Genomic DNA, 57,671 nt, shown 5'->3' on the forward strand with positions numbered 1-57,671 from the left:
CCACGAGGTATGCAGCATGGCCTTTATCTGACCTGGTGTTAAGGTCGCTATCTGTTGAGCGGTCAGTCCTTCATATTCCGTTTTGCTCAAACCACTAATAGTGGCATCAGAAAGCAGGGAAATATCTAACTTGCCAAACTGCTGAGAAGTTAATGCGTTCAGATGCGTTATAGCCGCAACCTGATCCGCCGTTAGCAGGGAAAGCATGTCATTGCTAAAAGAGGACATTTGAGCGGCGGTAAAACCACTGGCTGCCGCAGTGGGGATCCAGTCAATATGTTGCAATGCATTCATTTGTTCAGGGGTGAAGGTGGAAATCTGATGAGCGGTAAGATTAGCGTACTCAGTTACGGCCCATCCTCTGATCGCTGAAGCTGATATCCCCGATAAGTTTAATAAAGCAAACTGTTCACTACTTAATGTACTGATACCCTCGACAGCATTAACCTGAGCGGCAGTTAGTGCTTTCAGATGCGCATTATCGAGATTATTAAGGTCACCAATAAAAGCGATCTGATCTGGCGTTAACGCCAGCAATGCCGCAGTACTCAGTTTATTTATCTTGGCTGATGTGACTTCTTCAGTATGGATACTCGCCATCTGTTCAGCCGTGAAACCTACCATTGAAGAAGCCTGAACCTCGTCAACGTGTTTCATGACCTTAACCTGGTCGATGCTTAAGGTAGAAATTTGGTGTGCGGTGAGTCCGTTATATTGCACCGGGTTCATATTCGCGAAAAATGACGCGGGCAATTCAGAAATATTAAGTAGGCTAAACTGATTACTCGTCAACATGCTCAGATCGGTAATCGCAGAAACTTGATTTGCCAATAAAGACGACAGGTGGCCATCATTGAGTTGGTGAAGATTTTCCGCAGATATAACCGCAATATGGTCGCGATTCAGCGCAGCTAAATCAATTAACTTTATCTGGTTGAGCTTGTTAATCGGAATGCCACTGAAGGCTTCCGTGGTAAGATTGTTCAGCCAGGCGGAAGAATACCACTGGTAATTATCATTAATACCCGCCACCTGAGCAGCCGTTAACTGACCTAAATGTTCTTTATCAAGATTACAAAGGTTGTAGAAGGTCAAACGCGTCATTTGATCAGGCGTGATTGCTTTTGTCGCCGTACTATTGAGGTTATTGAGCCATTCCCCGGTGATGCTATAAAAATCAACGGCCAGTACTGGAATATGTTCAGCCGTAAACCCCGAAATCGCCTTGCCCGTCACCCAGTCTGGGTGTTTCATCTGCTGAATCTGTGGAACTGTCATCTGGCTGATAAAGTTGGCAGAGAGGGAAGCGTAATCGTCTTTCGTCCATGAACCAATGGCATTAAGGTCAGGTGTTGAGGCTACATTTTGATTCGAGTCGGGCACAGTTTTGCCTTTTGGTGGGATGAGTATTGGTTTTGCGTTAAATACAAAAGTGAATAGGATGCTAATTATTTATTTGACAGGAAATACATCCCTTTTTCGGTAAACATAAAGAGAGGTATCCAGGTTAATATTATCAACCTATGAATTTACCGAAAGCTTTATTTTAGTACACTCTTTCACCTGAAACAGGAAATATAGACATTGCGAAATTACCGCGCACTTACAATTCGAAATAAATTCTTACTATTGCAAACATCTTTGTTTTTTTTATGATCAATGGCATGTTAAAAATGAGGCTGTGATTTATAAATGTTAACGCCAATAAAGATAAGTGCATTGCAGTTGACAAAAAAATAACATTCAACAAGCAACCTCCATTAACCAAAATTACCCAATATTCACTCCGGCACCTATTTTTACATCGCTGGTCTGCTGTGATACTTAACCACGCATATTCTCTAAGATTTAGATAATTCGAGTCTTGGCCAACTTCTCTTTATATTGCTGTCTGAAAATATCGAAACCTACCAGGAGGCATTTCAGGCTTCTTCAAAACTCGGCGACATACCAACATCAACCAGATACATATTTTTCACTACACCGGCGCGAACAGCAGCGTTTGGGATATGTATGGATGGAAATTCCTTATTCCCAAGGTGATCCTTGCTCCCAGCTTTCAATAAGCAGGTCAATAAAAGAGCGGATTCGTGGTGATAAGTGTCGTTTGCTGGGATAAATCACCCGAATAGGTTCCGGAGGAAAAGGATATTCCTCAAGAACAGGCACCAATCTTCCACTACGCAAATCCTCGCCTAGCAAATAGGTGGGTAAGTGGACGATTCCGAACCCAGAAATAGCCGATGCACGCATGGCTTCAGAACTGTCGAGGTTAAGCCTGCCAGGCCCTTCATAAACAAAAGTGCCTTCCGGGGTCGCAAACCGCCAGCTGCGTCTCTTTTCTGCACTCAGAAGAAAGATAGTGTCATGCCCGGTTAAGTCTGCGGGTGTTTCTGGAACGCCCCGTGAGGATAAATACTCGGGTGATGCACAAGTGACAATGTGCTGCGAAGCAATTGTACGGGTAAGAATACGTGAGTCATCGCGAGGTTCACCGATGCGAATGGCAATATCAAAGCCTTCTTCAATAAGATCAACAAACCTGTCGCTAAAGGACACCTCCGCACGAAGTTCCGGCCACTTTTTCAGATAAACATCCAGAATGGGAAGGATATGGCGCTGCCCAAAAGAAAGCGGCGCACTCAGCCGGAGAGTCCCCGTTGGCTTACCCCTGCGCATGGCCATGGCGGCATCGACCTCTTCCAGGTCATCCAGTATCTGTCGGCAACGATCGAACATGACCCTCCCTTCATCGGTGAGACTCAGACTCCGTGTGGTACGGTTAAGGAGACGAACCCCCATACGCGTTTCGAGCCTGACAATACTCTTGCCAATGGCAGAACGTGTGAGCCCAAGAGAACCCGCGGCGTGGGTGTAACTCCCGGCTTTTACAGCCGCGACGAACGCGGCGATGTCACCAATGCTGTTGATCTCCATGCTTTATTTATCTCATCCAATACGGGCGATAAAGTACCCTAATATGGGAAGCACATTCCCCAAATGTTTATATATTATAGATTCCTGTTCACTTATAACGCAAATGCAAACAGGAATGACAATGCTGAATCAACAAACTAAGCAAGCCGTAAAAGAATGGTCTGAAAGTCTGGCCGGTCTGGGTCCAATCCTTACGGGTGAGGATACCGTAACGCCTATGAGTGAGGTGCGTGACGCCTACGCTCGGATGCTGGCTAAAAATCCCGCACCTGCCGGTGTCAGCTTTACTGAGGTTGATATGGGGGGCGTGCCGGGAACGCTGGTGACTCCTGACAACCTTGAAACAGATGCCATCGTGATGTACATCCACGGCGGGGCTTACATTGTCGGCGAATCGTCGGGCTATCACGGTATTGGTGGCAACTACGCCAGCATGCTGGGCGCACGGGTATACATGCCGGATTACCGTCTGGCGCCGGAGTATCCTTTCCCTACGCCCGTTACCGATACCGTTCGTGCGTATGAGTGGTTAATTGAACAGGGATTTGACGCCAGCAAAATCGTACTGGCAGGCGAGTCTGCGGGCGGAGCAATGGTGGTTACCGTTATGGTAGCTGCACGTAATAAAGGCCTGCCACTTCCAGCCGGCGGTGTTTCCATTTCCCCATGGGCCAACCTTGAGCACACGGGCGTCTCCATGACCAACCGGGAAGGTCTTGATCCTCTGAACACCAAGGCCGGTCTGGATTTCCTGGCACGTACCTTCCTGGGCGATGCTTTACCTAATCACCCAATGGCATCACCGGTGTTTGCCGATGTGACAGGTCTGCCGCCGGTGCTGGTTCAGATTGGAGAGAATGAACTGATGCTGAGCGACGCGATGCGGCTCGCAACTCATCTGGGTGATAACCGGGTTCGCGTAAATCTGGAAGTCTGGCCGGGTATGTTCCACGCCTGGCATTTCTTCTCCACGCTGCAGCCAGAAGCGGTGCAGGCTCTTGAGAGCTCCGTCGCCTTTATCAAGCAAGCTCTGCGGGATGCATCTAAGTAATTATCAATGATAATCGCTTAAAAAAGGGGCGCGTCTAATTGCGCCCATCAGAAGTAAAAATGACGGATTGATAGAAACAACTTTCTTTATATCCCGATCCTACCTAACGGCGTCTGCAACTATTTTTGTATTAGTTACACCTGCTTTTAATCAATTAAAACACCGTGGCGTTAGCAACGTCCGCTTCGGTACTTATCAGCCACAGGTTGATCTCTGTCAGCTATGAGCGAGGAATGGACATTGAGAAAACAACCATGCCCACTGTTATCAGTTGAAAATTTGGCTAAGTTCGTTGCGTTACCAAAAAGCCATATTCAGTGAATTGTACCGTGGCATTTGTCCCAAATATCCACATCATAAAGGATGGGAATTATAGAAATGCAGAATTATTGAATAAAACAAAGGGATTTTACCGGATAAGGGCAATAAGTGCGGCTATCCGATAAATCCATAATATGAGTTAGGCTTTTATCATGTTATAGCTTTTTGAGCATGCAGATTCCGCAGCTATTATGGCCTGTATCGCCTAGTCTTTTGGCGAGATGACGAAAGCCGAAAATTTCATAAAGACGAACGGCATCCTTCAGCTCGTCAAGCGTTTCGAGATAACAGGACTGATAACCCATGGCAGCAGCCTGAGTCATAATGAAGGAGATCATTCGTCTGCCCATCCCCATTCCTTTTACATCACTGCTGAAAAAAAGCTTCTGCATTTCGCAAATGCCATCTTCACCAGCCAGCGGAGCGATACCCCCCCCCCAACAATTTTTCCCATGGACTCAACAACCCAGTATCTTGCTTCAGGCTTATTGTATGCCTCACTTAAATGGTCGAGTTCGGGATCGTGGAGGCTCACACCCTCCAGATGATCGATTTTATTCTCCCGAAAACTGTTGCGTATGATCTCTGCTATAGCGGCATTATCTCTAGGCTCAATGGGCCGAAGGGTCATTCCTGCTTCACGTTGACGACGTGCGTTTCGAAGGCTACCGGAGAATTGCATGATAGTTTTAAGGAATTCCTGTACCTCCTGGTCTGAGGATGAGGCAAGAGCCTCCTCAGTAAACCTATCGGCATTTTCTTCCAAATATAAAAGCCGTTGCTTTCCTGAATCGCTTAACCGAAATGTTGAAGCTCTGCCGTCCTGACCATCATATTCTCTCAGTAAATATCCTGCTTCAATCAGGGTGCGGAGTGTACGACTCATGCTCGCTTTCTCAACGCAGAGCTTAGTTGCCAATTCTGTTGCACCGGAAGGTTTACTATTCAGTTCAATCAAAATATGGCTCTGAAGGGGAGATAATTCAGTTCCGCTGCTTTTACGACTGAGCATACCCAGCTCTCGGACCATTTCACGTAATGCTGAACGAAACGGTCGTACTTCATTTTTTTTCATAAATCTTGCCTGCATTGAATGATAGAGGCTAATCATACATAAACTAGTTAACAGTGTTAACTAGTTTATGTATGATGATCGAACATTAGCAAACAGGCTACTCGTTATGAATTTTTCAAAATGTAATGACAAGGTTCTTCGCAGGATCGTTTTAGTGACTACCGTTACAATGCTGTCAAGCTATGCGATGGTTCTGCTGTATCACTTTTTATCGTGAAACCCTGAATTATCTATAGGGGATATGTCGGTCTGATGATGCGCGAATTCATCAGCGCGATGAGAAAAAAAGGCAGGCAATCAATCCACCTCGCATCATGTTGGGCCCAACAAGAAATTCGGCTACGCCTATATCAAGCTTTCTGAGTCAGAGCATGGCGGCATGAAATGATCATGATGCTTTAGCTTGGCATTCCTGCAGGCAGATTGGCCTGCTTTCTAAACGCATTATGTCCGCTGTTGGCACGCAGCAGCCGTTCTGACCAAAACTCGTCATAAGAAGGGAGTTATGCGCAAATTTTGTTGACGATGGTGAAGTGATTAGCAAACGGGTAGTCAAGTCACATGCAATTACGCACAGAATGCAGGTGAGTCGCTTAAGTTGTAGATATCGCCCCCCCAAGATTCCTGCCCGATTTTTATGGCCTGATATAGAGTAAGAAAGCTTATTAAATACAATAAAAATAAGTAGCTAAACGACCAAGAAGCTTCTCAGTCAAATGATAGCATCATGGAACATGAAGTTCTGGAGGGGTGTGCTCGTGTGAAACATCATGACATTTGAACAGAAATATAGGTTGAGCAACCTGCGGACCGAACAAGTCGCGGCATTTATTGAATCGAGCTTAACAACTACAGGAAGTATGGAAATTGTCGAATGCAAAAATCTGGAAAAACCACCATATACCTTGGACGCCTTCTCTCTCAAGGCGTTACAATTTTTCTACATTTAAATCCTGCGTGGGTATTGCGTTACGATGAGATAAGTCATTAGTGCAGAAAAACCATCCCTACACCTTTTCATTCTGGAAAACTGGCCGTCACAAGCCAGTTTTTTTATGTCTATTTTCGCATAGGCCGACAAATCACAACCATTGCTATCGCGCTACAGAACGGAAAAAATGCCAATTGTAGCCACGGGAAAATGGCCTTATAGGAAGGAGTCAACGCGTCGTCAAGTTGGTTGCCCAGAAGGAAATTTCCCGCCAGTACCGCACATCCCCCAGCGGAGGCAAGCGCGCCATAGTGTGCGCCCAGCGTCGATTCGTTAGCGAACCACGGAATCAAATCTTTCACTGAAGGCACCAGCAGCATTTGCCCCAAGGTCAGTAACGTAACAAAACACACCGAAGGCAAAAGCCGTAGTGCGTTTTCTGGCGCAGGGGTGGCGGCAAACAGCGCGACGCTAAGAAATGAGACAGAAATAAGCAGAAAACCCACGGGCAGGATGCGCACGGCACCGATGCGGCGAGCCAAACGTGCCAGTGGTAGTTGTAGGATAATAACCAGCAGCGATGCCAGCATAAACAACGGGCCAAGATCTTTCTCGCTACCACCGGCACGTTGGATTTCCACCGGCAGCGCAAAATATAACTGGTTATAGCTTAACAGCCAGGAGCCATAGGCAATAATAAAGGCGACAAACCGTAGATTATGGAATGTCGTCCACCACGGAAGGATGTGTAGTGTCTGTTTCCTGTCATGCGTAGGAGGGAGGGAGAAAAACAACACCACCAGTGCGACGACGAAGACACCCGCACCCGCCAGCACAACCTGACGAAAACCTAACCCTGTCAGCAATGCCCCCGCCACTGGCCCAAGTACGGCCCCCAGCTCTCCACAAACCGCAAACAACGCAAACCATTCCGCCCGGCTACGTTTCCCCCTTAATTCGCTTTGCGTTCCAGCCTTTGCCAGTAAAGCTTCGATTGATGGAGAAAACAGTGCACCACCGATGCCAGTAAGACAGGCGCCAATGATAATCGGATAGAGTGACTGCCCAAATGCCAGTAGCAGATAGCCCGCCACACGGACAATACAGCCGCTGAGGATAACGATACGTGCGCCGTAGCGATCAGACAAAGCGCCGCCAACAATAAACATGCCTTGCTGCGAAAACGTTCGCAAACCTAATATCAGCCCGATGAGTCCGCCGGACAGCATCATATCGTCGCGTAAAAACATGGCCAGAAACGGTACCACCGCGTAAAAACCAATATTAAAAACAAACTGGCTGCCCAGTAACACAGGCGGCCAGGGCTGAGTGACTGACCGCAGATTTGGCAAAGGCATACTAATGACCTGGTCTTAAGCGATGTAGTGGATATGTTTTTTTCCGTGGAAGGGAGAAATTTCAATCTTAGTCTCTACCCTGAACACATCCCAAAGCAGTGACTCTGTGAGGATCTCGTGCGGGCGACCCGCGGTGACGATCTGCCCCTCTTGCATCACAATCAACGCGTCGCAGAACATGGAGGCGTGGTTGAGGTCATGAATAGCCACAATGCTGGTCACTGGCAGTTCGCTGACGAGTTTCATCAACTGTATCTGATGATGAATATCCAGATGGTTGGTGGGCTCATCAAGGAGGATCTCCGTCGGCGATTGTGCGAGAGCTCGTGCAATGTGAACACGCTGGCGCTCACCGCCCGATAAACTCTGCCACCCCTGTTCGCTTTTGCTAAGCATATCCACGCGCTGGAGCGCGGCGGTGACAGTATCGTCATCTTGCGTGCTCCAGTTAGAGAACGGAGAGTGATGGGGAATACGCCCCAGCTTGACCACGTCGACAACGCGCATATTTGCCTCGGTCATACCGTGCTGCTCCACAAATGCGACCCGCCGTGCCAACTGTTTTTTGGCAATCCGGGCGATGTTTTGCCCATCCAGCGTGACAGCACCTGAGTTGGGGTGTCGTAATCCTGCGAGGATACGCAGCAGTGATGATTTACCGCAGCCGTTAGGACCCAGTAGACCGACTGTTTCTCCGTTCGCAACGCTCAACGAGACGTTGTTGACGATGGTTTTTTGACCCACCCTCCAGGTAATATTTTCAGCGGCGATACTCATCATTTATTCCTTGAGCGGTAGATAATAACGGCAAAGAACGGTACGCCAACCAGTGCGGTGACCACGCCGACCGGAAGACTTTGCGGGGCGATTAATAAGCGCGAGGCTATATCGGCCAGCACCATCAAAATGGCGCCAGCCAATGCGCTGGTGATAAGCAACTTGCGATGCATCGGCCCAAAGAAGAAGCGCATGACATGCGGAACGACCAACCCCACAAAGCCGATGGAACCGGCCATGCTGACGATAGTGGCAGTGATCAATGCCGTGATGGTGAACAGGATTAAGCGAACCCAGGGAACGGCGATGCCCAAAGAGGCGGCCGCATCATCACCAAAAGTAAAAGCATCCAACGCACGAGAATAGTAAAGGCACACTGCAAGCCCTACCAACACGACGACCAGAACAAGTTGAAACTCAGGCCATCTCACGCCGCTGAAACTGCCCAATAACCAGAACATTACGTCGCGCGCCTGTTGGGCGCTCGCGGATGTGCTGATGGTATAAGCGGTAATAGCGTTGAAGAGCTGTGACGCAGCAACACCCGCCAGAATGGTGCGTTCATTGCCGCCGCGCGCGCCATTGGTCAAAAAAGCAACAAAAACAAAGGCGGCAAATGCCCCCGCAAATGCTCCGGCAGATAGCGACACCGCACCGGTTCCTATGCCCAATACGACCACGGAAACCGCGCCAGTTGAAGCGCCCGCAGAAACGCCGAGCACATAAGGTTCTGCCAGCGCATTCTTCAGCAAACTTTGCAGTACCGCACCGCAGATAGCCAACCCGGCACCGCAGCAGGCCGCAACAAGCGCACGGCTCAGGCGAAAATCCCAAATCACACTTTCGTGAATGCGGCTCAGAGGCACCTCTGTCAGTCCGAGTTTATTGCTAATGGCGTAGAACACGGTTCGCAGCGGGATAGAAAGCTCACCCACGCTGACGCCAATTGCGATCACCAGGAATAACAACACCACTGAAAAAATACTCGACGCTCCTAGCAGAAACGTCTGTTTCATCGGCTGTGCCACTGCGGTCATTTATTGAGTCCCAGACTTTTGAGCTGTTCGCCAACTTGTTCAGCACCATAGATTGTGCGAATAGTTGGGTTCATCGCCTGGCCGTCCATCACGACTATGTGACCTTTTTTCACCGCATCTAATTGACTAACAGCAGGATCGGCATTGAGGAATTTAATCTTTTCTTCCGCGTTATCAAGTGCCCAACGATTTCGGTCAAGGCTTGAAACAACAATCACATCGGGATTCGCGGCAATGATGCTTTCCCAACCGACCGTAGGCCACTCTGTTTCTGAGGTGATGGCGTTATGGCCGCCCAACACATTCGCGATAAAACCAGAAGCGCTGTTCTTGCCGCCGACATAGGCGTCAGAGGAGGGGGAAGAGCTTGAGAACCAGAACACAAACGAAAGGTCTTTTTTGTTTTTTCCGAACGTCTGGCGAAGATCTGCTTCGCGTTTTTTAAAATCGGTAATTAACGCCTGGCCGCGATCTTCGACATTGAAGATTTTCGCGAAGTCATCAATCTCTTTATAAAGGAATGTCATGTCCCACAGTTTTTGGCGGCTACCGTACATATCGCCAATATCTTTTTTGGTTGCGCACATACCAGGTGACATATAGCTATTTACGCCAACGGTGGCGAGATCTTCGCGCTTGGCGACTTTACTTTCTGGGCCGAGCAGCAAAGGCAGTTGTGCGGGAACAAAATCAGGGTTTTGAGCAAGGATGGATTCAAGCGTCGGTATCTCAACCGTCAGTAGTTTTATTTTTGCATTCTGTTGAGCGAGTTGCGGAAGAACTTTAGTCGGCCAAAACGCACTGGCAGCTATCTTATCCTGCAACCCTAATAGCAGCAGGATTTCGACGGTGTTTTGACCCAGAGCGACGACGTGCTCAGGGGCTTTGGTAAACGTCTCTTTATATCCACAATTTTCAATCGTTAGAGGATACGTCGTCGCCAAAGCTGAACTAACCGAAGTGAGCACCATTCCTAACGCGCAGATGACCTTTTTCATTTAACATTACTCTTTAACTGAGTGAATTTCGAATGCGAAAACGCAATGATAATGAAAATCATTTATTAAGCGATCAAAATCTACGGTTTACCTGTGGAAACATGTCTTCAATACGGGAGTATGGTTTCCGGGTGGTATTAAATTCCCGCGCAATGGCGCTGATATTGATCCCAGTGTTAATCCGTGCAATTACCGTAATTTGCTGTTCATCATTCAGTACTGAAGGACACCCAAACCGTTTTCCGGCTGCTTTTGCTCGCGTGATACCAGAGTGCGTACGCTCAAGCTGCAAATCTCTTTCAAATTCCGTCACAGCAGAGAGGACCTGCATGGTCATTTTCCTGTCGGGCTGGTCAGATCCACCCCGCCCAGGGCTAGGCAATGAACGCGAATATCTGAAGCAGCCAGTTGTTCCACAGTTTTTCTGATATCCATCGCAATACGTCCCAGACGGTAAGGTATCGCAACGGTATTTACCATATCGGGAATATCGAAGGGGCGCTTACGCTGGATGATATTTCTCAGGCTACCCGGGCAGCTTTGGGTAAAAAACCGTTCCCGGAGGGCGATCAGATGGCCGCAATTGCGCGAAATGATGAACTGGCCCGCACGCTGGGTCTGACCGGGACACCGGGTCTTATCGTGATGCCGGTCAGACAGGCCACGCCGAAAAACATCACGGTGTTTCCCGGCACAGCCACGGTCGAACAACTGAAAGCCGCCATCGATAAAGCCCGACAGTAAAATCTGAAAGGAGCGAAGGTGCAAAATGAGACATTTAGATATTCTAGAAGCCTAACCCCGGACAGGATTAATCCTCCTCCTGAAAGGCCTGTAAAAATGAGTATTCTAAACTGGCGAAAAATGTAATTTCAGGTAGGAGATGTTCCAGTGAAATAGATAAAAATAATGTAGGTTATAGATTACTTCCAGGGTTGTTTTGCTTTATCAGTGGCAACGCTTATAACCCTATCAGCATTATTATATTTCCATAACGTCTCATGTCATGCCCTTGAGGATAAGACCGTGATGATTATGGCTGTACGCCATTTCCGGGAAAACGGTTGTCCATAAATGTACTTTTCAGCCTGATAGGATATGTCTCTATATACACAATAAAAAATTTATCGGCGTCATTTACTTCTTTGGTAATCCATACTTATTATGTGGTTATGTTTATAACTATTGGAAATAACATGCGCTTATTAAAACAGCTTTTGCCTGTCATCATTACGTCATTGTTGTTAAATGCCTGCAGCAGTCAGCAAACTAGTGTAGACAAAAATGCCCGTCATGCTGTCAGTCGCGTGGCCAAAATTCATTTTGATCCCAATTCCCGACTACAAACTGCGGACAGCATCAAGGTCATGAAGCCCCTGTTGCAGCAGTTCTATGACCAGGGGAAAAAAGACCACTCCGATGGACTGACGCTTGCTCAGGCACGTCAGAGGGCGGAGAATTTTAAATGCCCAGGAGTAATAACGAGCTCCGAAAAAACGACAATTCTGGGGCAAACATTTGAGGCAGATGAGCCAGCAAAACAAAGCCAGATAGTTCTCGACACTGCTATTACCACATACTGGGATGGATATAACGGACGTCCCTGAACCCTGTGGGAATATTTCAGGAAAACAAATGAAAGACTGGGGCGGAAATACAAGAAAGGGGCCGGTTATCGAGCTAAAGCGTATGCTCGGGTAATTGTTCTTATACTTCAGTTCCAGTATTTTCCGATGTTCTTGGATAACGTTCTACTCGTAGATAAATGGCCAAACGGCTTGTTTAAATTCAGTACCTGCCTGACACCAGGCACGTGTGCGGCTTGTAGGATGGAGGTGAGAAACGCTTGGCTCAACGCAATAAGTGGATATACAGCCGGGAGAAGTGAGCGACATTACCTCCGCTCGTTGGGATTTATGTTCCCCTTTATAAACGCCAGTGTTCATGTGTTTATTTCTCTATCTGTATTTACATAGAGTGTAAAACCATTCTGGTTATAATAAAAATCAATATCAAAACGTGATGTTTCTCTATTATATGAAGATAATGTCAAAATAAAAAGCTTATTAGATACGTCCAAAAATACATATAAATTTACCTTTTCCATGGTTTATGTGTATGCAATAGTTTTGAACGTACTTTTTGTACACATTCATCGAGAGAGATTATATGCCAGATATCAGAGAATTTAATTAGTTAGTGGTGGAAGCAGTACCGGATCGCAGTCAGGCGGTAAGAATTATTGATGCTTTGACAAAGCAAAGAGGTATAAATTAATGCCTTTATGGAGATGATGATGGTGAAATATATTGTTTTTATAAAAAATGATGAATCAAAAGTAATCTCAAAAGCAATCCCAAAAATGTCTGTTACACATTCAGTTGCTCAGGAGATGAAACAACAAGGTTTCAGAAGGCATTTTGTTGAAGTAGAGGCTGAAAATGAAAAAGAAGCCATTAATAAACTAAATGAACATAATAATGGTTATTTAAATTCATTAGGCGAGTTTTCAGGGAGTATGGTTATCATATCTTCCATAGTGATTATTATGGCTTTGATTTATTGGTTTGTTTAATCTGCTCAACAAGATAATTATAATGCTGTTGTAATTTCAGCAATAACTGGCTGAGATAAAGTGGCAACCTACTGTCCTCAAGAATGGTACCCAGTCGGCTAAAAATGCTGATTCTCGTGGAACGCTGATGCCAAATCCCAACAGAAAAGCATGCATCTGATTGGTTGTTTTTACCTTATCCTGAACCAGGGGTTCACGGACACGATGCACAGCCCGCATTGCCTGCTGAGATTCCGTTCTGGGTTGCACAAAACGCATAGACGGACGCGATGCAGCTTCACAAATAGCTTCGGCGTCGACAAAGTCGTTTTTGTTACTTTTAACGAATGGACGGACCAATTGTGGTGATTTCAGCTTTGGAAAATTCCCCAACTCTTCCAACTTGCGTGCCATAAAGTGAGAGCCTCCGCAGGCTTCCATTGCGATGGTTGTAGGGGGGCATGTCGCCAAAAATTCGATTAACTTTGGCCGGATAATTTTTTTACAGTAAACCGCCTTCCCGCGACGATCCTGGCAATGAATATGGAAAGAGTTTTTAACCAGATCGATACCAATGAGCGCAATATTTTCCATGATAGTTCTCCGAATGAAAGCCTATCCTCAGCATAGTAGTACCGGAGAGGAGGGAGTGAGCATCTCATTAAATATCCTACGTTAAGGGCGTTTCTTAAGCAGACATGACAGACAGCTATGAGCGAGGAGCAGACGTTGTGTTTGAATCAGGATAGCTCAGGTCGGATGGGCCTTGCAGGATTAAAGGTAACGACTATTTCAGGTGACGTAAGTGTGTAGCAATCCCCCATCTGAGTGCGACACATCTTCCATTTATCAGTTCGAAAACGGAGTAACTCGCATTGGGTTGTGCATACCTGGGGAAATCATCGACAACCCCTCCTTTTAGAATCGCAAGAACACCCTGACTGACGTGTCCGTGAGACACGATACATATTGTTTGATGAAGTCGTGTTTCTTCCAGATTGTATAAAAAACGCATAATTCGCTGAGAAGCGTGTGAGAGAGATTCACCACCTGGTGGACAATACTCTGCATCAAGATTGAATAGCGCATTTGCATCGTTCGGATGGTATTTAAGGAACTGTGCTGATGACATTCCTTCAAACTGACCAAATGCCTGTTCTTTAAGGGCCGGTTCAGCCATCAATGGGCAACGAAAGCATTCAGCTAGGCTCTGTCCCATTTGCCTGGCACGCTCAAGCGGAGAAGCGTAAACACATTCTACCCGGTAATCACTTGCACCAAATGCTGCCAGTAGGGCTGAGGTTTGATGCAACCCCCGATGGGTTAACTTGCTATCACTCTGCCCCTGAATAATTCCTCTCACATTCCACTCTGTTTCCGCGTGTCGAACAAATATCACTTTCATCGTAAGAGGGCCATGCATCTTGTTGATTTAAAATCTTTCAGACCAAACGTACCTGACTGATGTAGTTGTTCTGGGCGAAAAATATGAACAAGTGTAGTTGAATGCGGTTATGGTCAGCCTCAGAAGTGATGCTTTGAAAGTAGATAACGTCCGCTCCTGGCACGAAGCCGCCTGAGGTTAGAACTCAGTCAGCTATGAGCGAGGAACGGACCTCAAAGGCCGTTAGCGTGGAGAGTAGCTAACCCTGATTTTTATGTTCGAAGGGTTCAGATATCGCCCATCGGGATGCAAAATGTTCCTGATACTGAGAAACGATGTGTGGCATGTTTTTAATAACGATGACATTCTCACTATTGTTGTACTCTGCTGATTTGGCGTAATTAAATGAGCCTGTCTCTACGGTTGAACCATCAACAATCATCATCTTGTCGTGCTGAATATGATAATGCCCATCAATTCGCAGCTCTGCTCCATGCCGAGTAATATCACGCATTGCAGCCAGTGATGTACTACCTTTGTTTCGACGTTTATCAATAACTACTTCTACTCGAACGCCTCGCTTGTGAGCTGCATCCAGTGCAGCAACAATATCTTTAGCCTGGAATGCATATGCAACCATTTGGATAGAAGAATGTGCTGCATTGATGCTATCCAAAACCAGCTTTTGCGCACTACCCTCGGGAGAAAAACCCACTTCAATTGAAGGAGCAGCAGAAGCTGTCCCAGCAATGATGAGCAGTAAAAAGGCCAGTTTATTCATGGGGATAGTTCTCAGTGAGTATTCGATACGTCTCAGGATTTCTCAGAGTGGATCTGTTGCTTCAGTGATGAGGACATCAATCATACTCTCAACGTCCGCTCCTTGCACGAAGCCGCCTAGAGGTTAGAACTCAGACAGCTATGAGCGAGGAACGGACTTTCCTCTTCAAGATCGTCCACTTCACAGTAGACAAGCTGGCTTTATCCAGCCTGTCTTAAAACGGTAGGTAGATGTTGCGACCAGCATTAAGGCTAACTGACTGAAAAGTTACTGCCCCTTCTCAATTCCTGGGGGCTGCCAGCTGCCATCCAGAATCGCTTTTTCTCCCCAATAGGCGCGTATGTAAAGAGAAATGATGCCCTCCGGTGCCGGTAACCAGTTGGTCTCTTTGTCTTTTCCTGGTGAAGAGTGGCTGATGTACAGCGTAAGTGAACCGTCACTATTGTATTTCAGGTCCTGATTCTTGGTGCCCAGCGAGAAACGGTTAAGTTCATTCGGGCTGAAAAGATGGCGTTGGTTATACAACGTCAGGGACCAGAACCCTTTTACTGGCGGCAGTTGGCCCTTAGCAAAGGTTACTGTATAGCTCTGTTTACCATCGAGCTGAGCGCCAGTTGCATCGTTGTCGGTATAAAAATACTGCGTTTCATCGGGCTTGTTATCGAACATATTCGACTTTGATGTGCCGGTGCGATTGTAATAATCCACACCAAACTCAGCATTATTCTTCGAACGGTTCCAGCCGTTGCCTGCCGGTACGCCGTTATTTTTCCATTTGAAGAAGTCGGCAATCACTGTTTTATCCGTCTGCTCGGCAGCCTCATTCATCCACTTGCGTATCTGAGGATCTTTTTTACCGACGTCAACCAAATGCCGAAACTGCGCATATTGCGCTTCTTCGCCAGGCAACGGCGGAACCTTTTTCAGCACATTATCCAGTTGGTCGAAAAATTTATCCGGGACGACCCATTTTACTTCACCCGCTTCCGGATCAGGCTTGTCTCCGATAGCAGGGATTTTGGTGTAATCAAACGTCTTCATTTTACCGTCGAACTCACTGAGGGGATAAGACATCACTCCGCTGATAGAAGGCTGAATGGCAGCACGGTCCTCTTTTGTATCGTCCATTTGAATGCGGGGGATCATGTTTGCCATTTCAGTGGAAGAATGAATAACCCCATTGATGCCTTTCGGTGTTTCTCCTTTCCACTCGGGCCCGACAAGTAAATAAAAGCCCGGTTTAGTGCCGTACGGCTTACCCATATTGGCAATCTGATCGGTTCGGGCATTGTAGATGGCATAAACCCAGAAACGATCGCCAAAATCGGGTACCTGAATAACAATTGGGCCATTCTCTAACGCATAGAATCCCAGACCATAGGCTACATCCTGATTCGGGCAGGTGACGAATGTCTCTTCAGGTTTAATGTAATCCGTCAGCATACTGAGCTGACCCATGGGGGCTACGGGAACCATCCCGCCATTTAACGCCGGGTAAGGTGCCTGAGTGATTGTCATGCGGCGGTTGAACTGGTTCACCATCGCATAGCCCCAGATATATGCCTGCTGGGCTACAGCTTTTACATAGGATTCCGGCATAGTGACATCCGGAGCAGGTTGGGTGAGTGCGTCAAATTTCTCGGGGTGTTTAATCGTTAGTGGGGCAGATTGCGCCGAAGCTCCCGTATTAATAACCAGTGATGCAATGACTAATGCCAGATAATTAAATTTCACATTCACATCCTCATATCACGTCAAAATATCCGCCGTAGTGAAAAGTCCACCGGCCGCTTATTTCGTTACCTGGACCACATCATCAGGTATCCATGTCTGGTCGTAGAAGGCATCCTCGGTGCCATAAAGACGAAGCGCTACCAGGAAATTACGTCCAGCAAGCGTTTTGATAAACGCGTTGTCACTCACACCTTCAGGTTTGTTAGGGCCGAACCAGATGTCAATCGAGCCATCAGGGTTTTTAGGGAGGTCGTAATAGCCGTTGGTGGAAGGAAGTAACTGATCTGTTTCCGGCATAGTGCCATCGGTGATGTTGTAGGCCGTGACAGCCCAGAATAGTGAAGCTGGCGGGTTCGGTGGGAGATGTAATTTATAAGTATTACCTCCGTCGAGGAACTTACCTTCCTTATCTTTAGTCGTGTACGGATATTTTGAACCCGCCCCGGTGGTATGCATTACCATGGCGGCGGCGCTGGAGTATGCAATCTGGAAGAAGGCCGCCCGCTGGTTTTTATCCAGGGTGCCATATTGCATCCATTCAGCCGTTGCACCAGCCCAGGAGTTTTCATACTGACGGTCTTTATAGTAGAGCTGACGGTTGTCATCGCGGCCCAGTTGTCGCCGGGCCAGGATCATCTTCGGCGCGGTTTCGACGGCCTGCTTCAGTAACTCTTTTTGTTTATCTGTCGGTGCAAAAGGCTTGCCTTTGACGATACCAATACTTAGCAATGCACTACGCGTGTCTTCAGGAATTGCAGTGAGGGGCTCGTAATCAACAAAGGTTTTCAGCTTCGTCCAGAACTCATCGTCAACCGGGTACATCATCGTTACCCGTTTGCCACTGGCATCCGGGAATTGCATAGGCTTGACGTCTTTTTCAACGTCCCATAGCGGATAAATTCGGGTTGTTTCAGCATTCTTCACCGCCGGAGTAGGATCGGGTTTACCGTCACCTTTACCCATTACCGTCCTGAAGAACAGGAACACATTATAAGTTGAGGACTTGAAAGTGAAATAACCCTGAGGCACCGGGCCGTCATAATCAGGGGGAAGTAAAAGATATAGCCCTCCGCGAGCACGGTCCGGACCAATGGCCCCTACGTCAGTAATCGTTTTCTGGAAGAAGTCGGTGAACATGCCGATGACATTGGCTGGGGCTTTAATCACCAGAGGACCGGTTTTTTTCAGGTCCAGATAGCTCATGGAATAAATGACATCGCCATTGGGTGTAGGAACTACGGCGCGGCTGTCCATTCTCTCTTTCCAGATGGGTAACACGTTATACCCGCTGCCAAAGGCTGCTTCAGAACCATCCCGTAAACCAATTGTATTGAGCAAAGGTAACGAAGCGATGTAGGCCTGGATAGCATCCTGGTAATAAAGGTCATTACTCAGATTTTGTGCCTCGTCCGCAGGTAACCAGTTACCGTTATTCAGCTGTTTTATCAGCGGGGACTGAGGGGCGGAAGAGTCTTGCGCCATCACGGGTGAAGAGGCGAAAAGACAGGCAATAATCAATGAAGCGATCGGTTTTTTGTTCATGTAACCTCACAAAAGGAAGAAGGATGCCTACTAACATGATAGAAGCCGAAATTTACTCTATGAATATAAATGAAATTTTTATGAGGGTTATTTGAAGCTGTGCGGAATTTGCGCGCGGTTATTTGAGCTTAAATACGAGGAAGTTTAAAAAATCATACTCGCTGATGGTTAAACTTCATCTGACTGCTAAATGGGGGTGACAACTTGCTTGCTACTGTGGGATTGCCACACCAACATCCGCTCCTGAGCACAGAGCGGACTGTCACATAAGGTTAAGCTCGATGGTATGACAATGTCAGGTAAGGTCAGAGCTAATACACATCACGCGAGCTTAAATACCGCTACCGTTTCATTTAACGCTTGCGACTGCTCTTTAAGCGACATTGCCGCCGCTGAAGCCTGTTCTACCAACGCGGCATTCTGCTGCGTCACCACATCCATTTGCACCACAGCCTGGTTAATCTGCTCGATACCACGGCTTTGCTCGCCTGTAGATACAGCAATCTCCTCCATCAGCCCGGTCACTTCTTTAATTGCGTTGGAAATGCGCTGCATGCTTTCGCCCGCACGGTTAACCAGATTGCTACCGATATTGACCTGCTCGCCAGAAAGCTCAATAAGCTCTTTGATCTCTTTTGCTGCCACCGATGAACGCTGGGCCAGGTTACGTACCTCTGTTGCTACAACTGCAAACCCACGGCCTTGCTCGCCTGCGCGTGCGGCTTCAACCGCGGCATTCAGCGCCAGAATATTGGTCTGGAAAGCTATGTCTTCGATAATGCTGATAATGTTGTCAATCTTGCTGGAACTGGACTCAATATTACGCATTGAATCAATCACCTCGCTAACAATCTCATTGCCGTCATTGGCAGCTATCAACATGCCATTTGCCAGCTTATTTGCCTGGTGAGAATTGTCGGAAGTAGATTTCACCGTCACGGTTAACTGTTCCATGCTGGCCGCTGTTTCACCCAGCGATGACGCCTGCTCTTCGGTACGTGCAGAAAGATCGGTGTTACCGGCGGCAATTTCTTCAGAGGCGTATGCCACGGTTTGGCTTGACTCACGCACCTGGCCAATAATGCTTGCTAGTGATACACGCATTTGCTCAAGCTCGCGCATCATTGCACCAATCTCGTCATTGGCACTGGCCACAATCGGCGTATGCAACATACCGCTGGCGATTTCAGTGCAATGCTCTTTGGCTTTATCCAGTTCGTTGAGTACCCGTTTTTTCAGCAGCCAGAACACGGCACCGAGGATAACGGCGAAGATCAGTGCAAAAATCGCGATACTCACCAGACTCTGTTTGAAACCAGATTGAGCATCTTTGTTGAGCTGCTGCGCATACTGTTGGCGGAATGCCAGTAATTTATCCAGTGCGACTTCAAATTGCTTATCCAGCTGTGGCAGGGTGGATGTCACCAGCGCACGAGCACGCGGAATGTCGTTGGCGCGGACAGCATCCAGCAGGGGCTGTAAGCCTTGCTCACGATAATTCACAAACGCGCTTTGATAAGAATCAGTCAACACCTGTTCACCAGGTTGTTTGGGTTCCTCAAGATAAGCCTGAAATGCGGCGTTTGCCTTCTCAAGTACCGATTGTGCGCCGTTGAGTGCCTGTTGCCCCTGATCGTTTAACCCTTGCTCACGCTCTTCTAACGCTTCCATTGCACGAACGCGCATGGTGCGGCTGTGGTTGATGGGGTCGATTACCGATAACACCACACGGATTTCGCGATTTACATTATCCAGAGAGTGGTTGCTACGGGTGAGTGACCAGATGTTGGAGGCTGTGCTGGCTAAGAAAATAAGCAGCAATGTGCTGAAAACTAAAATAGAAAAACGCCTTACGGACATGAAATACCCTTATCGTTAGAAATAAACCTGACTCGTTTCAGCCAGTGCTTGTGGGTTATCGGCACGACAAGGCAGAAATTTAGAACATCTGTGTACAGTCATATTTGTGTCATATAGCTGCTTTATACATTGTTGACCAAAATAGGTGACCAAACCCAAGGATGCGAACATCATGAAATTAAAACCTTTTGCGCTGTTATTAACCTCTTTATTTCCTCTGACAAGTCAGGCAGCAGAGCCGCAGGTTGATCGTTACGTTGTCACATTCCCGCAAGGTGACCATGTTGAATATAAAGGGGCTTACGCCAGCAACTTCCCGGATGGTTTACCGGTTGGCGTGGGTTCGGGGCTGCAATTTATTCGTAAAGATGGCGATGCGCTGGTGTTTGCTACGGTGACGGATCGTGGTCCGAATGCCGATTCCCCGAAAGCCGGTAAAAAAGACTCGAAGATTTTTGCCAACCCGAAATTTACCCCATTACTGATGACCATCCGCGTTGCTGATGGCAAAGCCCAGGCTACCGATGCACACGCGTTACATGATGAGAATGGCTCTATCAGCGGTTTACCGCTGCCGGAAGGCTTGATTGGTGCAACCAATGAGATCGCTTTGAGTGATACCTTGCAGCAGTTATCGAGTGATAAACGTGGCCTGGATACCGAGGGGATCACCCCGGACGGCAAGGGCGGTTACTGGTTGTGTGACGAATATGGCCCGTTCATCATCAATATCGACGCTAATGGCAAAATCCTCAAAAAATATGGCCCGCAAGCAGAGCAAGGCGAGCAGGGTGTGGCGGGTGGCTTGCCGAATATTATTAAATGGCGTCAGGCCAACCGTGGTTTTGAAGGGATTACACGCATGCCGGACGGGCGCATTATTGCCGCCGTGCAAAGTACGTTGGATATCGACGGGAAAAGCAAAAACAGCGCGCAGTTTACCCGTCTGGTGAGCTTTAACCCGGAAACCGGCAAAACGGAAATGTACGGTTACCCGATTGACGTAGATGTCTATAAGAAAGCCAAAGACGCTAAAATTGGTGACATCGTTGCACTGGATAACAACCGCCTGCTGCTGATTGAGCAGGGCGGCGACAAGAACAAAGTCATGCGCAACCTGGTTTATGTGGTTGATCTCAGCCAGGCCAGCGATCTGAGTTCGTTTGATAAAGAAAAAGCACCCGAGTTTGACGATGCGGCGCAACTGAAAGCGCGTGGTATTAAGCTGGCGGAGAAAAAAGAAATTGTCGATCTGCGTAAACTCGGCTGGCAGCAGGAAAAAGCCGAAGGGATGACGTTAATTGATAATCAAACCATTGCGGTGATTAACGACAATGATTTCGGTTTACAGCCGGTGCTGGAAAACCCTGATGCTGACGCTAAGAAAGCAGATGACTATGAAGTGGATGGCAAAGGGCATTTAACTCGCGAAGGAAAAGAAGTCGCGACAAAAATATCCTTAAAACCGCTGGAAAAACCCGAGTCACAAAATGAGCTTTGGGTTATTAAGCTGCCGGAAGCGTTAAAGTAGTTTTTATAGGGGCAACGACTACGTTGCCCTTTACTTATTCTGCCGATGAACTTGCCATTACATTTCGAATGGACTCCACCAACGCCGTTGCAGCAGGTGAGAGTTCACTTCCCATCAACCTGGAAATACCTATCTGCTCAAGAACCAGCGGTTCAAATGACGGCAAGCGCACAAGATCATTACTATAAGTAATATCCGTAACGATGGAATGCGGCAGAATACCTAATAAGTCAGTCTTTTTTAAAAGCCATAATATATTGAAAAATGAAACAGTCTCTATAGTGGCATGGGGCGGATCGATATTTTCATTGTAAAATGTATTATCAAATTGTTTACGTAGAGTGGTTTCAATTGGCGGTAATATCCATGCTTCCTTTTTTAATTCTTCAAGGGATATGTGTAGATTTTGTTCCAATGGATGGCCTTTACGGGCGACAACTATCGCGTTTTCACTAAATAAGGCTTCCTGAGAAACTACAGCACTGGAACTAATATCCGATAATCGACCAATTAAAAAATCCAGTTCACCAGAAACCAGTCGCGGTAATAACTCTCCGCTGACGCCCTCAATAATTTTTATGCGTATTTCGGGCCGTGAAGTACTCAGCTTAGCAATAGCTGCGGGAACCAGATAACTCGAACCGGTTAATAAACTGCCAATAGCGACTCTTCCGGCATGACCCGTTCCCAACGCACTGATGGCCTGCGAGACATGGTCGAGCTGTGCCAGCACCATTTTGCTGCGGTCAACAAATGCGCGCCCCAGTTCAGTGGGGGTAACCCCACGGCGATTTCTTAGGAATAGTTTTGCCCCGACCGCATCTTCAAGATCGAGAAGTAGCTTACTGGCTGTAGGTTGCGAGACATTCAGCGATCGGGAAGCGTGAAGAACACTGCCGTATTCGAAAAGGGCGATTGCCAGGCGAAAGTGCCTGACTGTTGCCCACCGTTCAAGTCTATCGAGTTTCATAAGATATCCATTTTTTGCATACCACATGCAATATATATGTTATTTACGCATACCACAAACATCCATATACTCGATTTTAATTAATCGCCCCGGAGTTATTACGATGAGTTTAAATAATCTTGAGACAGTGAAAAAATATTTTAAATATTGCGTTGATGGAAAAGATGCAGATCGAGTTAAAGAGTATTTTGACAAGGACGTTATTATTCATCGCCCTGATTGTGACGCACCTATTCATGGCGTTGAAAACTTCAAAAATGCACTGCTTGAACATGTAATTAATCGCTATGAGTCCATTGTCACGACATTCAGCAAAGAAGTCATCACTGAAGATGTCGTCGTGGTTCATCTGAAACATGTGGCGCGTGGTTCTAATACCTGGCATGGATTTGATGTCTATGGCAAAGATGTGACGTGGACCGCACTGACTTATTTCCGCTTTAATGCCGAAGGGAAAGTAGTCGAAGAGATCGTCGAGAGAAATGAATTATTCATGGCGAAGCAGGTTGGTATTATTGACTATCAATAACGGAATATAAGTAAAGCGCTGAATGCAGATTCAGCGTTTATTTTTTTACAAAAAACCTACACCGATCCCCGAACCAATAACTTCCAGTCGAGAATTTCATTCACGATTTCCGCTTGCGGGTTATCAATACGCTCGAGCAGCAACTGTACGCTGCGCACGCCGAGCTGATGCATGGGTTGTTCGATAGTGGTGAGCGGCGGGAAGGTGACGGAGCCAAATGGCACGCCATCAAACCCCATAATTGCCACATCTTCAGGCACGCGCAGCCCTTGTTCGTGGGCGTAATGCAGCGCGCCGCCAGCCAGTGCGTCAGAAATGGCGAATACCGCATCTGGCGGTTCCGGTAGGGTAAACAGTTCGGCCATCGCTTGTATGCCAGCCTGGTATTCGAGGCTGTCGGCATACACCACCGCCTGCCAGTTTTTCCCGCAGGCCGCGCGATAACCGGCTTCACGCTGTTGCGAGTAGAGATAGCGCAAATCCCCGTTAATCAGCGCAATGCGCTTATAGCCCGATGTCATCAGGTGATCGACCGCGGCGGAAGCCGCTTTGAAGTTATCAATGGTCACCGATGATGCGTTATAACCCGGATCGCCTTCGCCGCATTGCACCCACGGTGAATCACCAATTAGTGTGGTCAAACCCGGTAAACAACTGATGGCATCCATAGTGATCACGCCGTCGACCACTTTGCCGCTTAGCAGGCGCAAATAGGCCGATTCACGCGTCAGGCGCGATTCTGAATTGCATAGCAGAATGTGGTAGCCATGCTTTTCCGCTTCTTCTTCAATGCCGCGCACCACGCGGGCGCAGAAGGGGTTGGTGATGTTCGACACCAGCACCAGCAGCATGCGGCTACGCGATGTGCGCAACTGGCGGGCCAGCAGGTTAGGTTGATATTCACATGCTTCGATCGCCGCCAGCACTTTGTCGCGGGTGTCCGGTTTAACGGCCGGGTTACTGTTTAATACCCGGGAAACGGTCGCGGTAGAAACACCAGCTATTCGCGCCACTTTATCTATCGACATGTTGATCCTTTGCACGATCGGTTGATTTGTGAACCACATTCCAGATTTGAATCAATAGTATCAAATAATTCACACGCATGATGGAAACCTCCATGAAATCGATTACATTTTTAGTGAAGTGTTAATGTAATCGATTACAAAAATAACCTCTTACCCTTAAAACAATACCCTGCACTGGAGGATTTATGTCTTCTCACTCGGCCGTTGGGGCACAAGTGGTTACCCATAAATGGGTGATCCCACGCCTGTCGTTAATGATGTTTCTTGAGTTTTTCGTCTGGGGGGCCTGGTATGTCACCCTCGGCGTGGTGATGGGTAAATACGGCCTGAGCGCGTTGATTGGTGATGCGTATTCCACCGGGCCGATTGCCTCTATTTTGTCGCCATTTGTTCTCGGCATGCTGGTGGACCGTTTCTTTGCCTCGCAGAAAGTGCTCGGCGTGCTGCACCTGATTGGCGCGGCATTGCTGTGGTGGTTGCCGGGCGCGTTTGAAAGCGGGCAAAGCGGCCTGTTGTGGATAATCTTCGGCTACATGCTTTGCTACATGCCAACCATTGCGTTGAGCAACAACGTAGCGTTCCACAGTCTGGCAAACAGCGAAAAAGGGTTCCCTATAGTCCGAGCGTTCGGCACCAACGGCTGGATCGTGGCGGGACTGATTGTCGGCACCAGCGGCCTTTCAGACAGCACCGGCATCTTCACACTGGCGGCAGTCGCTTCCGTGGTATTGGGGATTTACAGCTTTACGCTGCCCAATACGCCAGCGCCGGATCGCGGTAAGCCGCTTTCGATGCGTGACCTGGTTTGTGCCGACGCGTTTGCATTGCTTAAACAGCGCCATTTCATGGTGTTTATCATCTGCGCCACGCTTATCTCCATTCCGCTGGCGGCTTACTACGCTTACGCCGCACCGTTTATTTCCGCGGTTGGGTTCGAGAACGTCAGCGGCGTGATGGCATTAGGGCAGATGTCTGAACTGCTGTTTATGCTCTTGATTCCGTTCTTCTTCCGCCGTCTGGGCATCAAAATGATGCTGCTGATTGGTATGCTGGCATGGTTTGCACGTTACGCGATGTTTGCCCTGGGCATCACCGAAGAAACCCGCTGGATGATTTACATCGGCATCATTCTGCATGGGGTGTGTTACGACTTCTTCTTTGTTATCGGCTTTATCTATACCGACAAAGTTGCAGGCAACAAAGTGAAGGGGCAGGCGCAAAGTCTGCTGGTGCTGTTTACCTACGGGCTTGGCATGCTGATTGGTTCGCAAATCAGCGGTGCGGTGTTTAACCGTTCGGTTACCGCTCAAGGTGCTGAAGGCTTACTGCAATGGCAGCAATTCTGGTGGATGCCGGCAATTGCGGCGGTGGTGATTGCCGCCATCTTCTTCTTTAGTTTCAACTATAAAGAGGGCGAGCAGCATGGCAAATAAGCCGCTGCGCGTACTGGTTGTGGGCTGCGGGAATATGGGGGCTGCCCACAGCCTTGCGTATCAGCAACTTGACGAGTTTACCCTTTGCGGGCTGGTGGCCCGTGGGGATTCAAAAACCCGCCTCAAAGCACAACTCGCGGCAGATATTCCACTGTTCGACGATCTCAAACGGGCGATTAGCGAAACGCACGCCGATGCGGTGTGCATCGCCACCTGGCCTGATTCGCACGAAGCGCTGGCACTGACCGCACTCGCCGCAGGCTGCCATGTGTTTCTCGAAAAACCGCTCGCCACCACGGTGAGCGGGGCGAAACGGGTGGTTGCCACGGCGCATCTGGCGGGTAAAAAACTGGTGGTCGGGTACATTTTGCGCCACCACCCGGTTTGGCGGCAGTTTATTGCGTTATCGCACGGGCTGGGCAAGCCGCTGGTGATGCGCATGAACCTCAACCAGCAAAGTAGCGGTAGCGCCTGGCACACCCACAAAATGCTGATGCAGTCGCTTTCACCCATTGTGGATTGTGGTGTGCATTATCTGGATGCGATGTGCCAGATGGTGCAAGCCAGCCCGCTGTCGGTGAGTGCGATTGGCGTGCGCTTAAGCGACGAAATCGCCCCCGAACAGTTTAATTACGGCCAGCTACAGGTGCGTTTTGAAGAGGGCTCCATTGGCTGGTACGAAGCGGGATGGGGGCCGATGATGAGCCAGACGGCATTCTTTATTAAAGATGTGATTGGCCCGCAAGGTTCTGTTTCTATTGTCGCCCGCGAAGCCGCTGGTGAAGGGCAATCCGCCAATGTTGAAGCGCACACGCGCACCGAATCACTGCGTATCCATCATGGCGAATTAAACGCCCAGGGCGAGTTTGTCCACCAGGATGAATGGCTGACAGCAAGCGATGAGCCGGATCATTTTGCTTTGTGCCAACGCGAACAGCAGTTTTTTGCACGTGCCATTCTTGAGGAAAGTGATTTGTCACAGCATTTGCAGCAGGCGGTCGAAAGCCTGGCTGTGGTGCTGGCGGCAGACCGGGCCGTTCGCGAGCAGCGCACGGTTTTAATTAAGGAGATGTTGTAATGAAAACCCTGAAAGGGCCGTCCATATTTCTCTCACAGTTTATTTCCGACCAGCCACCGTTTAATTCGCTCGAAACAATAGCCGCATGGGCTGCGGGTCTGGGCTATAAAGCGGTGCAAATCCCCACGCACTTGCCGCATATTTTTGACCTCGCCAGAGCCGCTGAAAACCTGGAATACTGCGCTGAAATTCGCAATCTGCTGGCAAATGTTGGGCTGGAAATCAGCGAGCTTTCAACGCATTTGCAGGGGCAACTGGTAGCGGTGCACCCGGCATATGACGCCGCGTTTGCCGGGTTTGCGCCGCCGGAACTGGCACACGATGCCGTTGCGCGTCAGCAGTGGGCGGTTGATAGTCTGAAACAAGCCGCTCGTGCCTCGCAAAATCTCGGGCTAAAGGCACACGCCACGTTTTCTGGCGCACTGGCCTGGCCTTATTTTTACCCCTGGCCGCCACGCAATGAGCAACTGTTGGATGAAGCGTTTCATGAACTCGCTTCGCGCTGGAAGCCGATTCTGGACTGTTTTGACGAAGCAGGTATTGACGTTTGTTTTGAGCTGCATCCCGGCGAAGATCTGCATGATGGCGTCACATTCGAGCGTTTTCTGGCGCTGGTTGATAACCACCCGCGCTGCAATATTCTCTACGATCCAAGCCATATGCTGCTGCAACACATGGACTACCTCGGTTTTATCGACCATTACCATGCACGAATCAAAGCCTTTCACGTCAAAGATGCTGAGTTTTTACCGTCGGCAAAAAGTGGTGTTTACGCGGGTTACCAGCCGTGGATTGAACGCCCGGGGCGTTTTCGTTCCCTCGGCGACGGGCAGGTTAATTTCAACGGGATCTTCAGCAAACTGGCGCAATACGACTACAGCGGATGGGCTACGCTTGAATGGGAGTGTTGCCTGAAAGCAGGTGATGCGGGCGCGCGCGAAGGGGCCAAATTTATCGCTGAGCATATCATTCCGGTTGCCGAATATGCCTTTGACGACTTTGCGCATCATGACAGCGAGAGATCCGCGGTGCGTCGCATGCTCGGGCTGGAGGAGTAAACATAAAACGTATTCGGTTAGGTATGGTCGGTGGCGGCGAAGGCTCGTTTATTGGCGGCGTGCACCGTATCGCGGCACGTCTGGATGACCAGTTTGAACTGGTGGCAGGGGCGTTTTCGTCCTCACCGGAAGTGGCAAAACGCAGTGGGGAAGCACTGTTTATTGAAGCAGACCGTTGCTATGCCAGCTGGCAAGAGATGGCGCAAAGCGAGGCAGCACGCGCGGATGGCATTGAAGCGGTTTCGATAGTCACGCCCAACCATTTGCACGTTCCGGTGGCAAAAGTGTTTCTGGAACACGGTATTCACGTTATTTGCGACAAACCCATCGGTGTCACGCTTGCCGAGGCACAGGCCCTGGCGCAGGTCATTGACTCATCTGGCTGCCAGTTTATTCTGACCCATAACTACAGCGCGCTTCCGATGGTGCGCGAGGCCCGTGCGCGAATCGCTAACAGCGAAATCGGCGATATTCGCGCCATCGAAGTAGAGTATTTGCAGGACTGGCTGAACGACAGGCTGGAATTGACCGACAACAAACAGGCGGGCTGGCGCGCAAACCCGGCCATGGCGGGAGCCGGAGCGATTGGTGATATCGGTACCCACGCCTGGCAACTCGCGGCATTTGTCAGCGGCATGGAACCTGATACCGTGCGCGGTGAGCTTTTGACGCGCATTCCGGGACGAGTGATGGACGACGAAGTGTACGCTGAAATGCGCTACGCCAACGGTGCGCGCGGGCGTTTGTGGGCAAGCCAGGTCGCACCCGGTTTTGAAAACGATCTGCGCCTGCGTATCGTTGGCAGCAGGGCGACTATCAGTTTCCGCCAGCAACAACCTGAAATTCTGGAAATTCATCCACATCATGGCAATAGTTACACTGTCACGAGAAATGGTGTAAATAACCACGACTCCGTGCGCCATCAGTGCCGTACCCCCGCCGGGCACCCGGAAGGGTATCTGGAAGGTTTCGCGCAAATCTACCGCGAAGCGGCGGTGAAAATTCGTGGCGGCGATGCCCCGTGGTTGCCGGGTATTGCCGAAGGGATTGCGGGGATGAAGTTCATCGAAACGGTGCGTGAGAGCAGCAAGCTCGGGGGTGAATGGCTGCCGTGGTGATGACACTGGGGTGGATGGCGCTCACGCTTATCCACCCTTCAAAACCCATTTATCTACCCGCATAGCGCGTCCTGCGCAAAAGTGAAATAAAAAATAACATTACGTGCACCGCGTCGAGAAATCGCGCAAAGGTTAGCCAGCTAAGTTGCCGTCTGGTTCGATTGTTAACTAGCTTTTTTATTGGTGCGTTTAAAACGCACTCCCTCAGGTTTGGTCTGAACAAAAGAGGAAATAATGAAAAAGCTGACGTTAAGTCTTATTACCTTAGCGCTTGCGGGCGTTTCTAACGCTGCGTTTGCCGATACCCTGCGCATGGAATGCCCAATCTCTCCTGGCGGTAAGGAATACTGCAAATACGTCAAAGACCGTTTTGAAAAGCAGACCAGCAACAAGCTGGAGTTTATTGAGTTCCCGGCAGCTTCTGACGAAAAGCTGGCTCTGCTACAACAACTGTTTGCCGCCAAAGATGAGAAAGCCGTGGACTTGTTCCAGTCAGACACCATTTGGGTGGGGCTGCTCGATAAGCAAACGCTCGATTTAACCGATGCAGTCAGCGATATGAAAGGTGATTTCTTCCCCGGCCCGTGGGCGAATGACACGGTGAACGGCAAAGTGAAAGCGGTGCCTGCGTACCTCGATACTGGCGTGTTGTATTACCGCAAAGACCTGCTGGAAAAATACAACGAACAGCCACCAAAAACCTGGGAAGACCTGACGCGCATCGCGACCAAAATTCAGGACGAAGAGCGCAAAGCGGGGCACAAAAACTTCTGGGGGATGATCTTCCAGGGCAAGTCGTATGAAGGGCTGACTTGTAACGCGTTGGAGTGGATTGACTCTTACGGCGGCGGCACCTTTATCGACGAAAAAGGGAACGTGACCGTTAATAATCCGAAAGCGGCGGCAGCACTGGATATGGTCGCAGGCTGGATTGGCAAAATCACGCCGAAAGGGGCGTTAGGCTACAAAGAGGAAGAGTCGCGAGCGGTATTCCAGAACGGCGATGCGCTGTTTATGCGCAACTGGCCATATGCATATCTGCTCTCGCAGGGCGCGGATAGCCCGCTGAAAGGCAAAGTGGGCGTGGCTCCGCTTCCTGCCGGGCCGGACGGGAAGTCTGCCAACGCTCTGGGCGGCTGGCAATGGTCGGTTAACGCCAATACCAAAAACAAAGATGCGGCCATTGCGCTGCTAAAAATCCTCACCGATGCAGATTCGCAGAAAATGCAGCTGAAATATCTCGGCTTTGCACCGACGCGATCGGCCCTGTATGAAGACAAAGCCGTGCTGGAAGCCGCACCGCATCTGACGATGTTTAAAGATATCTTTGCCAACGCTGTACCTCGCCCGGCAACGGCAACCAAAAGCCAGTATCCGCGCGTTTCTAACGCCATCTTTAACGTGACCTTCAAAGTGCTCAACGGTAGCAGCGACGGCAAAACAGCGGTCGCCGATCTGCAAAAACGTCTGGAGCGCGTCAAAGGTAAGGACTGGCATTAATTGGCGCATACAGGCTATCAACAACGGCGTCGCCGTATCGCGTGGATACTGGTGGCGCCAGCGCTGTTACTTCTGGCACTGGCGGCGGGATGGCCGCTGGTGCGTACCTTCTTTTTCAGCTTCACCAACGCGATGCTCGACAACCCATCGGAGTACCAGATGGTGGGGCTGGCAAACTATTACGCGACACATGACGGCGACACCAGCGGCGTGTTGGTTGACTCGTTGTGGTGGCAGGCTGTCGGCAACACTTTGTGGTTTACCGTGGTATCTGTTGGCATCGAGCTATTTCTCGGGATGTTGCTCGCGCTGCTAATGAACCAGAAATTTCGCGGGCAGGGCTTAGTGCGCACCGCGATTCTGGTGCCGTGGGCGATTCCGACCATTGTGAGCGCCAAAATGTGGGGCTGGATGTTCCACGACCAGTACGGCGTAGTGAACGATTTACTGGCGAAAATATTTGGCTATCAGGCGCATCTTGCGTGGATTGCCGAACCTTCGCTGTCGATGTGGGCGGTGGTGATTGCCGATGTCTGGAAAACCACGCCGTTTATGGCGCTGATGTTACTGGCAGCGCTGCAACTTATCCCAACCGATCTCTACGAGGCCGCTCGCGTAGACGGTGCCAGCCCGTGGCAAAGGTTCAAGCGCATCACACTGCCGTTGATTATGCCGGCGATGATTGTGGCGCTGATTTTCCGTGTGATGGACGCAATGCGCATCTTCGATTTGATCTTCGTGCTGACCTCTAACAGCGAAGCGACGATGTCCGTCTCTGGTTACGCCCGCGAGCAGATTATCTCTTATCAGGATATGGGGATGGGTTCGGCGGCGTCCGTGCTGGTGTTTATGATGGTGGCAGGCATTGCCGCCTGTTTCATCCGCGTCTCGCGCTTAAATGAGAAGGAGAAGCGGTGATGAAAACCACTCGTCGGCAGCGCAATTTTGCCCACAAACTGGTGATTTACGCCGGGGCGACTTTTGCGGTGCTGTTTTGCGTGTTCCCGTTTTACTACGCGATTATCACCTCACTTCGCACCGGGCAGGAACTGTTCCTTCCTGCCTATTTACCCAGCGGCTGGCACTGGCAAAACTACGTCACCGCGCTGATGGATAACGGCATCGCCCGCAGCCTGCTGAACTCGGTACTGGTGGCGACGATAACCGTCGGCATCTGCCTGCTGGTGTCGATTACCGCCTCTTTTGCACTGGCACGGGTGCCGTTCCGTGGGCGTAAATTCCTGCTGTTCACCATTCTGTGTGTTTCGATGTTCCCGCAGGTCGCGGTGCTGACGGGCATGTTTGAGCTGGTCCGTTTTCTCGGGCTTTATGATTCGCTCGGTGCGCTGGTGCTGTCGTACACCACGTTTTCGCTGCCGTTTACCGTCTGGGTGCTCACCACCTTTATGAAGTCGATTCCTATTGAGCTGGAAGAAGCGGCGATTGTTGATGGCGCCAAAACCTGGACCATTATCCGTCGCGTGTTTGCGCCGATTCTCGCCCCCGCGCTGGTGACCACCGGACTGCTGGCGTTTATCGGTGCGTGGAATGAGTTCATGTTCGCGCTGACATTTATTATTTCCGGCGACAAACGCACGGTGCCGGTCGCTATCAGTATGTTCAGCGGCGCGTCTACATTTGAGCTGCCGTGGGGCAGCATTATGGCGGCGTCAGTGGTGGTGACGCTGCCGATTATCGTGTTGGTACTTATCTTCCAGAAACGCATTGTCAGCGGGCTGACCAGCGGAGCGATTAAGGGATAACCATGGCGCAACTCGTACTCGATAAAATTCAAAAACGTTACGGCACGGCATCTGAGGTGATTAAACCGCTCGATCTGGAAGTGAACAGCGGGGAATTTGTTGTGGTGGTTGGGCCGTCTGGTTGCGGGAAATCAACGCTGCTGCGTATGGTCGCAGGCCTTGAGGAAATCAGCGGCGGCGAGATGCGCATTGACGGGGTTTGCGTCAACGACGATTCTCCGTCTGAGCGCGGTATCGGCATGGTGTTCCAGTCCTACGCGCTCTATCCGCATATGACGGTGTACCAGAACATGGCGTTCGCGCTGGAAATGGCAAAGTTGCCACTCAAAACCATCGACGAAAAAGTGCGCGAAAGTGCGCGTATCTTGCAACTGGAGCATCTGCTCGACCGTCGGCCCAAAGATCTCTCCGGCGGCCAGCGCCAGCGCGTGGCTATCGGGCGGGCGATTGTGCGCGAACCGAGCCTGTTTTTGTTCGATGAACCGCTTTCAAACCTTGATGCTTCGCTGCGCGTGCAGATGCGTATGGAAATCGCGGCGCTGCATAAACGGATTAATGCCACCATTTTGTACGTCACCCACGACCAGGTCGAAGCGATGACGCTTGCCGATCGCATCGTAGTGCTTAATCAGGGGCAAATTGAGCAGGTGGGAACACCACTGGAATTGTATGACCGCCCGGCAAACGTGTTTGTCGCGCAGTTTATCGGTTCACCAAAAATGAACCTGATCCCCGGCGTTTTGGTTTCTGGCAACGCCCAGCGCACCGATGTAATGCTGGAAAACCGCCAGCTTATTTCGCTGCCGGTTAACGGCGCGGGAGTGCCGGAGGGGCAGACGGTACAGCTTGGGATTCGCCCGGAACATATCCAGCTAACCGAACTGGCACAGGCGGATATCGAAGGGGAAATTTTATTTGTTGAGCAGATGGGCAACGAGACTTTGCTCTACGTAAATAGCGGTTACGGTAGCGAACCGCTGGTGATGCGCCATACTTTCAGGCTTGAGATAAAAGCTGACCGACGCATTGGTCTGCGGCTGCCGCCTGAGAATTGCTACTTGTTTAACAGCGACGGGCGGGCGTTTGTGCGAATTTAAGGTGAATGGATCGACTAAACAAGGAGAAATCAGTGGAAAAAAATGGTGGCACAATGCGGTGGTGTACCAAATCTATCCGCGTAGTTTTATGGACAGCAATGGCGATGGTATCGGTGACATTAACGGCATCATCAGTAAACTCGACTACCTGCAACAGCTCGGCATCAACCTGATTTGGCTCTCACCCGTTTACCGCTCGCCGATGGATGACAACGGCTACGACATTTCCGACTACGAGGATATAGCTGCCGAATTTGGCTCCATGGCGGAGATGGAAACCCTTATTGCCCAGGCGAAACAGCGCGATATACACATCCTGATGGATTTAGTCGTCAACCACACCTCTGATGAACACCCCTGGTTTATCGAAGCACTGAAATCGAAAGATAACCCGTATCGTGACTTTTATATCTGGCGTCAAGCTGCGCCAGACGGCGGCCCGCCGAACGATTTCCGCTCGTACTTTGGCGGCAGCGGCTGGAAGTTTGACCCGGCCAGTGGCGAATATTATCTGCACCAGTTCTCAAAACGCCAGCCGGATCTTAACTGGGACAACCCGCGCGTTCACGATGAAGTCCACGCCATGATGAACCGCTGGCTGGATAAAGGCATCGGCGGTTTCCGTATGGACGTTATCGACCTGATTGGTAAAGAAGTGGACGCACAGATTATGGCGAACGGCAAAAATCTGCACATGTTGATCCGCCAGATGAACCGCGCCACCTTTGGTAAAGGGGATTACGTGACGGTCGGTGAAGCCTGGAGCGCCACGCCTGAAGACGCGCTGCTGTATAGCGGTGCTGAGCGCGAAGAACTCTCTATGGTTTTCCAGTTCGACCACATCAAACAGTTCTGGGATGAGCACGCCGGGAAATGGCGTAGCAAGCCGTTTGAACTGGCAAGTTTCAAAGCGGTGATTGAGAAGTGGCAAACCGCACTGTCGCACCAGGGCTGGAATTCCTTGTTCTGGAGCAACCACGATTTACCGCGTGCGGTGTCTAAATTTGGCGATGAAGGAGAGTTTCGTGAGCCGTCAGCCAAAATGCTCGCCACCGCACTGCACTGCCTGAAGGGCACGCCATATATCTATCAGGGTGAAGAGATCGGAATGACCAACGTGCGGTTCGGGAACATCGACGAATACCGTGACATTGAAAGCCTGAATCTTTATCACGAGCGGCTGGCGCAAGGCGTCAGCCATGAAGAGATGATGCTCGGCATTCATGCTAACGGGCGCGATAACGCCCGTACGCCGATGCAGTGGGACGACAGCCCAAACGCAGGTTTTACCACAGGCAGTCCGTGGATTGCGGTGAACCCTAATTACCACGAGATCAACGTGGCCGCAGCGCTGGCCGAACCAGATTCAATATTGTGGCATTACCAGAAAATGGTAGCGCTGCGTAAACAGTACCCGGTTCTGGTCTACGGCGATTTCCAGCCTGTTTTGCGCGAACACCCGCAGGTTTTTGCGTGGTTGAGAACGCTTGGTGATGAGCGGTTACTGGTGGTGAACAACTTTACCGCTGAGTACCTGACGCTCGACATTCCGCCTGAAATGCAGAACTGGCATGGCGAGTGTTTGATCAGCAACTATGCACCGCGCGACCAGCTTGCGGTGAGTCTCGAGCTACAACCTTATGAATCTTTTGCTTTATTAATCGGGAGGTAAACGATGGCGAGCTGGTGGAAAGAGGCGGTGGCCTACCAGATTTATCCGCGCAGTTTTAAGGACAGTAACGGCGACGGCATTGGTGACCTGAACGGCATCACCGAAAAACTCGATTATCTGAAAGACCTCGGCATCGATCTGATTTGGATCTGCCCGATGTACAAATCGCCGAATGATGATAACGGCTACGACATCAGCGATTATCAGGAGATCATGGCGGAATTTGGCACAATGGCTGATTTTGACCGCCTGCTGAGTGAAGTTCACGCCCGTGGAATGCGACTGATTATCGACTTAGTGGTCAACCACACGTCCGATGAACACCCGTGGTTCCTTGAATCCCGCTCCTCACGCGATAATCCCAAACGCGACTGGTACACCTGGCGCGACGGTAAAAATGGTGCAGAACCCAATAACTGGGAAGGTATTTTTAAAGGTTCAACCTGGGAGTTTGACCCGGTAACCGAGCAATATTTTCTGCATCTGTTTACCCGCCGCCAGCCGGATCTGAACTGGGAAAACCACGATGTACGCCGTGCCGTGTACGACATGATGCGCTGGTGGCTGGATAAAGGTATTGACGGGTTCCGTATCGACGCCATCGCGCACCTGAAAAAAGAGCCACTGCTGGCCGATGTGCCTAACCCTGACAAACTGCGCTATGCGCCGTCGATGAAAAGTCATCTGAACTACGATGGGCTGCTCGATTATGTCGATGACATGAGCCGTAACGTTTTGCAGCACTACGATATTGTCACCGTTGGTGAGATGAACGGCCTGTTTGCTGACCACGCCGAAGAATGGGTAGGGGAACATCGTAACCGCTTGAGTATGGTGTTCCAGTTTGAACACGTGCGGCTGTGGGAACCGGAAGCCGGTTTGCGCCCGGAACCAGGGGTATTAAAGAAAATCTTCACCGCCTGGCAAGAAGCGCTGGAAGGAAAAGGCTGGAATGCGCTGTATGTGGAAAACCATGACCTGACGCGCATTACCTCGCGTTGGGGCGACACCGAGCACCATTGGCGGGAAAGTGCGACCTGCATCGCCGCGCTCTATTTTCTGATGCAGGGCACGCCGTTTATCTACCAGGGGCAGGAAATCGGTATGACCAATACCCGATTCAACAGCCACGACGATTTTGATGACGTGTCAGCAAAAAATATGTGGCGTGAAATGGAAGCGCAGGGCAAAAGCGAAGAAGAGATTATCGCGTTTCTCACCAATACCGGGCGCGACAATTCCCGCACGCCAATGCAATGGAATGCCTGGCCGAACGCCGGATTCAGCGATGGTGAGCCGTGGTTTAAGGTGAATGCCAACTTTGAAATGATTAACGTCGCCAGCCAGCAGCAAGACCCGGACTCAGTGCTGAACTTCTACCGTGCGTTAATCAAACTGCGCAAACAGGAGCGCGCGCTGATTTATGGGCGTTATGAGCTGGAACTGGCAGACAACCCGCAAATTTACGCTTACCGACGCGTGCTCGACGGCGCGGAGTTTGTAGTGCTGTGCAATATGTCCTCGAAATCGGCACGCTGGACGGCAGAAGAATTACCGCTCGAATGGGCAGAATGCGTGTTGGGGAATTATCCGCAGGTTGATGAACTCTATCGGCTGCACCCGTGGGAGGCGCGGGTTTATAAGCTCGCGTGAACAATTTTGTCGGATGTCGCTACGCTAATCCGACCTACGCGATTTCAGAAGGCTTTGTTTTGTAGGGTGGATTAGCGAATAGCGCCATCCACCGTTGACTCCGGTCCAGCCGGATGTTTCTGCTGCACGAACGATGAAAGTCTCAGAGCAACCTGATGTAGTAACGGCATTGCCTGCGGTATGATGTGCGCTGGTTTTTAACAAGGAGGGGTTATGTTGACGACAACATTTCCAGCTTTGCAGCCGACAACCATCAATGCCATTAATACGCTTGGCGAGTGGCTTTCTCACAATGAGTTTGCCGCGCCACCTGCGGTTTGCGATGGTCAATTGATTATCCTCGCGGGTAATGCCGTTATCCCTACCATTGATGCAGCCTGTGAGCTTGCCGCCAATAGTGAATTGCCGCTGCTGATTACCGGCGGAATTGGTCATTCGACCACTTTTTTATACGCGGAGATTGCTAAGCACCCACGCTATAACACCATTCCCACCACTGGTCGCGCGGAAGCTGCCATTATTAAAGATATTGCGACGGAGTTCTGGAAAGTCCCGGCAGAAAAAGTGCTGACCGAAGTGAAGTCCACTAACTGTGGTGAGAACGCACGTTTCACTTATGAGTTGCTGCAAACACTGGAAATAACGCCAGCTCGCGCGATTATCATTCAGGATCCGACCATGCAGCGCCGTACTGTCGCGACGTTTGAACGCGTCTGGCAAAGCGACTTGCATAAACCACAATGGCGTAGTTGGCCGGGTTTTGTTCCGCACTTAGTCAGTGACGAAACTCATACCGCTTTTAGCCTGCATGAAAAGGGCTTATGGCCGGTTGAGCGGTATATTTCGCTGGCACTGGGGGAGATCCCGCGTATCAGAGATGATGCGCAGGGCTACGGGCCGAATGGGCGTGACTTTATTAGCCATGTTGATATTCCGACTGCGGTAATGAATGCCTGGGAAATTCTCGCCAATGACGCCGCGCTGGCGCAATTAATGCACGAGCGCGGCTTATAAGTCATTAACGATGCAGGTAACAGTTCACCCCTAAATACTTGCTGAACGCCTCCTGCAATACTACACCCGTCGCCGAGTGGTTCATGGCGACGTGGTGTTCAAAGCCGTTATTACAAATCCACGCCAGTAAATTCTCCAGATGTGGCACTTCAATCACCGCGCGGCAGCCAACGGTATCTAACGCATCGTCAACGGATTGCCCTTCACCGACATACGCTTTCACTTCCCCGGTAAAATCATCGGAAGAGAGGCGGAAATAGGTGAGCGGGCCACTTTTCAGGCGGCCATGCACCGCGCCACAGGTGTTCTCTTTGCCGACGGTGGTGCCGATAATATCGGCGGTACCCATCGACGGAGATTCCAGGCTGCTGCTGGCAAAGTTCCCGCAGTGGAACAGCACGCATTTGTTGCGATCGTCGCCGAAGTTATTGTTCCAGTCGGCAATTGAGGCAGGATTAAGCGACGCGCTGGCAAGGGCATACATCGACAGTGCGCCCATCACATCCACTTCGCAGGCGCTTGGCATTAACTGCCCGGACATCACGCTCATAATCGAGCAAACGTTAATGCCGAGGTTTTCCTGAAGCGAGGTCCAGCACTGGATCGCGGTGGTGTCGATGTCGTTTGCCACTACCCATTCGCTGATCACCACAAACAGTTTTGCCATTTGGGTTAACTTATCGGCGGGAATGCCGCTGGCATCGGCGTTTTCAATTAAGATGCCGCGCTTCTCATGCACGCGCAGATCGTCATCGCTGATGTGTTTAATGCGGGTGAAGATTTCCGACAGGTCGAGGGTTTCAACCGCCACGCCCATTTTTTCGAGCAGTTTTTCGCTGTAGCGCACGGTGTTAAAACTTGCCGGACGCGCCCCAATCGCCCCGATACGCACGCCCTGCATCGATTTCACCACCCGACAGATTTGCGCAAAACGCTGTAAATCTTGTTCGAATACTTCACCGCTTAACGCACACACATGCTGCGTGGTGAGCGTGAAGGGGATGTTGTACTGACGCAGGTTGTTGCACAGGGAAATTTTCCCGCAGAAGCTATCGCGGCGTGTCGCCAGGCCCATTTTGTCGAGGTTGTCTTCTTCTGCCTGAATCAGCACCGGCACTTTGAGGCCGGAAAGACGAATCGCTTCTGCCACTGCTTTTTCATCGCCAAAGTTTGGCAATAACACCACTACACCGTGAATGTCGTCACGATGCTGGCGGAACAGTTCGGCGCAGACTTTGGCATCTTGTCGGGTTTCCACACCGCCGAGATGCGTTTGACCATCTTTTAACATCACGGTTTTGATACCCAGTTTGCCAAACAGGGCTTCAGCCTGTTCATGCGCCTGCGCTACTAAATAGCTTGGGAAGAACCCGCGGTTTCCGATGATCACACCGAAGGTCAGTTGTTTAGGGATTCTGGACATAGCTTCACTCCGCTCAAAATAGATTTAATTCGGCATAAAGCGGCAGCGCGCTACTGCTTCAAGCCATTGTTTATAGTTTTGTTGCATTGTTTTTTGTTGTTCTGCCTGTGGCAGCAAACGCTCGCCACAGTTGGCCAGTGCCGCAAGCGGTGTGCCGTCTTGCCACCAGCCGAGAGTTTTACCTGCTAACAGCGTCGCGCCGAGTGCGGATATTTCAGCCGCGGGTTGAATGATTAACGGGCGTTGTAGCACATCAGTTTGCAACTGCATCAACCAGCGGTTCTGGGTGGCGGTGCCATCAACGCACAGCGATTCGAGGTGCTGGCCAGTTGCCTGTTCCATCGCGAAAAAGACATCGGCAATTTGATAAACCAGTGATTCCAGTGCGGCTCGCGCCAGCACCGCAGGGGTAGCGGCGTCCGTCAGGCCACAAATCATGCCGCGTGCATGGAGATCCCACCACGGTGCACCCAGCCCGGAAAGCGCAGGCACGTAATAGACGCCCTGGTTACTTTCTGCGGATTGTGCAAGCCGGGTCAGTTCTGCCGGGTCGCTGATGCCAAGCATTTTCCCCAGCCATGCGGCACCTGATCCGGTGTGGGTGATGTTGCCTTCCAGCGCGTAATTCAGCTCGCCGTCGTGCCAGGCAAGCGTGGTGCTCAGGCGATTGCTGCGGGTTGCCGGTTCGGGAAGCGAAAGCATCAATGACGAGCCGGTACCATAAGTGGCTTTAACCACCTGCCCGCAAACACTGCGTTGGGCGTACAGTGCCGCATGTGAATCACCGATCAATGCCAGCACCGGCGTGCCAATCGGCAAACCGGGAATGGTGTTGATTTGCACTTCGCCATGATGACCGGAAGATGCGCGCACTTCAGCAAGTGCCGCACGCGGAATGCCGAATAATTTGAGTAATTCGTCGTCCCATTCCCCCTGATAAATATTGAACAGCTGCGTGCGGGCGGCATTCGAGTAGTCGGTGGTAAACGAGTGTCCGGCAGTCAGTTGCCAGTTCAACCAGGAATCGATGGTCCCGATACACAGCTCACCCGCTGCGGCACGCTTCATGCCGTCGGGAATAGCATCGAGCAGGGCGCGGATTTTTGCCGCCGGGAACAGAGGATCAACGGGCAGGCCCGTCAGGCGGGTGATCAGTTCACCGTGGCCTTGCGCTAAAAGTTGCTCGCATATCTGTTCTGAGCGGCGGTCCTGCCAGCTCACGACGGGCGTAAGCGGCTTGCCATCATGGCGCTGCCACACCAACACGGACTCACGCTGGTTGCTTATCGCAATGCCTGCGATGGTGACGGAGCCAAGTTGTTGCAGGCAGCCGCTCAGTGCTTCGCAAACTGCATGCCACAATGCAATTGGGTCTTGTTCTGCAAGCCCTGGAGCCGGGTGCGTCATTGCCACGCCGACACTGCAACGGGCGCAGATTTGCCCGTTGCTATCCACCGCCACCACTTTGGCGTTGGTGGTGCCCTCATCAATAGCCAGAATTATCGGGCTGGACATGGCTATGCTCCTTTGCAAAGCGCCGTGGCGGAACGTGTTACCCCTGCGGCATCAATTCCATGATGGGCACGCATCTCCTTGCGATCCGCCGCAATAGCATAGCTACCGTCTGCAATACCGAGCCGCAACAGAGGGATGCCACACCCGGCTTCCGCTAACACTTCAGCGACCAGGCTGCCAACACCGCCATTCACGTTGTGCTCTTCAACGGTTATCACATGGCGTGAATTTTTAAGCATGGTGAGAAGTTGCGCGGTATCGCAAGGGCGGATAGACGGAACGTTGATCACCGCCGCATTAATACCCAAATCTGCGAGTTGTGCCGCCGCCGTGACAGCTTCATGCACCGTTGAACCCATTGCCACTAAGGCCACATCGTCGCCTTCGCGCAGTTGATTAATTGCACCTGGTTTGAACTGATAATCTGCGTCGTGCAGTTCCGGCAATGCTTTGCCGTCAAGACGAATGTAGACCGGGCCAATGTGTTCCAGTGCGTAGTCAATAATCTGGCGGCATTCAATCGGGCACGATGGCGCATAGATTTCAATGTTGCCAAAACCGCGCAGCACGGCGATGTCGTCAATGCTGTGGTGGGTGCTGGCGAGCGGGCCATAACTGGCTCCGGCATTGAGGCCAAAAAGTTTGACGTTGCTGTTGTTGTAGCAAACGTCGACTTTGATCTGCTCATTGGCGCGTGAGATTAAAAACGGAGCCGCATTGCAGGTGACGGCTATTTTCCCGCCCATCGACAAGCCCACCGCCGTGCCTACCAGCGTCTGTTCGGCAATCCCGACGTTCACCAGCCGGTCGGGAAACTGCTTCATAAATGGGGATATTTTTGCCGTAGAAGTTGAGTCGGCCACGACCGGCACCAGGTCTACGCCACGTTCGACGGCGTCAATAAAGGCATTCACCATTACGGTTGCCAGGTGTTCGCTATTACTCATCTTTCAGTTCCTCCAGCGCCAGTTCGATTTCGTCACCTTTCGGTATCCGGTGGTGCCATTCCGCGCGTCCCTGAATAAAGGAGATGCCCGCGCCTTTGGTGGTGTTGGCAATCACGACGTGCGGTTTGCCGTGCGGTTGTAATCCTTCAAGTGTTGTAACCACATCAGCCATATCGTTGCCACGGCACTCGGTGACTTCCATGCCGAATGCGCGCCATTTCTCATCGAGCGGGTCGGTATTGAGGATCTCTTTGGTCGAGCCTGCGAGTTGCAGATTGTTTTTGTCGTTAATAATGATCAGGTTATCGAGCTGGTAATGCGCCGCGACTAACGCCGCTTCCCAGTTGCTGCCTTCTGCCAGCTCGCCATCGCCGGTCACCACAAAGACGCGACGTTTGCTGTTGTCGCGTTTGGCGGCCAGTGCAATGCCAACGGCGACCGGCAGACCGTGGCCGAGCGCGCCGGTGTTAAGTTCCACACCTGGCGTTTTGTGTTTCACCGGGTGGCCGGGCAGGTGAGAGTCGGCATGCTGATAAGTCGGCAACCACTCCACGGGAATAAACCCGGCTTCAGCCAACACGCAGTAATAACCACCAACCGCATGGCCTTTGGACTGAATGTAGATGTCACGTTCGTCGCTGTTAATCAGCTGCGGCGAACAATTCAGTATCCGGAAGTACAGGGCGGTTAAGATTTCTACCTGCGATAAATCCGCCCCGGTATGGCCGCCAGCCGGGCTGTTGGCATTGAGCAGGACGATGCGGCGACGGACGGCGCGCGCTCTCTTTTCCAGATCCGTAACAGACAGTGCGAACGGATTCATAGTGTTACCCCTTGCATTAAAAATCATATATGAATAATTATTCTGGGTGGGTAAAAAAATACCCGCCGTTCAGGATTTGTGATGCGCTACACTTTCCCGCTGCTTTCCATAATCGCTTTTTGGGCCACGACCGCCGCTTTTTGCTGCATGCGGTTTTGCATCTGGTCGATGATGACCGCCACAATAATCACGATGCCTTTGATGACCATTTGCCAGAATTCACTTACGCCCATCATCACCAGACCGTCAGCCAGGAAGCCAATCACGAATGCGCCGACGAGGGTGCCAAGAATGGTGCCGCGCCCGCCTGCCAGCGATGTTCCGCCGAGCACCACAGCGGCGATGGCGTTCATTTCAAACGCTGTGCCGTTTGCCGGGTGGCTGGCAACCAGTTGAGCGGAAACCACGATCCCGGCAATGGCGGCGCAGAAACCGGACAGCGTATAGACCCAAATTTTCACCTGGCGGACTTTGACGCCTGAAAGTTCAGCGGCGCGTTCGTTATCGCCAATGGCGTAAACATGGCGGCCAAACGGCAGGCGGCGGGCGACATAGGCAATGGCGACGGCCAGCACAATCATCATCCAGATAGCCCACGGAATACCGAACAGCGTGCCGGAGCCAATCAGGTCAAAACCGGTATTGCCGAGTTGTGGGTTGCCGGAAAGTCCGGGGAAGGTTTCACCGCCCGAGGTCAACATGGCGGCCCCGCGCAAGATGTACATGGTGCCGAGGGTGCAGATAAACGGCGCGACGTTGTAGCGGGTGATAATCCAGCCATTACCCGCGCCAATCAGCCCGCCAACCAGCAGCACTAGTGGCACAATCACCCACACACTTGGGAAGATAGCGATACCGAACATCGGCAGCACAATACCTTTGGTTATCAGCCAACCGGCAATCATGCCGCACAGCCCGAGCGTTGCGCCAATCGACAAATCAATGCCCGCCGTGATGATGACAAAGGTGATGCCGAGTGCCAGAAAGGCGTTGATGGCAATGTGTTTAATCATGATCACCAGGCTGCCCATGGCGAGGAAATCAGGCACCATGATGGCGAAGAAGCCGACAATCAAAAACAGCGCAATAAAGGTGCGGAGTTTGAGCAGTAACAGCAGCAGATTTTCCCGCGAGCTGAACGGCGAGCCTGGTCTGGCGTTGAGCGCGACAGTATCATTCGTTTTCATATCAGAACCCTTGTGCACTAGCGGAAACCAATGCCGATTCTTCGGCGTGTTCGCGGGGAATATCAGCGGTAATTTTCCCACCTGACATCACCAGAATGCGGTCGGAAACCGCCATGATCTCTTTGAGATCGGAGGTGGAAAACACCACCGCAATCCCTTGTTCGGAAAGCTGAACCATCATGCGGAACACGTCGGCTTTCGCACCCACGTCTATTCCCCGTGTCGGTTCATCGAGCAGCAGCAGTTTCGGGTTGGTCAGCAGTGAACGGCCAATCACCACTTTTTGCTGGTTCCCGCCGCTAAGCGCCTGAATTTCCACATCCGGCGATGAAACCTTGATGGAGAGGTTGCCAATAGTGCTGACCACCACCGCTGTTTCATCGGCTTGCGAAATCGCAAAACCACGCTGCAAACGCCGCCATAAACTGGCAATCGTCAGGTTGCTGGCGACCGAGGATATCGGGAAAATCCCGGTACGTTTACGGTCTTCCGGCACCAGGCTCATGCCCATGCGAATGCGCTCGGCGGTGGCAAGGCGCGGCGGCACGGGTTTGCTGTCGAGCCATAATTTGCCCAGATAATTGCGTTGTGTGCCCAGTAAGCACTCAAACAATTCGGTGCGACCGGCCCCCATCAGCCCATAAATACCGACGATTTCGCCCGCACGGACCTGGAAGCTGACATCGTTAACCACCGTGTTTCCTGCGGAATTGACGCAGGTGATGTGTTCCGCTTCCAGAATAGCCGCGCCAAAATCACGCCCGGGTTTCAGGAAGCTGGACACCGGCTCGCTGCCCAACATTTCGCGCACAATCCACGGCACGTCGATATCACTGACCTGCGCTTCGGCCTGGAATTTGCCATCGCGCAGAATGGTTATCACATCGCCAATCGCCATTAACTCTTCCAGACGGTGGGAGATATAAATAATGGTGACGCCCTGGCGGGTGAGTTCGCGAATCACCCGGAACAGAATTTCCACTTCGGTTTTACTTAATGCCGAAGTCGGTTCATCAAGAATTAAAATGTCGGCGTCTTCTGCCAGCGCTTTGGCGATTTCCACCAGCTGCTGTTGGCCAACTTTCAGGTTTGCCACAATCTCTTTCGGGGAAATAGGCTGATCCAGGCGTTTGAGCAATTCCGCGCTGCGTGCCTGTTGCGTCGCCTCATCAATCGGCGACAAACCGTGTTGCAGTTCGCGCCCGAGGAAAATGTTTTCGGCAACGGTCAGGTTTTCGAACAGGTTCAGCTCCTGGTGAACCATGCCGATGCCATGCGCGGCGGCCTGGCGGGTGCTATTAAATTGCACCACTTCACCGTTCAGGCGAATCTCACCCAGACTTGGTTGCTGAACGCCCGCCAGAATCTTCATTAGCGTCGATTTACCCGCACCGTTTTCACCGATGATGACATTCACTTTGCCGCGCCAGACGTTGTAATCGATGTTGTCCAGCGCCACGGTGCCTGGGAACAGCATCGAAATACCACGGGTGCGCAGAATGACTGGATCTTGCGACATTATGGTTGCCCCCGTTCCAGTGAAATAGCTGCTGCGTCACTCAGTGTGCCGTTGCGCAGGGTGACGGCCATCACCACGGTGACGGGCTGTTGCTGCCAGCTTTCATCAACTTTTGGCAGGTGTTTTGCGGCTTCACGGTTATAGGCTTTTGAAAGCTGCGCGAACTGCACCTGGTTGGTGAAAACTTCGAATTTGTAGCCAGTCGCATCACGGATTGCGTTACCACGAATCATCGGCCCGACCTGCACTTGCAGTGGCTGATCATTAACGGTGACGGTCAATGTGCGTTCACGTTCGTTATCCAGAGAAACGCTGTCGACTTTGCCCTGAACTTTCACGAATACGCTTTCGTTATTGGCGCTGGCGGCACGGGTTTTCAGCGTGCTGCTATCCAGCGCATGGCTCTGCGCGGGCGTCATCACTTTGCTGTTCCAGGTTTGTTGCGCTATCTGCGTGGGTGTCTGGTTTGCGAAACTCGCTTTCGCATTCGGATCGGGAGGAATAATCGGTTGCCCGTTTTCATCCAGATCCACCACCCGGCAGGCAGTGAGCAACAGGGCACTGCAACATAACAGGCCAATACCCCATTGTTTGAGCGACATACAGCCTCCCGGATTACTTAGCCAGCTTGAAGGTTTTCAGCTGATTGGCATTGCTGTCGTCAATTAACACGCAGTCCATCAGCTGTTTTTCCTGCAATTGCGGTTTACCGTTTTTCAGGTAGAAATCGGCTTGCACCACGGCCATTTGTGCTTGTTCCCAACCGGGTTGCAGCACGGTGGCTTTGATATTGCTCTTGGCGATAATCGAGTCGCGTACATAGTCGCTACCGTCAAAACCCACCACGATGACATTGGTTTTCCCGGCGGCTTTTAAGGCGGCTTCTGCACCCAGGGCCATAGTGTCGTTACCCGAAATCACACCGACGATGTCAGGTTGAGTTTGTAAGATGGATTCCATGCGGGTGAAGGCTTCGGTCTGACTCCAGTTTGCGGTTTGCTGCGCCACCATTTTCATATCCGGGTAGTCGTCGAGAATGTCGTGATAGCCCTGCGAACGCACGTGGGCATTGGTGTCTGACTGGCGGCCCAGCAATTCAACGTATTTGCCTTTGCCGTTGAGCAATTTGGCAAATTTCTCTGCCCCTAGTTGTGCGCCCTGGTAGTTATTGGAAACAATCTGCGCCACGGCGACGCCAGTTTTGTTGATTTCACGATCGATAAGGAAAGTAGGGACTCCAGCGGCTTTGGCTTTTTCTAATGGGCCGACGGTGGCATCCGCTCCCGCGTTATCCAGAATGATGGCTTTCGCTTTACGGGCGATAGCGGTTTCAATCAGCTGGTTTTGTTTGTTTACATCATCGTCATGAGAGGCAACCAGCGTGGTGTAGCCCAGCTCTTTTGCCTTCGCCATCGCGCCATCGGCTTCAGCTTTAAAGAATGGGTTGTCGTGCGATGGGGTAATAATGGCAATCAGCCCGTTATCAGCGGCATACAGGCTGGCAGATGAAGCAAATAGAGCGGCAACGAGCGAGGTCTTCAGTAGGGTAAATTTCATTTTTATCTCCACATTGAATATATATTCAAACATGATTTATTATTCAATGTAACGATATGCCGCGATTATGGTTCTGTCCATGCGGAATTGAGCAAAATGATAAAAAGGCGAATGTGATCACAAATCGTACGAATTAACGGCAAAAGGAATGCTGTCTTGTTATTTATGCAGGCTTGAATAAAAATATCAGGTAGAGAATCAGGAGGCGCTTATGTCAAAGCAGGACGAACAACGTTTGTTGGTCAAGATCGCGACGCTCTACTTTGTAGAAGGGATGAAGCAGTCGGAGATTGCCGGGCTATTGCACCTGTCGCAGTCATTTGTCTCACGCGCTATCACACGTTGCCAAAAAGAAGGCGTGGTAAAAATCAGTGTTATCCAGCCCGCCAATATTTTTCTCTCGCTCGAACAGGCGCTGGAGAAAAAATACGGTATTCGCCAGGCGATTGTGGTGGATGTCGATGAGTCAGCGCCCGCCTCGCAAATCAAACATGCGATAGGCAGCGCGGCGGCGCATTATGTGGAAACGCGTTTACGGCCAAACGATCTGGTGGGGATTTCCTCCTGGAGTTCCACCATTCGTGCAATGGTCGATGAGCTGCACCCGCAGAGCATTAAAGCGCGCGGCGTGATTCAACTGCTCGGTGGCGTGGGGCCGAACGGTAACGTGCAAGCAACCATTCTGACGCAAAACCTGGCGGCGCAACTGGATTGCCCGGCCTGGCTGCTGCCATCGCAAAGTATTGAGCATTCCGTTGAAGAGCGAGCAAAACTGGTCGCCAGCGACGATGTCGCCGAAGTGGTGAATAAATTCGCCGAAGTGGACGTGGCTATTCTCGGTATCGGTGAGCTTGAGCCGTCCCAGTTGCTGAAAAATTCGGGCAACTATTATGGTGAAGCGATGCTGAAAACGCTGGCTGAACGCGGTGCGGTAGGGGATATCTGCCTGCATTATTTCAATGCGCAGGGCGAGCCGGTTTTGAGCAAAGAAGAAGATCCGGTTATCGGTATGGAACTGAGCCAGGTTCGGGACTGCCCGCATGTGGTGGCACTTGCAGGCGGGAATGACAAAGCCAATGCCATTCGTGGTGCGCTACACGGCGGTTATATCGACGTGCTGATCACCGACTATCCGACTGCTCGCGAGCTGCTGTAATTCCCCTTTGATGACCGTTTTCCTACCCGCATGCTGAAAACGGTCATTTTCAGTTTTCAGCCATTCCCAAAAAAACGTTCTTTTCAGCCATTTTTATTGAGAACCATCACAGTTCATCACCATATTGCCCGGTTAGCTGTTTTATAAACCTAAAGTGTTCACATGTATTTTACATATTTGAAACAATAAAACAGCAAACACAAAGGAGCCGGTCATGACAGCACCTGTACAACACCCGATGTATATTGATGGTCAATTTGTTCAGTGGCAGGGCGAGCAGTGGATTGATGTGATTAACCCTGCAACAGAAGAACTGATTTCTCGCATTCCTGACGCAGACGCGAAACACGCTCGTGATGCCATTGATGCGGCGCATAAAGCACAGGCCGGTTGGGAAGCGCTACCCGCCATTGAGCGCGCAGGGTGGTTGCGTAAGATCTCTGCCGGTATTCGTGAGCGTGCAAAAACCATCAGCGCACTGATTGTTGCGGAAGGCGGAAAAACCCAACAGTTGGCTGAAGTGGAAGTGGCCTTCACCGCAGATTATCTCGATTATATGTCTGAGTGGGCGCGTCGTTACGAAGGTGAAATTCTGCAAAGTGACCGCCCGGGTGAAAACATTCTGGTGTTCAAACGTGCGCTTGGCGTGACTACCGGGATTTTGCCGTGGAACTTCCCGTTCTTCCTGATTGCCCGCAAACTCGCGCCAGCGCTGATTACCGGCAACACTATCGTTATCAAACCCAGCGAATTTACGCCAAATAACGCCATCGCTTTTGCCGAGATTGTCCATGATATCGGGCTGCCAAAAGGGGTGTTTAACCTGGTGTTGGGGCGCGGTGAAACGGTAGGGCAAGAACTGGCGGGTAACCCGAAAGTCGCGATGGTTAGCATGACCGGGAGCGTTGGCGCGGGTGAAAAAATCATGGCGGCGGCGTCTAAAAACATCACCAAAGTGTGCCTTGAGCTTGGCGGCAAAGCGCCTGCCATTGTGATGGACGATGCTGACCTTGATATCGCCGTGAAAGCGATTGTCGATTCACGCATGATCAACACCGGCCAGGTGTGCAACTGTGCGGAACGCGTGTATGTGCAAAAAGGTATTTACGACGAATTTATTACCCGCCTGAGCGAAGCGTTCAAACAGGTGAGTTTTGGTGATACCGGCGAGCGTAACGATGTGTCGATGGGGCCGTTGATTAACGCCGCCGCACTTGAGCGTGTCGAGCAGAAAGTGGCGCGAGCTGTTAGCGAAGGCGCACGCGTGGTGCTGGGTGGTAAAGCGCCAGAAGGGAAAGGGTATTTCTACCCGCCAACGCTGCTGGTGGATGTGCGCCAGGATATGGCCATCATGCATGACGAAACTTTCGGCCCGGTGCTGCCCGTCACCACCTTTGAAACGCTGGAGCAGGCGCTTGAAATGGCAAATGACAGCGATTATGGCCTGACATCTTCGGTTTATACACGTGATTTAAATGTCGCGATGAAGGCGATTAAAGGGCTGAAATTCGGCGAAACCTACATTAACCGTGAAAACTTTGAAGCGATGCAGGGCTTCCATGCGGGCTGGCGCAAGTCCGGAATCGGTGGTGCCGATGGCCGCCACGGTTTGAACGAGTATCTGCAAACCCAGGTGGTTTATTTGCAGGTGTAATGATTTACTTTCTCATTTATAAATGATAATAATTATCAATGGTATTTTCACCCTTTGCTAACGTCCTGTTAGCAAAGGGTTTGTCCGTGCTATTGATAAGGATATTTATGTCTGCTTTACCACAAACCCGCCTGCGTGCATTGCCTGCTTTAATGCTCTCCAGCCTGCTGTTTTCCAGTTCACTGTTTGCCGATACCTCATTCACGGTTGAAAGAAAACCCGTTGGCAAAGGTGCGTATGAAATGGCCTATAGCGCAGACCAATCCGCGCTGTACGTTGCCACTTCCCAAAGCCGCAAACTGGATAAAGGCGGGGTGGTTTATCGCCTTGACCCGGCAACGCTCGAAGTGACTCAGGCTATTCATAACAACCTGAAACCGTTCGGTGTGGCCCTCAATAAAACAACAGGCACGCTGTTCCTCGGAAACACCACCAGTAGTGCGGTGACGGCGATTAACAGCAAAACCGGTGATGTGATTAAAACGCTTGTGGTGGATGAAACCAAACGTACCGAAACCGTGCGCCCGCTGATGCCGCGCCAGCTAGTGGTTAACGAGGCCACCAACACGCTGTATATGGGCGGGTTGGGTGAGTCCAGCGTGCTGTGGGTGATTGATGGAGCAACGCTTGAATTGCGCGATACCATTAAAGATCTCGGCAAAATGGCGGCGGGGCTGGCGATTGATGCGCAAGCATCACGCATTTACATGACTAACGCCGACAACGAATTTATCGTTATCGACAGCAAAACCAATAAGGTTATCTCGCGCACCAAACTGGACACCGAAGGCGAGCATTTCTATCTGAATATTGCGCTGGATACCGCTAATAACCGCGCGTTTGTCAGCGATTCCAAGACACCGCAGCTACTGGTTGTGGATACCAAAACCAGCAAAGTGCTGAACAAAGTGGATGTGCCGCTGGGTCTGGACGTGTTGTTTAACCCGACGCGCAACGAAGTCTACGTGACGCATCGTAAAGCCGGTAAAGTCAGCGTGATTGATGCGAGGAGCTACAAAGTGCTGGAGACTATCGACACACCTGCATTGCCAAATAGCCTTGCGTTGTCTACTGATGGGCAGCAGCTGTTTGTCAGCGTGAAACAACCGGGCAGTCGCGAAAAAGAGCCGACCAGCCCGGATGATATCGTGCGTATAAGCTTCAAGTAATTCCCGTCTTACCTCGAGTTGCAGCCGTGTTGGCTATGTTCCCTTGTCGCCTGGCTGCAACTCGAATTATTCAGAAGCGGGCAACGCCTTAATCCAGTTCATCAATAATTCCGGCCAGCTGGCAGCAGGTAAACCGACCGTACCGCGGATCCCAAACCCATGTTTACCTTCCTGGAAAAGATGCATTTCCACCGGAACGTGCTGGGCGCGTAAGGCCGAGAACATTACCAGGCTGTTATCAACCGGCACGGAAGGGTCATCCACCGCATGAACGATAAACGTTGGTGGCGTCTGGGCCGTCACATTTTGCTCCGGTGAATATTTCTTTATTTGCTCAGGTGTGGGTTTCTCACCAATCAGGGCTTTGCGCGATCCCGGATGAGCGATGCTTTCCTGCATGGTGATCACCGGATACATCAGCGCCATAAAGTCAGGGCGCGCACTGAGTTTGTCTGTTTCATCCGTTGCCGGGTAAACGGACTCGTTGTAGCGCGTCCCCAAGCTTGCGGCGACATGCCCGCCTGCCGAAAACCCCAGCACGCCAATGCGGTGAGGATCGATTTTCCACTTTTCAGCATCGGCACGCAGGGTGCGAATGGCCCGCTGAGCATCGACCAGCGGCGAATCTGAGCCTTCCGCATGTCCATCAGCCGGCATACGGTAAGTCATCACAAACAGGGTGTAGCCCTGGGCATTGAAAATGGGGACCAGATCACTGCCTTCTTTGTCCAGAACCACGCGTTGGTAGGAACCGCCAGGCGTGACTAATAACGCCACACCATTGGGTTTTTTAGGCAAATAAGCGGTGATGGTTGGGGAACGAATACCTGTTACCGCGCGGTCAGCCAGCCCGCCATCCTTGCGTCTGTCGACCGTTTCTTGTTTAACCGGACTGTTTTTTGCACCCGGTGCTTCACCCTGGGGCCAGACGGGAAATTCAGGTAGTGCCTGCGCGGCACCACACATGGACAGTAATATCGAACTAGCAAGCAGAGAGCGACCTAACATAACCTTTCCTTTTTCGAATGATTAACTGAGATATAACATACCGTTAATATAAAAAAGGCGAGGTGGTGCTCATTTATGAATCATGATGCTGGTTAAATTGAAATATCGTTTTGAAATGATTTTCGCGCTTACCTTCACTCTATTATTGAGTGGAAGATAAGCGCGAAACAAAGCGGTTACTCGCTGTCAGCCTTTTCCGCTTTACCTGCCATCTGCGCCAGGAAGTCGTAGCGTTTTTGCAAATCGACGGCAGCATCTTTCCACAACTGCTCGGCGACTTCCGGTTGTTGCGCATTGAGTCGGCGGAAACGTTGCTCTTTCATTAACGTATCAGCCAATGCATCAGACGGTGGGCGAGAGTCGAGTGCCAGCGGCAATTTACCTTCATCGGCACGACGTGGGTCGAAGCGATAAAGTGGCCAGAAGCCGGTCGCGGTCAACTGGCGCATCTGATCGTGACTGAGTGCCAAATCATAACCATGTTCCTCACATGGGCTGTAGGCGATAATCAGTGACGGGCCGGGATAGGCTTCTGCTTCCTGAATGGCTTTCACCGTCTGGTTAAGCTGCGCGCCGAGTGAAATCTGCGCCACATAAACATGCCCGTACATCATCATGCTGACGCCGAGATCTTTACGTGCTTTACGCTTGCCGTGTTCGCCAAATTTCGTCACCGCGCCTAACGGCGTGGCTTTGGATGCCTGGCCGCCCGTGTTGGAATAACACTGCGTATCAAGCACCAGAATATTGACGTTTTCGGTCAGGCTAAGCACGTGATCTAAGCCGCCAAAGCCGATGTCATACGCCCAGCCGTCACCGCCAATCAGCCAGATAGATTTATCAACCATTGCATCGGCATCGGTGATGAGCTGGCGCGCGTCCGGGTCGTCGATATCTGCCAGATGTTTGCGCAGTTCGATAACCTGTTCGCGGCGCACTTCTGGTGTGGCCTCAGCATGAAGCTGTTCGTTCAGTTCAGCAGGCAGTTTGTCAGCAAACTTACCAACCAGGCGCATCACGCGGGCGCGGTGTTGATCGACGGTCAGGCGGAAACCGAGGCCAAATTCGGCGTTGTCTTCAAACAGTGAGTTTGCCCACGCCGGACCGCGTCCGTTGCCGTCGGTGGTGTATGGCGTTGACGGCAGGTTACCGCCATAAATTGACGAGCAACCCGTGGCGTTGGCAATTAACATGCGGTCGCCATACAACTGAGTCAGCAATTTAATGTACGGCGTTTCGCCACAGCCGGAACAGGCTCCGGAGTATTCAAACAGCGGTTGAAGCAGCTGCGAAGTACGGATATCAATGCGCTCAAGGCTGGTGCGGTCCATTTCCGGCAGACTGAGGAAGAAGTCGTAATTTTCTTTTTCTTCTTCAACGTGCTCAAGGCGCGACATCATATTGATGGCCTTGATTTCCGGGTTCTGGCGATCTTTTGCCGGGCAAACTTCGACACACAAATTACAGCCGGTGCAATCTTCCGGTGCTACCTGCAGCACGTATTTCTGCCCGCGCATATCGCGGGATTTCACATCCAGCGACTGCAAGGCGGAAGGGGCGTTTTCCATCGCTTCAGGCTGTACGACTTTGGCGCGAATCGCCGAGTGCGGGCAGGCGGCAACGCAGTGGTTACACTGGGTACAAATGTCCGGCTTCCAGATAGGAATTTCTTCGGCGATGTTGCGTTTTTCCCACTGCGTGGTGCCCATCAGCCAGGTGCCGTCTGGTGGCAGTGCAGAAACAGGCAGCGCATCCCCAAGGCCCGCGAGCATGGCAGCGGTCACGGTTTTGACGAAATCCGGTGCTGCATCGGAAACCACCGGTGGGCGCATCGGGCTGCTTTCATTCACTTCCTGCAAGGTCACTTCAGCCAGTGATTCACGGGCTAAGGCTAATGCCTGCCAGTTGCGCTCGACCAGTTCCTGGCCTTTGCTGCTGTAACTTTTAGCAATCGCACCTTGCAGTTCCACCAGTGCGCTGTCGCCCGGCAGAATGTTGGTGAGATGGAAGAACGCCATCTGCATAACGGTGTTGATACGCGCGCCAAGCTGGCATTCACGGGCGATTTTCGCCGCGTTCACTACAAAGAAACGGGCTTTTCGCTGGTTCAGAACCGCCTGAACTTCTTGCGGCAGGCGGTGCCACACTTCATCTGCGCCATAAGGTGTGTTCAGCAAGAAGATACCGCCCGGTTTCAGGCGTTCGGTCATTTGATATTTGTCGATAAACTGCAACTGGTGGCAGCCGACAAAATCAGCTTTATCAATCAGGTAGGTCGAGTTAATCGGCTGCTCGCTGACGCGCAGGTGGGAAACCGTTAGGCCGCCTGCCTTTTTCGAGTCATAGACGAAATAACCCTGGGTGAAGAACGGCGTCGAGTTACCGATGATTTTGATGTTGTTTTTGGTGGCAGACACGCTGCCGTCGCTGCCAAGACCGTAGAACAGCGCTTCGAGTTTTGCGCGGTTTGGCAGGGTGTTTTCTGGCAATGGCAGGGATAAATTAGTGACGTCGTCGTAAATACCGACCGTAAAGCGTGGGCGCGGTTTGGCTTGGTTCAGTTCGTTAAACACCGCCAGCACGCAGTCCGGGCCAAACTCTTTGGAAGAGAGGCCATAACGCCCGCCAATCACGCGCGGCAGCGTTTCGCGCTCGCCACGGTTGAAGGCTTCGGCAAGAGAGGTCATCACGTCGAGATACAGCGGCTCTGCCAGCGCACCGGGTTCTTTGGTGCGGTCGAGCACAGCAATCTGGCGTGCGCTTTCTGGCAACACTTCTAATAAATGGTCGGCAGAGAAAGGGCGGAACAGGCGAACTTTCAGCACGCCGACTTTTTCGCCGCGCGTCAGTAATTCGTCGACGACTTCTTCACAGGTGCCGATGGCAGAACCCATCAGGATAATCACGCGTTCGGCTTGCGGGTGGCCGTAATATTCAAACGGGCGATACTGGCGCCCCGTTGTTGCCGCAAAGCTGTTCATTGCCAGCTCAACGTGTTCATACACCGCGTCGTACCACAGGTTACTGGCTTCGCGGGATTGGAAATAAGTATCCGGATTAGCGGAGGTACCACGAATCACCGGATGCTCTGGGTTCAATGCCCGAGCGCGGTGTTCATCAATCTCTTTTTGCGGCAGCAATTCCAGAATGGTGCTGTCAGCCATCGGGACAATTTTATTGATTTCATGTGATGTACGGAAACCATCGAAGAAATGAATAAATGGCACGCGACTCTTCAGGGTGGCGATATGCGAAATCAGCGCGAAGTCTTGTGCTTCCTGAACACTGCTGGCGCACAGCATTGCACAACCGGTCTGGCGAATCGCCATCACATCTGAATGGTCACCAAAAATCGAGAGCGCGTGGGTGGCAACAGTACGCGCAGCCACATGCAATACAAACGGCGTCAGTTGCCCGGCCAGTTTGTAGAGTGTCGGGATCATCAGCAGTAAACCCTGCGATGACGTAAATGATGTGGAAAGTGCGCCGGTTTGCAGCGCGCCATGAACGGCAGCGATTGCACCAGCTTCAGACTGCATTTCTACAACGCGTGGCGTATCGCCCCACACGTTTTTGCGACCGTCCCCTGACCATGCATCAGCAAGTTCTGCCATGGTTGAGCTGGGAGTAATCGGGTAGATGGCAATGACTTCACTGGCGCGAAACGCCACTGACGCGACTGCACCGTTGCCGTCGATTGTGATCATGGAGACACCCTTACATTGCGCAATATACCAGTCACCCTTCAAGTAGCTCAGGTATAAATGAAAACGAATAGACCCGCATACCTACGCGAATCGAAGAATAATCTTTTAATTCTAGCAAAGCCCACAGAAGGTGATTTTCGCTTTTGTGTCCTGTGTTGAACCTTGATTCAAGTCGTCAAAAGGGGCGGGTGGTTATGTTTTGTGCAATAAAGTGATCCCTATTGCAAAATCACACACATTTTATGGCGTTACGGCCTCGACGTAACGCAACGCCTGCGCTTATGATTCTTAGGTTTTGCAACGTTCAGGGGGAGAAGAGTAATGCGAGCTGCGTTTTTAGCGGGATTTGCCGCACTGTTATTGTCGGCATGTAGTAGTGAACCACCTCAACAAGCCACTGCAGCTCACGTACCGCCTGGTATGCGTGCAGCAATGTCAAATCAAGGGCAGGCGAGTTGTGCAATGATTGGTGGGACGTTGAGTGTTGCTCGTCAACTTGATGGTTCGGCAATCGGTATGTGCGCGATGCCGAACGGCAAACGCTGTAGTGAAAATGCGCTTGCCGCCGGAACTTGTGGGGCGTACTAGCCTAATCAGTTGACCAGATCGGCCAGTTTATAAACTAAGGTATGCTGGCTGGTTTTGAGCGTCAGTTGTTGCGGAGCTAAGTCAACTTTTGCGCCTGTAGTCAGCATGTCGTTAATCATGTGATACAGCCCATTAAGCTGCGGTTCTGCACACATCATCATGGTCATTCCCAGACCTTTCGCTTTCAGCGTATCGCCTTCAAGCGTCGCCTGGCCCATAAAGCGGTTACACATGCTGCCTGCAATGTGCATGTTCTCACCGAAACTCAGTTCTGGAGTGCGATCAATGCCGGTTAATGGCTTGCCGTCAACACTTTGCAGAACATAGCGGTGGTGTTGCAGGTCTTGTGCGGTAACTGCCGATTTATCGCCTGATTGTGCGCAGCCGGCCAGTACCATTGCAGCCAGCGCTACTGCAGCTAATTTTTTCATCTCTTGTCCTTAAGTTATTCATGTCATCAATGAGTTGCTGGGGATTGTAGCAAATTTATGGATTCATCCACTGGGTATAATCTTAAAAATGGCGGATGACGTTGCGCCATCCGCCATTGATTAACTCACCTGATTAACACAAGGCTCGCCATTCTCTAACTGGCGTAAGTTTTCTAGCGTCGTCTCGGAAATGCTGGTTAATGCTTCCGCGGTCAGGAATGCCTGGTGGCCAGTAAACAGCACGTTATGGCAGGCAGACAGGCGGCGGAATACATCATCCTGAATGACATCGTTAGATTTATCTTCAAAGAACAGATCACGTTCGTTTTCATACACATCCATACCTAACGCACCGATTTTTTGATTTTTCAGTGCATCAATAGCGGCTTGTGAATCAATCAAAGCGCCACGGCTGGTGTTAATAATCATCACGCCATCTTTCATCTGTGCAAATGCAGCCTGGTCAAGTAAATGATAGTTCTCAGGCGTCAGAGGACAGTGCAGTGAAATAACATCGGACTGCGCAAACAGCGTTGGCAAATCGACATATTCCACACCCAGTTCAAGTGCTGCAGCACTTGGGTACGGATCGAACGCCAGCAAGCGCATGCCGAAGCCTTTTAAAATTCTCAGCGCGGCAATACCAATCTTACCCGTGCCAATCACACCGGCGGTTTTGCCGTACATGGTGAAACCAGTCAGCCCTTCAAGAGAGAAGTTCGCATCACGGGTACGCTGGTAAGCGCGGTGAATACGACGGTTCAGGCACATCATCATGCCGAGTGCATGTTCAGCTACGGCTTCTGGTGAATAAGCGGGAACGCGCACCACCGGCAGGCCTAACTCTTTTGCAGCGTCGAGATCGACGTTGTTAAAGCCCGCGCATCGCAATGCGATAAATTTCACACCGTGCCTTTTGAGCTCTTCGAGAACAGGGCGGCTACCATCGTCATTCACGAAGATACAAACACCATCGCAACCATGCGCAGTTTTGGCTGTTTTTTCGGTTAGCAGGAAGTCGAAAAATTCAAGATCAAAGCCGTATTCATTGTTAACCTGCTCCAGATACTTTTTGTCGTACTGTTTTGTGCTATACACTGCCAGTTTCATGAGACTTATCTCCAGAATGATATTGATGTAAAATTATCACGATTAAAATATTCTTACAAATATTAAAATTTATTTTCAAGCATGAAATTCTAC

At 50.9% G+C, this 57,671-nt stretch carries 48 protein-coding genes and 2 pseudogenes; 21 read left to right on the plus strand and 29 right to left on the minus strand.

Annotation, left to right across the window (positions count from 1 at the left end):
• Positions 1-1,383 (minus strand): hypothetical protein (locus tag M977_RS21060; protein ID WP_157092102.1); only part of this gene is annotated, 1,383 nt, incomplete at its 3' end.
• Positions 1,384-2,028: 645 nt separating this feature from the next.
• Positions 2,029-2,937, minus strand: coding sequence for a LysR family transcriptional regulator (locus tag M977_RS21065; RefSeq protein WP_064518706.1), 909 nt, complete (start codon positions 2,935-2,937; stop codon positions 2,029-2,031).
• Positions 2,938-3,058: 121 nt separating this feature from the next.
• Here M977_RS21065 and M977_RS21070 point away from each other — a divergent pair, with 121 nt between their 5' ends.
• Positions 3,059-3,988: an alpha/beta hydrolase gene (locus M977_RS21070; protein ID WP_064518707.1), complete on the plus strand. Its 930-nt coding sequence runs from the start codon at positions 3,059-3,061 to the stop codon at positions 3,986-3,988.
• A gap of 476 nt (positions 3,989-4,464) precedes the next feature.
• Here the strand turns inward: M977_RS21070 and M977_RS25885 are convergent, their stop codons facing one another.
• The 7 genes and pseudogenes from M977_RS25885 to M977_RS21105 form a co-directional block, all read right to left on the minus strand.
• Positions 4,465-4,701 (minus strand): GNAT family N-acetyltransferase, encoded by a 237-nt coding sequence (locus M977_RS25885; RefSeq protein ID WP_342446880.1) that lies wholly within the window; start codon positions 4,699-4,701, stop codon positions 4,465-4,467.
• Positions 4,671-5,384 (minus strand): MarR family transcriptional regulator, encoded by a 714-nt coding sequence (locus M977_RS21075; protein WP_245163525.1) that lies wholly within the window; start codon positions 5,382-5,384, stop codon positions 4,671-4,673. The genes M977_RS25885 and M977_RS21075 overlap by 31 nt, the downstream gene beginning before the upstream one ends.
• Positions 5,385-6,443: 1,059 nt before the next feature.
• The gene (locus M977_RS21085; protein ID WP_064518709.1) at positions 6,444-7,673 is read right to left on the minus strand and encodes an MDR family MFS transporter; all 1,230 of its coding nucleotides are present in this window, start codon (positions 7,671-7,673) and stop codon (positions 6,444-6,446) included.
• Positions 7,674-7,688: 15 nt separating this feature from the next.
• On the minus strand, positions 7,689-8,450 hold the full coding sequence (gene eitC, locus M977_RS21090; protein ID WP_064518710.1) for a siderophore ABC transporter ATP-binding protein EitC: 762 nt from the start codon (positions 8,448-8,450) through the stop codon (positions 7,689-7,691).
• Complete coding sequence (locus M977_RS21095) at positions 8,450-9,466, minus strand: FecCD family ABC transporter permease (RefSeq protein WP_425339053.1); 1,017 nt, start codon at positions 9,464-9,466, stop codon at positions 8,450-8,452. The genes eitC and M977_RS21095 overlap by 1 nt, the downstream gene beginning before the upstream one ends.
• 17 nt (positions 9,467-9,483) lie before the next feature.
• On the minus strand, positions 9,484-10,485 hold the full coding sequence (gene eitA, locus M977_RS21100; RefSeq protein WP_064518712.1) for a siderophore ABC transporter substrate-binding protein EitA: 1,002 nt from the start codon (positions 10,483-10,485) through the stop codon (positions 9,484-9,486).
• Between the two features lie 73 nt (positions 10,486-10,558).
• A pseudogene (locus M977_RS21105) lies at positions 10,559-10,938 on the minus strand (recombinase family protein); the annotation flags it as partial.
• Here M977_RS21105 and M977_RS25550 point away from each other — a divergent pair.
• From M977_RS25550 to M977_RS21115, 3 genes are all read left to right on the plus strand, one after another.
• Positions 10,894-11,229, plus strand: a complete 336-nt coding sequence (locus M977_RS25550; protein WP_167351111.1) for a thioredoxin domain-containing protein — start codon at positions 10,894-10,896, stop codon at positions 11,227-11,229. The pseudogene M977_RS21105 and the gene M977_RS25550 overlap by 45 nt on opposite strands.
• A 452-nt stretch (positions 11,230-11,681) precedes the next feature.
• Complete coding sequence (locus M977_RS21110) at positions 11,682-12,092, plus strand: Exc2 family lipoprotein (RefSeq protein ID WP_064518713.1); 411 nt, start codon at positions 11,682-11,684, stop codon at positions 12,090-12,092.
• A 689-nt stretch (positions 12,093-12,781) separates the two neighbouring features.
• A complete protein-coding gene (locus M977_RS21115; RefSeq protein ID WP_064518714.1) occupies positions 12,782-13,060 on the plus strand; it encodes a hypothetical protein in 279 nt (92 codons plus the stop codon).
• On the opposite strand, the pseudogene M977_RS21120 reads toward M977_RS21115, so the two are convergent.
• The 6 genes and pseudogenes from M977_RS21120 to M977_RS21145 all read right to left on the minus strand — a co-directional run.
• Positions 13,053-13,633 (minus strand): annotated as a pseudogene (locus M977_RS21120) (IS110 family RNA-guided transposase); the annotation flags it as partial. The gene M977_RS21115 and the pseudogene M977_RS21120 overlap by 8 nt on opposite strands.
• 193 nt (positions 13,634-13,826) lie before the next feature.
• Positions 13,827-14,444 (minus strand): histidine phosphatase family protein, encoded by a 618-nt coding sequence (locus M977_RS21125; protein WP_064518890.1) that lies wholly within the window; start codon positions 14,442-14,444, stop codon positions 13,827-13,829.
• Positions 14,445-14,682: 238 nt separating this feature from the next.
• A complete protein-coding gene (locus M977_RS21130) occupies positions 14,683-15,204 on the minus strand; it encodes a phospholipase D family nuclease (protein WP_064518715.1) in 522 nt (173 codons plus the stop codon).
• A 267-nt stretch (positions 15,205-15,471) separates the two neighbouring features.
• A complete protein-coding gene (locus M977_RS21135; RefSeq protein WP_064518716.1) occupies positions 15,472-16,938 on the minus strand; it encodes a DUF1254 domain-containing protein in 1,467 nt (488 codons plus the stop codon).
• 57 nt (positions 16,939-16,995) lie between these two features.
• Entirely contained in the window at positions 16,996-18,480 is a 1,485-nt protein-coding gene (locus M977_RS21140; RefSeq protein ID WP_064518717.1) for a DUF1254 domain-containing protein, read from the minus strand.
• A gap of 321 nt (positions 18,481-18,801) precedes the next feature.
• Positions 18,802-20,340, minus strand: a complete 1,539-nt coding sequence (locus tag M977_RS21145) for a methyl-accepting chemotaxis protein (RefSeq protein WP_064518718.1) — start codon at positions 20,338-20,340, stop codon at positions 18,802-18,804.
• A 172-nt stretch (positions 20,341-20,512) separates the two neighbouring features.
• Between M977_RS21145 and M977_RS21150 the strand changes: the two genes are divergently transcribed.
• Complete coding sequence (locus M977_RS21150) at positions 20,513-21,871, plus strand: esterase-like activity of phytase family protein (RefSeq protein WP_064518719.1); 1,359 nt, start codon at positions 20,513-20,515, stop codon at positions 21,869-21,871.
• A 34-nt stretch (positions 21,872-21,905) separates the two neighbouring features.
• Here the strand turns inward: M977_RS21150 and M977_RS21155 are convergent, their stop codons facing one another.
• Positions 21,906-22,841, minus strand: coding sequence for a LysR substrate-binding domain-containing protein (locus M977_RS21155; protein WP_064518720.1), 936 nt, complete (start codon positions 22,839-22,841; stop codon positions 21,906-21,908).
• Between the two features lie 103 nt (positions 22,842-22,944).
• Here M977_RS21155 and M977_RS21160 point away from each other — a divergent pair, with 103 nt between their 5' ends.
• Positions 22,945-23,370 (plus strand): ester cyclase, encoded by a 426-nt coding sequence (locus M977_RS21160; RefSeq protein ID WP_064518721.1) that lies wholly within the window; start codon positions 22,945-22,947, stop codon positions 23,368-23,370.
• Between the two features lie 56 nt (positions 23,371-23,426).
• Here M977_RS21160 and M977_RS21165 read toward each other — a convergent pair whose 3' ends face one another.
• A complete protein-coding gene (locus tag M977_RS21165; protein ID WP_064518722.1) occupies positions 23,427-24,398 on the minus strand; it encodes a LacI family DNA-binding transcriptional regulator in 972 nt (323 codons plus the stop codon).
• 185 nt (positions 24,399-24,583) lie between these two features.
• On the opposite strand from M977_RS21165, the gene M977_RS21170 reads away from it, so the two are divergent.
• From M977_RS21170 to M977_RS21220, 11 genes are all read left to right on the plus strand, one after another.
• Positions 24,584-25,831, plus strand: coding sequence for an MFS transporter (locus tag M977_RS21170; RefSeq protein WP_064518723.1), 1,248 nt, complete (start codon positions 24,584-24,586; stop codon positions 25,829-25,831).
• Positions 25,821-26,909 carry a Gfo/Idh/MocA family protein gene (locus tag M977_RS21175; protein WP_064518724.1) on the plus strand — a complete coding sequence of 363 codons (1,089 nt, stop codon included), beginning with the start codon at positions 25,821-25,823 and terminating at the stop codon, positions 26,907-26,909. The genes M977_RS21170 and M977_RS21175 overlap by 11 nt, the downstream gene beginning before the upstream one ends.
• A complete protein-coding gene (locus tag M977_RS21180; RefSeq protein ID WP_064518725.1) occupies positions 26,909-27,967 on the plus strand; it encodes a sugar phosphate isomerase/epimerase family protein in 1,059 nt (352 codons plus the stop codon). The genes M977_RS21175 and M977_RS21180 overlap by 1 nt, the downstream gene beginning before the upstream one ends.
• A gap of 23 nt (positions 27,968-27,990) precedes the next feature.
• Positions 27,991-29,085, plus strand: coding sequence for a Gfo/Idh/MocA family protein (locus tag M977_RS21185; protein ID WP_064518726.1), 1,095 nt, complete (start codon positions 27,991-27,993; stop codon positions 29,083-29,085).
• A gap of 234 nt (positions 29,086-29,319) precedes the next feature.
• Positions 29,320-30,585, plus strand: a complete 1,266-nt coding sequence (locus tag M977_RS21190; protein ID WP_064518727.1) for an ABC transporter substrate-binding protein — start codon at positions 29,320-29,322, stop codon at positions 30,583-30,585.
• Positions 30,586-31,503 (plus strand): carbohydrate ABC transporter permease, encoded by a 918-nt coding sequence (locus M977_RS21195; protein ID WP_064518728.1) that lies wholly within the window; start codon positions 30,586-30,588, stop codon positions 31,501-31,503.
• A complete protein-coding gene (locus tag M977_RS21200; RefSeq protein WP_064518729.1) occupies positions 31,503-32,348 on the plus strand; it encodes a carbohydrate ABC transporter permease in 846 nt (281 codons plus the stop codon). Before M977_RS21195 ends, M977_RS21200 begins: the two co-directional genes overlap by 1 nt.
• A gap of 2 nt (positions 32,349-32,350) precedes the next feature.
• A complete protein-coding gene (locus M977_RS21205) occupies positions 32,351-33,445 on the plus strand; it encodes an ABC transporter ATP-binding protein (RefSeq protein WP_064518730.1) in 1,095 nt (364 codons plus the stop codon).
• Complete coding sequence (locus tag M977_RS21210; protein WP_280643860.1) at positions 33,432-35,117, plus strand: glycoside hydrolase family 13 protein; 1,686 nt, start codon at positions 33,432-33,434, stop codon at positions 35,115-35,117. The genes M977_RS21205 and M977_RS21210 overlap by 14 nt, the downstream gene beginning before the upstream one ends.
• A 3-nt stretch (positions 35,118-35,120) precedes the next feature.
• The gene (locus M977_RS21215) at positions 35,121-36,770 is read left to right on the plus strand and encodes a glycoside hydrolase family 13 protein (protein WP_064518732.1); all 1,650 of its coding nucleotides are present in this window, start codon (positions 35,121-35,123) and stop codon (positions 36,768-36,770) included.
• Positions 36,771-36,983: 213 nt separating this feature from the next.
• Complete coding sequence (locus M977_RS21220) at positions 36,984-37,784, plus strand: YdcF family protein (protein WP_064518733.1); 801 nt, start codon at positions 36,984-36,986, stop codon at positions 37,782-37,784.
• A 4-nt stretch (positions 37,785-37,788) separates the two neighbouring features.
• On the opposite strand, the gene M977_RS21225 is transcribed toward M977_RS21220, so the two are convergent.
• The 8 genes from M977_RS21225 to M977_RS21260 all read right to left on the minus strand — a co-directional run bounded on the left by M977_RS21225 (position 37,789) and on the right by M977_RS21260 (position 46,755).
• Positions 37,789-39,207 (minus strand): L-fucose/L-arabinose isomerase family protein, encoded by a 1,419-nt coding sequence (locus M977_RS21225; RefSeq protein WP_064518734.1) that lies wholly within the window; start codon positions 39,205-39,207, stop codon positions 37,789-37,791.
• 24 nt (positions 39,208-39,231) lie between these two features.
• Positions 39,232-40,722: an FGGY family carbohydrate kinase gene (locus tag M977_RS21230; protein ID WP_064518735.1), complete on the minus strand. Its 1,491-nt coding sequence runs from the start codon at positions 40,720-40,722 to the stop codon at positions 39,232-39,234.
• Positions 40,723-40,724: 2 nt separating this feature from the next.
• Positions 40,725-41,669: a transketolase family protein gene (locus tag M977_RS21235; RefSeq protein WP_064518736.1), complete on the minus strand. Its 945-nt coding sequence runs from the start codon at positions 41,667-41,669 to the stop codon at positions 40,725-40,727.
• The gene (locus M977_RS21240; protein WP_064518737.1) at positions 41,662-42,492 is read right to left on the minus strand and encodes a transketolase; all 831 of its coding nucleotides are present in this window, start codon (positions 42,490-42,492) and stop codon (positions 41,662-41,664) included. Before M977_RS21240 ends, M977_RS21235 begins: the two co-directional genes overlap by 8 nt.
• An 86-nt stretch (positions 42,493-42,578) precedes the next feature.
• Entirely contained in the window at positions 42,579-43,679 is a 1,101-nt protein-coding gene (locus tag M977_RS21245) for an ABC transporter permease (RefSeq protein WP_064518738.1), read from the minus strand.
• Between the two features lies 1 nt (position 43,680).
• Complete coding sequence (locus M977_RS21250) at positions 43,681-45,198, minus strand: sugar ABC transporter ATP-binding protein (RefSeq protein ID WP_083962977.1); 1,518 nt, start codon at positions 45,196-45,198, stop codon at positions 43,681-43,683.
• Positions 45,198-45,800: a DUF2291 family protein gene (locus M977_RS21255; RefSeq protein WP_064518739.1), complete on the minus strand. Its 603-nt coding sequence runs from the start codon at positions 45,798-45,800 to the stop codon at positions 45,198-45,200. The genes M977_RS21250 and M977_RS21255 overlap by 1 nt, the downstream gene beginning before the upstream one ends.
• Before the next feature lie 13 nt (positions 45,801-45,813).
• Positions 45,814-46,755: a D-ribose ABC transporter substrate-binding protein gene (locus M977_RS21260; protein WP_064518740.1), complete on the minus strand. Its 942-nt coding sequence runs from the start codon at positions 46,753-46,755 to the stop codon at positions 45,814-45,816.
• 211 nt (positions 46,756-46,966) lie between these two features.
• Between M977_RS21260 and M977_RS21265 the strand changes: the two genes are divergently transcribed.
• The 3 genes from M977_RS21265 (at position 46,967) to yncE (ending at position 50,734) form a co-directional block, all read left to right on the plus strand.
• Positions 46,967-47,911 (plus strand): sugar-binding transcriptional regulator, encoded by a 945-nt coding sequence (locus tag M977_RS21265; protein WP_064518741.1) that lies wholly within the window; start codon positions 46,967-46,969, stop codon positions 47,909-47,911.
• Between the two features lie 214 nt (positions 47,912-48,125).
• On the plus strand, positions 48,126-49,565 hold the full coding sequence (gene aldA, locus M977_RS21270; RefSeq protein WP_064518742.1) for an aldehyde dehydrogenase: 1,440 nt from the start codon (positions 48,126-48,128) through the stop codon (positions 49,563-49,565).
• Between the two features lie 107 nt (positions 49,566-49,672).
• On the plus strand, positions 49,673-50,734 hold the full coding sequence (gene yncE, locus M977_RS21275; protein ID WP_064518743.1) for a 7-bladed beta-propeller protein YncE: 1,062 nt from the start codon (positions 49,673-49,675) through the stop codon (positions 50,732-50,734).
• Between the two features lie 66 nt (positions 50,735-50,800).
• Here the strand turns inward: yncE and paeX are convergent, their stop codons facing one another.
• Together paeX and nifJ are read right to left on the minus strand one after the other, a co-directional pair.
• Entirely contained in the window at positions 50,801-51,742 is a 942-nt protein-coding gene (gene paeX, locus M977_RS21280; protein ID WP_064518744.1) for a pectin acetylesterase PaeX, read from the minus strand.
• A gap of 176 nt (positions 51,743-51,918) precedes the next feature.
• Positions 51,919-55,449 (minus strand): pyruvate:ferredoxin (flavodoxin) oxidoreductase, encoded by a 3,531-nt coding sequence (gene nifJ / locus M977_RS21285; protein WP_064518745.1) that lies wholly within the window; start codon positions 55,447-55,449, stop codon positions 51,919-51,921.
• A 321-nt stretch (positions 55,450-55,770) separates the two neighbouring features.
• Here nifJ and M977_RS21290 point away from each other — a divergent pair, with 321 nt between their 5' ends.
• Positions 55,771-56,037 (plus strand): putative hemolysin, encoded by a 267-nt coding sequence (locus M977_RS21290; RefSeq protein ID WP_034455667.1) that lies wholly within the window; start codon positions 55,771-55,773, stop codon positions 56,035-56,037.
• A gap of 5 nt (positions 56,038-56,042) precedes the next feature.
• On the opposite strand, the gene hslJ is transcribed toward M977_RS21290, so the two are convergent.
• On the minus strand, positions 56,043-56,468 hold the full coding sequence (gene hslJ, locus M977_RS21295; RefSeq protein WP_064518746.1) for a heat shock protein HslJ: 426 nt from the start codon (positions 56,466-56,468) through the stop codon (positions 56,043-56,045).
• Between the two features lie 120 nt (positions 56,469-56,588).
• Positions 56,589-57,578, minus strand: coding sequence for a 2-hydroxyacid dehydrogenase (locus M977_RS21300; protein ID WP_064518747.1), 990 nt, complete (start codon positions 57,576-57,578; stop codon positions 56,589-56,591).
• Between the last annotated feature and the right edge of the window lie 93 nt (positions 57,579-57,671).

The organism is Buttiauxella gaviniae ATCC 51604, from assembly GCF_001654835.1.
GTDB lineage: Bacteria > Pseudomonadota > Gammaproteobacteria > Enterobacterales > Enterobacteriaceae > Buttiauxella > Buttiauxella gaviniae.

Excerpts from the sequence above, each read along its gene's own strand:
- M977_RS21065 (WP_064518706.1), bottom strand. The coding sequence starts at position 2,937 with ATGGAGATCAACAGCATTGGTGACATCGCCGCGTTCGTCGCGGCTGTA.
- M977_RS21070 (WP_064518707.1), top strand. The coding sequence starts at position 3,059 with ATGCTGAATCAACAAACTAAGCAAGCCGTAAAAGAATGGTCTGAAAGT.
- M977_RS25885 (WP_342446880.1), bottom strand. The coding sequence starts at position 4,701 with ATGCAGAAGCTTTTTTTCAGCAGTGATGTAAAAGGAATGGGGATGGGC.
- M977_RS21075 (WP_245163525.1), bottom strand. The coding sequence starts at position 5,384 with ATGAAAAAAAATGAAGTACGACCGTTTCGTTCAGCATTACGTGAAATG.
- M977_RS21085 (WP_064518709.1), bottom strand. The coding sequence starts at position 7,673 with ATGCCTTTGCCAAATCTGCGGTCAGTCACTCAGCCCTGGCCGCCTGTG.
- eitC (WP_064518710.1), bottom strand. The coding sequence starts at position 8,450 with ATGAGTATCGCCGCTGAAAATATTACCTGGAGGGTGGGTCAAAAAACC.
- M977_RS21095 (WP_425339053.1), bottom strand. The coding sequence starts at position 9,466 with ATGAAACAGACGTTTCTGCTAGGAGCGTCGAGTATTTTTTCAGTGGTG.
- eitA (WP_064518712.1), bottom strand. The coding sequence starts at position 10,485 with ATGAAAAAGGTCATCTGCGCGTTAGGAATGGTGCTCACTTCGGTTAGT.
- M977_RS21110 (WP_064518713.1), top strand. The coding sequence starts at position 11,682 with ATGCGCTTATTAAAACAGCTTTTGCCTGTCATCATTACGTCATTGTTG.
- M977_RS21115 (WP_064518714.1), top strand. The coding sequence starts at position 12,782 with ATGGTGAAATATATTGTTTTTATAAAAAATGATGAATCAAAAGTAATC.
- M977_RS21125 (WP_064518890.1), bottom strand. The coding sequence starts at position 14,444 with ATGAAAGTGATATTTGTTCGACACGCGGAAACAGAGTGGAATGTGAGA.
- M977_RS21130 (WP_064518715.1), bottom strand. The coding sequence starts at position 15,204 with ATGAATAAACTGGCCTTTTTACTGCTCATCATTGCTGGGACAGCTTCT.
- M977_RS21140 (WP_064518717.1), bottom strand. The coding sequence starts at position 18,480 with ATGAACAAAAAACCGATCGCTTCATTGATTATTGCCTGTCTTTTCGCC.
- M977_RS21145 (WP_064518718.1), bottom strand. The coding sequence starts at position 20,340 with ATGTCCGTAAGGCGTTTTTCTATTTTAGTTTTCAGCACATTGCTGCTT.
- M977_RS21150 (WP_064518719.1), top strand. The coding sequence starts at position 20,513 with ATGAAATTAAAACCTTTTGCGCTGTTATTAACCTCTTTATTTCCTCTG.
- M977_RS21155 (WP_064518720.1), bottom strand. The coding sequence starts at position 22,841 with ATGAAACTCGATAGACTTGAACGGTGGGCAACAGTCAGGCACTTTCGC.
- M977_RS21160 (WP_064518721.1), top strand. The coding sequence starts at position 22,945 with ATGAGTTTAAATAATCTTGAGACAGTGAAAAAATATTTTAAATATTGC.
- M977_RS21165 (WP_064518722.1), bottom strand. The coding sequence starts at position 24,398 with ATGTCGATAGATAAAGTGGCGCGAATAGCTGGTGTTTCTACCGCGACC.
- M977_RS21170 (WP_064518723.1), top strand. The coding sequence starts at position 24,584 with ATGTCTTCTCACTCGGCCGTTGGGGCACAAGTGGTTACCCATAAATGG.
- M977_RS21175 (WP_064518724.1), top strand. The coding sequence starts at position 25,821 with ATGGCAAATAAGCCGCTGCGCGTACTGGTTGTGGGCTGCGGGAATATG.
- M977_RS21180 (WP_064518725.1), top strand. The coding sequence starts at position 26,909 with ATGAAAACCCTGAAAGGGCCGTCCATATTTCTCTCACAGTTTATTTCC.
- M977_RS21185 (WP_064518726.1), top strand. The coding sequence starts at position 27,991 with ATGGTCGGTGGCGGCGAAGGCTCGTTTATTGGCGGCGTGCACCGTATC.
- M977_RS21190 (WP_064518727.1), top strand. The coding sequence starts at position 29,320 with ATGAAAAAGCTGACGTTAAGTCTTATTACCTTAGCGCTTGCGGGCGTT.
- M977_RS21200 (WP_064518729.1), top strand. The coding sequence starts at position 31,503 with ATGAAAACCACTCGTCGGCAGCGCAATTTTGCCCACAAACTGGTGATT.
- M977_RS21205 (WP_064518730.1), top strand. The coding sequence starts at position 32,351 with ATGGCGCAACTCGTACTCGATAAAATTCAAAAACGTTACGGCACGGCA.
- M977_RS21215 (WP_064518732.1), top strand. The coding sequence starts at position 35,121 with ATGGCGAGCTGGTGGAAAGAGGCGGTGGCCTACCAGATTTATCCGCGC.
- M977_RS21220 (WP_064518733.1), top strand. The coding sequence starts at position 36,984 with ATGTTGACGACAACATTTCCAGCTTTGCAGCCGACAACCATCAATGCC.
- M977_RS21225 (WP_064518734.1), bottom strand. The coding sequence starts at position 39,207 with ATGTCCAGAATCCCTAAACAACTGACCTTCGGTGTGATCATCGGAAAC.
- M977_RS21230 (WP_064518735.1), bottom strand. The coding sequence starts at position 40,722 with ATGTCCAGCCCGATAATTCTGGCTATTGATGAGGGCACCACCAACGCC.
- M977_RS21235 (WP_064518736.1), bottom strand. The coding sequence starts at position 41,669 with ATGAGTAATAGCGAACACCTGGCAACCGTAATGGTGAATGCCTTTATT.
- M977_RS21240 (WP_064518737.1), bottom strand. The coding sequence starts at position 42,492 with ATGAATCCGTTCGCACTGTCTGTTACGGATCTGGAAAAGAGAGCGCGC.
- M977_RS21245 (WP_064518738.1), bottom strand. The coding sequence starts at position 43,679 with ATGAAAACGAATGATACTGTCGCGCTCAACGCCAGACCAGGCTCGCCG.
- M977_RS21250 (WP_083962977.1), bottom strand. The coding sequence starts at position 45,198 with ATGTCGCAAGATCCAGTCATTCTGCGCACCCGTGGTATTTCGATGCTG.
- M977_RS21255 (WP_064518739.1), bottom strand. The coding sequence starts at position 45,800 with ATGTCGCTCAAACAATGGGGTATTGGCCTGTTATGTTGCAGTGCCCTG.
- M977_RS21260 (WP_064518740.1), bottom strand. The coding sequence starts at position 46,755 with ATGAAATTTACCCTACTGAAGACCTCGCTCGTTGCCGCTCTATTTGCT.
- M977_RS21265 (WP_064518741.1), top strand. The coding sequence starts at position 46,967 with ATGTCAAAGCAGGACGAACAACGTTTGTTGGTCAAGATCGCGACGCTC.
- aldA (WP_064518742.1), top strand. The coding sequence starts at position 48,126 with ATGACAGCACCTGTACAACACCCGATGTATATTGATGGTCAATTTGTT.
- yncE (WP_064518743.1), top strand. The coding sequence starts at position 49,673 with ATGTCTGCTTTACCACAAACCCGCCTGCGTGCATTGCCTGCTTTAATG.
- paeX (WP_064518744.1), bottom strand. The coding sequence starts at position 51,742 with ATGTTAGGTCGCTCTCTGCTTGCTAGTTCGATATTACTGTCCATGTGT.
- nifJ (WP_064518745.1), bottom strand. The coding sequence starts at position 55,449 with ATGATCACAATCGACGGCAACGGTGCAGTCGCGTCAGTGGCGTTTCGC.
- M977_RS21290 (WP_034455667.1), top strand. The coding sequence starts at position 55,771 with ATGCGAGCTGCGTTTTTAGCGGGATTTGCCGCACTGTTATTGTCGGCA.
- hslJ (WP_064518746.1), bottom strand. The coding sequence starts at position 56,468 with ATGAAAAAATTAGCTGCAGTAGCGCTGGCTGCAATGGTACTGGCCGGC.
- M977_RS21300 (WP_064518747.1), bottom strand. The coding sequence starts at position 57,578 with ATGAAACTGGCAGTGTATAGCACAAAACAGTACGACAAAAAGTATCTG.